The 55590-nt window shown below is 64.8% G+C and carries 57 protein-coding genes (1 of these 57 only partly in view); 37 read left to right on the top strand and 20 right to left on the bottom strand.

What is annotated here, in order from left to right:
• Positions 1-254, top strand: the 3' end of a protein-coding gene (locus RA19_RS10010) for a WecB/TagA/CpsF family glycosyltransferase (protein ID WP_039162141.1). The gene continues 499 nt to the left of window position 1, outside the view; the window shows 254 of its 753 coding nt (coding positions 500-753); the start codon falls outside the window, past its left edge; the stop codon is at positions 252-254.
• A 203-nt stretch (positions 255-457) separates the two neighbouring features.
• Here RA19_RS10010 and RA19_RS10005 read toward each other — a convergent pair whose 3' ends face one another.
• Positions 458-1408: a glycosyltransferase gene (locus tag RA19_RS10005; protein ID WP_039162140.1), complete on the bottom strand. Its 951-nt coding sequence runs from the start codon at positions 1406-1408 to the stop codon at positions 458-460.
• Positions 1405-2397, bottom strand: a complete 993-nt coding sequence (locus RA19_RS10000) for a glycosyltransferase family 2 protein (RefSeq protein ID WP_082020506.1) — start codon at positions 2395-2397, stop codon at positions 1405-1407. The genes RA19_RS10005 and RA19_RS10000 overlap by 4 nt, the downstream gene beginning before the upstream one ends.
• 196 nt (positions 2398-2593) lie before the next feature.
• On the opposite strand from RA19_RS10000, the gene RA19_RS09995 reads away from it, so the two are divergent.
• Positions 2594-3574, top strand: coding sequence for a glucokinase (locus RA19_RS09995; RefSeq protein ID WP_039162138.1), 981 nt, complete (start codon positions 2594-2596; stop codon positions 3572-3574).
• 51 nt (positions 3575-3625) lie between these two features.
• Here RA19_RS09995 and RA19_RS09990 read toward each other — a convergent pair whose 3' ends face one another.
• The gene (locus RA19_RS09990) at positions 3626-7249 is read right to left on the bottom strand and encodes a translocation/assembly module TamB domain-containing protein (protein WP_152615729.1); all 3624 of its coding nucleotides are present in this window, start codon (positions 7247-7249) and stop codon (positions 3626-3628) included.
• Positions 7246-9048, bottom strand: a complete 1803-nt coding sequence (locus RA19_RS09985; RefSeq protein WP_039162136.1) for an autotransporter assembly complex protein TamA — start codon at positions 9046-9048, stop codon at positions 7246-7248. The genes RA19_RS09990 and RA19_RS09985 overlap by 4 nt, the downstream gene beginning before the upstream one ends.
• Positions 9049-9530: 482 nt before the next feature.
• On the opposite strand from RA19_RS09985, the gene RA19_RS09980 reads away from it, so the two are divergent.
• Entirely contained in the window at positions 9531-9851 is a 321-nt protein-coding gene (locus tag RA19_RS09980; protein ID WP_342586064.1) for a hypothetical protein, read from the top strand.
• Positions 9852-9903: 52 nt separating this feature from the next.
• Positions 9904-10512: a hypothetical protein gene (locus RA19_RS09975; RefSeq protein ID WP_052261741.1), complete on the top strand. Its 609-nt coding sequence runs from the start codon at positions 9904-9906 to the stop codon at positions 10510-10512.
• A gap of 54 nt (positions 10513-10566) precedes the next feature.
• On the opposite strand, the gene RA19_RS09970 is transcribed toward RA19_RS09975, so the two are convergent.
• The 3 genes from RA19_RS09970 to RA19_RS09960 all read right to left on the bottom strand — a co-directional run bounded on the left by RA19_RS09970 (position 10567) and on the right by RA19_RS09960 (position 12844).
• The gene (locus tag RA19_RS09970; RefSeq protein WP_039162133.1) at positions 10567-11550 is read right to left on the bottom strand and encodes a type I glyceraldehyde-3-phosphate dehydrogenase; all 984 of its coding nucleotides are present in this window, start codon (positions 11548-11550) and stop codon (positions 10567-10569) included.
• Positions 11551-11671: 121 nt separating this feature from the next.
• Positions 11672-11983: a hypothetical protein gene (locus RA19_RS09965; protein WP_241479049.1), complete on the bottom strand. Its 312-nt coding sequence runs from the start codon at positions 11981-11983 to the stop codon at positions 11672-11674.
• An 84-nt stretch (positions 11984-12067) separates the two neighbouring features.
• Positions 12068-12844 (bottom strand): IclR family transcriptional regulator domain-containing protein, encoded by a 777-nt coding sequence (locus RA19_RS09960; protein ID WP_039162130.1) that lies wholly within the window; start codon positions 12842-12844, stop codon positions 12068-12070.
• Between the two features lie 213 nt (positions 12845-13057).
• On the opposite strand from RA19_RS09960, the gene RA19_RS09955 reads away from it, so the two are divergent.
• Together RA19_RS09955 and gcvH are read left to right on the top strand one after the other, a co-directional pair.
• Positions 13058-14506, top strand: coding sequence for a glutamine synthetase family protein (locus RA19_RS09955; RefSeq protein ID WP_039162249.1), 1449 nt, complete (start codon positions 13058-13060; stop codon positions 14504-14506).
• Between the two features lie 198 nt (positions 14507-14704).
• Complete coding sequence (gene gcvH, locus RA19_RS09950) at positions 14705-15064, top strand: glycine cleavage system protein GcvH (RefSeq protein WP_039162129.1); 360 nt, start codon at positions 14705-14707, stop codon at positions 15062-15064.
• A gap of 113 nt (positions 15065-15177) precedes the next feature.
• Here the strand turns inward: gcvH and RA19_RS09945 are convergent, their stop codons facing one another.
• Both RA19_RS09945 and truA read right to left on the bottom strand, forming a co-directional pair.
• Entirely contained in the window at positions 15178-16113 is a 936-nt protein-coding gene (locus tag RA19_RS09945) for a 2-hydroxyacid dehydrogenase (protein ID WP_039162128.1), read from the bottom strand.
• Positions 16114-16252: 139 nt separating this feature from the next.
• A complete protein-coding gene (gene truA / locus RA19_RS09940) occupies positions 16253-17020 on the bottom strand; it encodes a tRNA pseudouridine(38-40) synthase TruA (RefSeq protein WP_039162127.1) in 768 nt (255 codons plus the stop codon).
• Positions 17021-17132: 112 nt separating this feature from the next.
• On the opposite strand from truA, the gene RA19_RS09935 reads away from it, so the two are divergent.
• The 3 genes from RA19_RS09935 to RA19_RS09925 are packed head-to-tail and all read left to right on the top strand — an operon-like array spanning position 17133 to position 20001.
• Entirely contained in the window at positions 17133-18548 is a 1416-nt protein-coding gene (locus RA19_RS09935; RefSeq protein WP_082020505.1) for a YcjX family protein, read from the top strand.
• Positions 18545-19015, top strand: coding sequence for a GNAT family N-acetyltransferase (locus tag RA19_RS09930; RefSeq protein ID WP_039162125.1), 471 nt, complete (start codon positions 18545-18547; stop codon positions 19013-19015). The genes RA19_RS09935 and RA19_RS09930 overlap by 4 nt, the downstream gene beginning before the upstream one ends.
• Entirely contained in the window at positions 19012-20001 is a 990-nt protein-coding gene (locus tag RA19_RS09925; protein WP_039162247.1) for a YcjF family protein, read from the top strand. Before RA19_RS09930 ends, RA19_RS09925 begins: the two co-directional genes overlap by 4 nt.
• A gap of 104 nt (positions 20002-20105) precedes the next feature.
• On the opposite strand, the gene RA19_RS09920 is transcribed toward RA19_RS09925, so the two are convergent.
• On the bottom strand, positions 20106-20528 hold the full coding sequence (locus RA19_RS09920) for a group III truncated hemoglobin (protein ID WP_039162124.1): 423 nt from the start codon (positions 20526-20528) through the stop codon (positions 20106-20108).
• Between the two features lie 161 nt (positions 20529-20689).
• Here RA19_RS09920 and RA19_RS09915 point away from each other — a divergent pair, with 161 nt between their 5' ends.
• The 3 genes from RA19_RS09915 to ileS all read left to right on the top strand — a co-directional run bounded on the left by RA19_RS09915 (position 20690) and on the right by ileS (position 25664).
• Positions 20690-21997 (top strand): SDR family oxidoreductase, encoded by a 1308-nt coding sequence (locus RA19_RS09915; RefSeq protein ID WP_039162123.1) that lies wholly within the window; start codon positions 20690-20692, stop codon positions 21995-21997.
• Between the two features lies 1 nt (position 21998).
• Complete coding sequence (locus RA19_RS09910) at positions 21999-22487, top strand: DUF2269 family protein (RefSeq protein ID WP_082020504.1); 489 nt, start codon at positions 21999-22001, stop codon at positions 22485-22487.
• A 234-nt stretch (positions 22488-22721) separates the two neighbouring features.
• Positions 22722-25664 carry an isoleucine--tRNA ligase gene (ileS, locus tag RA19_RS09905; RefSeq protein WP_039162122.1) on the top strand — a complete coding sequence of 981 codons (2943 nt, stop codon included), beginning with the start codon at positions 22722-22724 and terminating at the stop codon, positions 25662-25664.
• Positions 25665-25795: 131 nt separating this feature from the next.
• Here the strand turns inward: ileS and RA19_RS27380 are convergent, their stop codons facing one another.
• Positions 25796-26164 (bottom strand): hypothetical protein, encoded by a 369-nt coding sequence (locus RA19_RS27380; RefSeq protein WP_241479048.1) that lies wholly within the window; start codon positions 26162-26164, stop codon positions 25796-25798.
• 100 nt (positions 26165-26264) lie between these two features.
• Here RA19_RS27380 and RA19_RS27375 point away from each other — a divergent pair, with 100 nt between their 5' ends.
• The 3 genes from RA19_RS27375 to RA19_RS09890 all read left to right on the top strand — a co-directional run bounded on the left by RA19_RS27375 (position 26265) and on the right by RA19_RS09890 (position 29037).
• Positions 26265-26768 carry a hypothetical protein gene (locus RA19_RS27375; protein WP_241479047.1) on the top strand — a complete coding sequence of 168 codons (504 nt, stop codon included), beginning with the start codon at positions 26265-26267 and terminating at the stop codon, positions 26766-26768.
• 153 nt (positions 26769-26921) lie between these two features.
• Positions 26922-28001, top strand: a complete 1080-nt coding sequence (locus RA19_RS09895; RefSeq protein ID WP_039162121.1) for a LysM peptidoglycan-binding domain-containing protein — start codon at positions 26922-26924, stop codon at positions 27999-28001.
• Between the two features lie 13 nt (positions 28002-28014).
• Positions 28015-29037, top strand: a complete 1023-nt coding sequence (locus tag RA19_RS09890; RefSeq protein ID WP_039162120.1) for a transporter substrate-binding domain-containing protein — start codon at positions 28015-28017, stop codon at positions 29035-29037.
• A gap of 18 nt (positions 29038-29055) precedes the next feature.
• Here RA19_RS09890 and RA19_RS09885 read toward each other — a convergent pair whose 3' ends face one another.
• Entirely contained in the window at positions 29056-29397 is a 342-nt protein-coding gene (locus tag RA19_RS09885) for a hypothetical protein (RefSeq protein ID WP_152615728.1), read from the bottom strand.
• 206 nt (positions 29398-29603) lie between these two features.
• On the opposite strand from RA19_RS09885, the gene RA19_RS09880 reads away from it, so the two are divergent.
• The gene (locus tag RA19_RS09880; RefSeq protein WP_039162244.1) at positions 29604-30056 is read left to right on the top strand and encodes a methylated-DNA--[protein]-cysteine S-methyltransferase; all 453 of its coding nucleotides are present in this window, start codon (positions 29604-29606) and stop codon (positions 30054-30056) included.
• A gap of 99 nt (positions 30057-30155) precedes the next feature.
• Here RA19_RS09880 and RA19_RS09875 read toward each other — a convergent pair whose 3' ends face one another.
• From RA19_RS09875 to fsa, 6 genes are all read right to left on the bottom strand, one after another.
• On the bottom strand, positions 30156-30869 hold the full coding sequence (locus RA19_RS09875; protein ID WP_039162117.1) for a CDP-alcohol phosphatidyltransferase family protein: 714 nt from the start codon (positions 30867-30869) through the stop codon (positions 30156-30158).
• Positions 30870-30908: 39 nt separating this feature from the next.
• A complete protein-coding gene (locus RA19_RS09870; RefSeq protein ID WP_039162243.1) occupies positions 30909-31121 on the bottom strand; it encodes a hypothetical protein in 213 nt (70 codons plus the stop codon).
• Between the two features lie 117 nt (positions 31122-31238).
• Complete coding sequence (locus RA19_RS09865) at positions 31239-31457, bottom strand: GDCCVxC domain-containing (seleno)protein (protein ID WP_039162116.1); 219 nt, start codon at positions 31455-31457, stop codon at positions 31239-31241.
• A 51-nt stretch (positions 31458-31508) separates the two neighbouring features.
• Positions 31509-32429: a tyrosine recombinase XerC gene (locus tag RA19_RS09860; RefSeq protein ID WP_039162115.1), complete on the bottom strand. Its 921-nt coding sequence runs from the start codon at positions 32427-32429 to the stop codon at positions 31509-31511.
• Positions 32426-33124 (bottom strand): DUF484 family protein, encoded by a 699-nt coding sequence (locus tag RA19_RS09855; protein ID WP_039162114.1) that lies wholly within the window; start codon positions 33122-33124, stop codon positions 32426-32428. Before RA19_RS09855 ends, RA19_RS09860 begins: the two co-directional genes overlap by 4 nt.
• A 372-nt stretch (positions 33125-33496) precedes the next feature.
• Positions 33497-34150: a fructose-6-phosphate aldolase gene (gene fsa, locus RA19_RS09850; RefSeq protein ID WP_039124262.1), complete on the bottom strand. Its 654-nt coding sequence runs from the start codon at positions 34148-34150 to the stop codon at positions 33497-33499.
• Positions 34151-34231: 81 nt separating this feature from the next.
• On the opposite strand from fsa, the gene RA19_RS09845 reads away from it, so the two are divergent.
• The gene (locus tag RA19_RS09845) at positions 34232-36427 is read left to right on the top strand and encodes a primosomal protein N' (protein WP_039162241.1); all 2196 of its coding nucleotides are present in this window, start codon (positions 34232-34234) and stop codon (positions 36425-36427) included.
• 131 nt (positions 36428-36558) lie between these two features.
• Here the strand turns inward: RA19_RS09845 and RA19_RS09840 are convergent, their stop codons facing one another.
• Positions 36559-37620, bottom strand: a complete 1062-nt coding sequence (locus RA19_RS09840; RefSeq protein WP_039162113.1) for a YeeE/YedE family protein — start codon at positions 37618-37620, stop codon at positions 36559-36561.
• 174 nt (positions 37621-37794) lie between these two features.
• Between RA19_RS09840 and RA19_RS09835 the strand changes: the two genes are divergently transcribed.
• The 3 genes from RA19_RS09835 (at position 37795) to RA19_RS09825 (ending at position 40497) form a co-directional block, all read left to right on the top strand.
• Positions 37795-39030: an MFS transporter gene (locus RA19_RS09835; RefSeq protein WP_039162112.1), complete on the top strand. Its 1236-nt coding sequence runs from the start codon at positions 37795-37797 to the stop codon at positions 39028-39030.
• A 146-nt stretch (positions 39031-39176) separates the two neighbouring features.
• Positions 39177-40049 (top strand): 50S ribosomal protein L11 methyltransferase, encoded by an 873-nt coding sequence (locus RA19_RS09830; RefSeq protein ID WP_039162111.1) that lies wholly within the window; start codon positions 39177-39179, stop codon positions 40047-40049.
• A gap of 103 nt (positions 40050-40152) precedes the next feature.
• Positions 40153-40497: a hypothetical protein gene (locus tag RA19_RS09825; protein WP_039162110.1), complete on the top strand. Its 345-nt coding sequence runs from the start codon at positions 40153-40155 to the stop codon at positions 40495-40497.
• A gap of 188 nt (positions 40498-40685) precedes the next feature.
• Here the strand turns inward: RA19_RS09825 and RA19_RS09820 are convergent, their stop codons facing one another.
• On the bottom strand, positions 40686-40904 hold the full coding sequence (locus RA19_RS09820; protein WP_039162109.1) for a DUF1127 domain-containing protein: 219 nt from the start codon (positions 40902-40904) through the stop codon (positions 40686-40688).
• Positions 40905-41231: 327 nt separating this feature from the next.
• Between RA19_RS09820 and ruvC the strand changes: the two genes are divergently transcribed.
• The 17 genes from ruvC to RA19_RS09735 all read left to right on the top strand — a co-directional run.
• Complete coding sequence (gene ruvC, locus RA19_RS09815; protein WP_039162108.1) at positions 41232-41729, top strand: crossover junction endodeoxyribonuclease RuvC; 498 nt, start codon at positions 41232-41234, stop codon at positions 41727-41729.
• A complete protein-coding gene (gene ruvA, locus RA19_RS09810; protein ID WP_039162107.1) occupies positions 41726-42415 on the top strand; it encodes a Holliday junction branch migration protein RuvA in 690 nt (229 codons plus the stop codon). Before ruvC ends, ruvA begins: the two co-directional genes overlap by 4 nt.
• A 119-nt stretch (positions 42416-42534) precedes the next feature.
• The gene (ruvB, locus tag RA19_RS09805; RefSeq protein WP_039162106.1) at positions 42535-43554 is read left to right on the top strand and encodes a Holliday junction branch migration DNA helicase RuvB; all 1020 of its coding nucleotides are present in this window, start codon (positions 42535-42537) and stop codon (positions 43552-43554) included.
• A 15-nt stretch (positions 43555-43569) separates the two neighbouring features.
• Entirely contained in the window at positions 43570-43887 is a 318-nt protein-coding gene (locus tag RA19_RS09800; protein ID WP_052261739.1) for a hypothetical protein, read from the top strand.
• A 330-nt stretch (positions 43888-44217) separates the two neighbouring features.
• Positions 44218-44886: a hypothetical protein gene (locus RA19_RS09795; RefSeq protein WP_039162104.1), complete on the top strand. Its 669-nt coding sequence runs from the start codon at positions 44218-44220 to the stop codon at positions 44884-44886.
• A complete protein-coding gene (thpR, locus tag RA19_RS09790) occupies positions 44886-45437 on the top strand; it encodes an RNA 2',3'-cyclic phosphodiesterase (protein WP_052261738.1) in 552 nt (183 codons plus the stop codon). Before RA19_RS09795 ends, thpR begins: the two co-directional genes overlap by 1 nt.
• 109 nt (positions 45438-45546) lie before the next feature.
• A complete protein-coding gene (gene ybgC, locus RA19_RS09785) occupies positions 45547-45930 on the top strand; it encodes a tol-pal system-associated acyl-CoA thioesterase (RefSeq protein WP_039162102.1) in 384 nt (127 codons plus the stop codon).
• 105 nt (positions 45931-46035) lie between these two features.
• Positions 46036-46731: a protein TolQ gene (gene tolQ / locus RA19_RS09780; RefSeq protein WP_039162101.1), complete on the top strand. Its 696-nt coding sequence runs from the start codon at positions 46036-46038 to the stop codon at positions 46729-46731.
• 3 nt (positions 46732-46734) lie between these two features.
• On the top strand, positions 46735-47226 hold the full coding sequence (gene tolR, locus RA19_RS09775) for a protein TolR (protein WP_039162100.1): 492 nt from the start codon (positions 46735-46737) through the stop codon (positions 47224-47226).
• 15 nt (positions 47227-47241) lie between these two features.
• The gene (locus tag RA19_RS09770; protein WP_039162099.1) at positions 47242-48384 is read left to right on the top strand and encodes an energy transducer TonB; all 1143 of its coding nucleotides are present in this window, start codon (positions 47242-47244) and stop codon (positions 48382-48384) included.
• Positions 48381-49706, top strand: coding sequence for a Tol-Pal system beta propeller repeat protein TolB (tolB, locus tag RA19_RS09765; RefSeq protein WP_039162098.1), 1326 nt, complete (start codon positions 48381-48383; stop codon positions 49704-49706). Before RA19_RS09770 ends, tolB begins: the two co-directional genes overlap by 4 nt.
• 90 nt (positions 49707-49796) lie before the next feature.
• A complete protein-coding gene (gene pal, locus RA19_RS09760; RefSeq protein WP_039162096.1) occupies positions 49797-50303 on the top strand; it encodes a peptidoglycan-associated lipoprotein Pal in 507 nt (168 codons plus the stop codon).
• A gap of 4 nt (positions 50304-50307) precedes the next feature.
• The gene (gene ybgF / locus RA19_RS09755; protein WP_039162095.1) at positions 50308-51135 is read left to right on the top strand and encodes a tol-pal system protein YbgF; all 828 of its coding nucleotides are present in this window, start codon (positions 50308-50310) and stop codon (positions 51133-51135) included.
• Entirely contained in the window at positions 51132-52382 is a 1251-nt protein-coding gene (tilS, locus tag RA19_RS09750) for a tRNA lysidine(34) synthetase TilS (protein ID WP_241479046.1), read from the top strand. Before ybgF ends, tilS begins: the two co-directional genes overlap by 4 nt.
• Positions 52383-52460: 78 nt before the next feature.
• The gene (ftsH, locus tag RA19_RS09745) at positions 52461-54374 is read left to right on the top strand and encodes an ATP-dependent zinc metalloprotease FtsH (RefSeq protein WP_039124231.1); all 1914 of its coding nucleotides are present in this window, start codon (positions 52461-52463) and stop codon (positions 54372-54374) included.
• A gap of 132 nt (positions 54375-54506) precedes the next feature.
• Positions 54507-55082 (top strand): MOSC domain-containing protein, encoded by a 576-nt coding sequence (locus RA19_RS09740; RefSeq protein WP_039162094.1) that lies wholly within the window; start codon positions 54507-54509, stop codon positions 55080-55082.
• Between the two features lie 187 nt (positions 55083-55269).
• Positions 55270-55590: formate--tetrahydrofolate ligase (locus tag RA19_RS09735; protein ID WP_039162093.1), on the top strand; the 321-nt coding region annotated here is incomplete at its 3' end.

The raw sequence follows: 55590 nt of genomic DNA, 5'->3' as shown, positions 1-55590 counted from the left end.
GTGCCCCTAAGCAGGAGCGCCTGGCCCAGCGCGGCCGCCGCCTGGCGCCGCGCACAGGGTTTGCCTCGGTTGGCGCCGGGCTCGACTTTCTCGGCGGTCATCAGAAGCGGGCGCCGGCCTGGGTGCGGGCGATGGCGATGGAATGGCTGTGGCGGGCGCTCTCCAGCCCGTCGCGGCTGGTGCCGCGCTATGCCAAATGCCTGGCGATCCTGCCCGGGCAGTTTCTCAGAGCCTGGCGCATCCGGGCGCGCTGAACGCCGGCAGAACCGCGGCCTGGGGGCGGGGATGCGAGGCTCTGCCTCGCGCTCCGGGATATTTTCAGCCAGAAGAAGAATGGATTCGGTTTTCTTCTGGCCGCCAGGCCAAGAGGGGCAACGCCCCTGCAATACGCGCAAGCGCGCTGCCCGGCCCAACCGGCACAGGTCTCCCGCAGGGAGGCCGAAGCTGGGCGGGAGCGCTACTTGTACTCCAGAAGGCCCCGCGACTGGCCGCGCCAGCGGCGCCAGTAGAATTCCAGCGCGCCGGAGGCTTCAGCGAATTTACCCAGCACTGAAAACAGCGCCCGTTCATGCCCCATGCGCCGGGAGAGCCGGCCCAATTGCGCCGGATAGACAAACGCGGCGAACAGTGAATAGGGCTCAATCAGCCCGGCCAGAAGGATGGCGGCCGGCAGCAGGGCGCCCCAGAGCAGCGCGCGGCGGGTTTCGGCCACCCAATGGCGTTCGGGGGCGTTTCCATGCAAGGCTGCGCCCTCGGCAAAGGCATAGCCTGCCCGGCGGCTGCGCTGCCACCATTGGCCAAAGCGCAGCATCTGCGCGTCATGAAGGGTCATCTCCGCATCCAGCCGCCAGATCTGCCAGCCCGCACGCCGCAGCCGCAGGCACAGCTCCGGCTCCTCGCCGGCAATCAGGCTTTCACGGTAGCCGCCCGCCTCACGCACTGCCGCCGCCCGCATCAGCGCATCGCCGCCGCAGGCCTGCGCCTCTCCCAAGGGGGTGTCCCATTCCGCGTCGCACAACCGGTTAAAAACCGAAGCTGCGGGAAACCGCTCCCGCCGCCGCCCGCAGGCCACTGCGGCTTTGGGGTGTGCTTGCAGAAAACGGAGTGCGGTGCTGACCCAGCCGGGATCCACCTCGCAGTCGCCATCCGTGAATTGCACGTATTCGCAGCCCTGCGCCAGTGCTGCCAGCCCGGCATTGCGGGCCCGGGCTGCGGTGAATGGCTGCGACAGGTCCAGGTTCACCACCTCCGCCCCCAGCGCGCGGGCGGCGTCTGCCGAACCATCGCTGGAGCCGCTGTCCACATAGACCAGCTGCTGCACCTGGCCCTGCAGCGAGCGCAGGCAGCGCAGCAGCCGCTCGCCTTCGTTGCGGCCGATCACCACCGCGCCGACAGAGGGCGAGGTCATGGGCTGTCTCCTGCCAGATAGGCGCTGTAGCGCGGTGCGCGGCGCAGAAAGCCCTGGCGCTGCAGGCCGGCGACGGTGGCGTCCCTCTCGGCGTCTTCCGACCACAGGCTGAGATCCGGCTGTCTTTGCATCAGCCCGGCCCGCAGCCGGTCCTCGCCATGCTCGGATACTGCCTCGGCCTGGCTTTGCAAATCCCGGGCAAGGCTGCGGCCGGCAAATTTGTAGTGGCGGATCAGGCCTTCCGTGTCCGCAACCCGGACGCCGGACGAGGCATGCGGATGCACTGCTGCCTGCACGCCGGGACCATTGAACACCAAGGGATGCTTGCTGAGGCAGCAGGCCTCGCCGAAGACTTTGCCGCGCACCCCGCCATAAAGCATTTGCGCACCGCCTGGCGGCAGGCTGTTCTGACGCAGGAAGAAGGAAAAACCGGTTGCCCCGGACGTATAGTCAACTGCCTTGACCGTGCTGATGTCCGAGTATCGGAAGCGGCGCACTGCTTCGGCATATGACAGATCGGCAGCGGCGCTGAGCGGCCCCTTGGGAAACATCTCGAGCATCTGGGCCTGCAGTGCCGTGAAGCCTTGCTGCTGCAAGTAGCCGGTGAGCCCCCGCAGCCCTGCAGTGCTGCTGCCCTCGAAGCTCAGCAGCTCGTCCATATCGGCAAACAGACACCAGCGGTTGCGGCCATAGCGGCCGGCGGCATAGTTGCGGAACGTGTTTTCAATTTGCAGCCAAGGCCGCGCCGAGCGCAGCACAGCGGTGCCGGGTTCCTGGCGGATCCGCTCCAGCGTGCCGTCAGAGGAACCATTGTCGCAGAACACAAAGGCCGAGACGCCAAGCTGGCGGTAGTGTTTGAAGAAGACGTCAAGGTAGTATTCGCCGTCCCGCACCAGCGCGATCAGCACCACCTCCTCCGGGGCGGCAAAACGGCTGGCGGGCCCATGCAGATGGCGCAGCGAGGCGCGGAACCTTGCAGCCTGCGCCATGCGCCCGGCGCGGGAAGCCAGCCTGTGGCCAAGTGATCTGTGCACGGTGAGCCCTGTCCTGCGCGTATCCGGAATTTTTCAGTTAAACTGCAGGCTTCCGGCAAAGGCTGCAAGCGCTGGAGCGGTGTTCAATTGCAAATGCTGCGGGAATGCTGCAGTCTCAAAGCCAGGGGAATTTCAGAAAGGAACGCAGCAGATGGCGGCTGAGCTGACGGTTCTGGCCGGAGATGTAGGCGGCAGCCGGACCCGGCTGGCGCTGGCGGCTCCGGGCATCGGCGTGACCGCGCTGCAGAGCTTTTCCAATGACAGTTTCGCCAGCCTCGAGGATGTGCTGCAGGCTTATTGCGCGCAGCCGGGCCTGCCGCCGCTGCACGGCGCCTGTCTGGCGGTGGCGGGCCCGGTCCGGGGCGGAGCGTTTCAGCTCAGCAACCGCAACTGGCGCGGCGAGGCCAGCGGCATTGCGGCAACACTGGGGCTGGCGGATGCCGGGCGGGTGAAGCTTGTCAATGATCTGGCGGCGCTGGGGCATGCGCTGCCGGTACTTATACCAGGGCAGCTGTCCAGCCTCCGGCCCGGCCGCCAGGGCGGCGGTCAGGCGCTGGTTGTCGGCATCGGCACCGGCTTCAATGCTGCAGCTTCGCTGAACGGGGCAGCGCTGGAAGCCGAACTGGGCCATGCCGGCCTGCCGCAACTGCTGTGCCGGCGCCTGCAGGTGCTTTTGGAACACGCGCCGGATGAGTTCGCAAGCATCGAAGCCCTGTTCTCCGGCCATGGCCTGGTGCGCTTTCACCAGGCGCTGACCGGCACGGCGGCGAGCAGTGCCGAGGGGATCGAAGCGGCCTATTTGGGCGACCCGGACTCGTCCGAGGCGCGGACCATCCGGGAGTGGGCGCATCTGCTGGGCCTGCTGACGCGCGAGCTGACTGCGGCCTATCTGCCGGGGCAGGGGCTGTTTTTCGCGGGCAGCGTCGCACGCGGAATTTTGAACACTCCCGCGCGGGAGCAGTTCCTGCAAAGCTACACGGCTCCGGGCGGGCGGCTTGGCGAGCTGTGCGCCGAGGTGCCGCTGTGGCTGATCACCGATGATGCCGCCGGAGTGAGCGGTGCGGCCCAAGTGGCGCTGGCGGCTGCCGGAGCGCTGGACACCGGTACGGATTCCGGCCCGGAAACCAGATGATTTCCGGATCGTTTTCTGCGCCGGGAAACGGGGGCTGGCGGTCCCGGGGCGTCAGTAGTCGCGCTTGAAAAACAGGCCGAAGCCGGTTTCCCCCTCACTATCCACCGTGCCCTGCACCGTCAGGCTGTCTGTCACATCCAGGTTCAGGCTCAGCTCGCTGTCGCCGCGGGTGTTGACGTTGAAATCGGTATAGACGTTCTCGGCCACATAGCCGCCCAGCCCCAGCTGTCCGGCTCCGAGGTTGTCGGCGCCGATATCGACATCCGAGGCACCGGTGGCATTCCTGACCTTTTCCTGCGCGCCGCCGCCGCGGCCGCTGAGGGTCAGGGCCGAGCCCGCCAGCCGCGCCAGTGCCAGGGGCGAAATGTCCTGAATATTGTCGCCGAACAGCAGCAGCGCCAACGCCTCTTCGGAGGGTCGCGGCGGATCCGAAGTCACCTTGATTTCCGGTGCGTCGACCCGGCCGGAGATTTCCAGCGTGGCAGTGCCCTGATCGGTGGCGGCGGAGGACTTGAACTCGAGATAGGGTTTCAGGTCGCCGAGCAGGGTGATGCGGCCCTCGTCCAGCTCCAGCCGCCGCCCGAGGATGTCAAAAGTGCCGCGGATGAGGCTGATTTGGCCCGAGGGCGACAGCCGCGCAGTGCTGCCGCGCAGGCGGATCTCGCCGCCCAGTTCCGAGCGCAGGCCGCGGCCGCGGGCAAAGATGCGGGACGGCGCGCTGATCAGGACATCCAGTTCGGTCTTGCCGGAACCACCGCTGCTGGCGCCGCTGCCGGTGAGCCCGGCACGGGCCAGGGTCTGGCGCACACCGCGCGGCGCGCCCACATGGCGGATCGGCGGGATCGGTGCGGCTGAGACCGAGCCGCCGGCAGTGTTGAGGTTGATATTGGTCTCGCCCACGTCAATGCGGCCGGTGATCCGGTTGCTGCCTGCCATAGCGCCGGACATCGACAGGGCGCCGTTCAGCAAGGTCTCGTAAGACAGGTGGTCCGTCACTACCACATCGCCGATGGCGATCTGCAGATTGCCACTGAAAGGCGGCAGCAGGCCGACCGGGCCGCTGATCCGCACTGTGCCGCCGTCGCGCGGGCGGGCCGAGACCTGCACTTGGGCGCTGGAGCGGGCGATTGAGACGGTGGCGTTGATATCATCCACCCGCTGCGCCGCGGCCGGGATGGCCAGCGAAGCGCCCGGGACCGAGACAGTGCCGCTGAGCGCGTCCAGTCCCGGCGCGCCTTTCAGCGCCAGGTCGAAATTGGCAGGCCCTTGCAGCAGATTGGGGGAGATGAACGGGTTCACGCCTTCCAGCCGCAGCATGCCCTTGGCGGTCACATCGGCGGTGCCGTCGGCCTCGTTCCAGCTGCCCGCCACCCGGCTGTCGATGCCTGCTGGGCCGCTAGCGGTGCTTTCAACTGTCCAGGTGCCATCGCGGCGGCTGGCGGTGCCCTTGGCAGCCAGCCTGCCGGGCAGGTCCGGGACCAGCCGCTGCAGCTGTTCCATCACCGCATCAAATCGCAGGTCGGCGCTGCCGTCGCTTTCGCGGAAGCTGCCGCCGAAGTCCGCAGCAGACCCGGTGGGTCCGGCCACCGCGGCCGAGAACTGCCAGTCGCCATTGCGGCGCTTGGCGGTGCCATCGGCAACCAGCTTGCCTGGGAGCTGCGGCACAAAGCGTTCCAGCTCGTGCAGCGCGGCTGCGAAATTGAAATCGGCATCGCCCTCCAGCGTGACCGAGCCGTCCAGCTTGGCGCCGGACGCATGCGGGCCGGTCAGCTCCGCGACGCCGCTGAGCCGGTTGCCGTTGCGGGTCAGGGTGGTGGCCAGCGCCAGCGTGCCGGGGTTTTGCGGCACCAGCACCTCCAGTTTCTTAAGCTCGGCGGTGATCTCCATTTGCCCGGCATCGCTGTTGAGGTTGCCGGCGGCGGTTGCGGCAATAGCGCTGCCTGAGAGGTCGAGGTGGTCGATGGCGATGCCGTTCTCGTCCCGCGCGGCCTTGAGCTGCAGGGTGGTGGTGCCCGCCAGCAGCTCATCCGCCTGGGCGATACCGGCGGAGAGGTCCTGTGCGATCACCTCCAGATCGGCGGCAAAGGCGCCTGATAGCGGCGTGAAGGATCCCTTGACCGCGCCGCGTACGGCACCGCCCAGGGGGCGTCCGGCGAGGTCCGAGAAGCGCGCCAGGTCTGCCGCGCCTGCAGTGAGGTCCGCGGTTACTTTCAGCCCGCTTTCCAGACCGTCCAGCGCCACGTCGCCGGCGGCCTGATAATCGCTGCCGCGCAGCTCCATATCCGTGATCCGCAGCGCGCCAGGGCCTTTGGTGCTGAGGGTGCCCTCAAAGCGGATGTCATCCCCGGTGGCCTTGGCCAATGCCGGGTCGCGGGGCTGGAAATTGCTGAGGCCCGCGGCCAGGCGGCCCTCGAGGGCAAAACCGCTGCTTTGGTCCAGGGTGCCGCGGCCTGCGATCTCGGCCTGACCGATCAGGGCGCCCGGGTGGCTCAGCTGGTTCAGGAGGCCGTCCAGGGTCCAGCTGCCCTCAGTGGTTTTGGTCAGCTGCAGATCTGCCGCTGCCAGCGTGGTCTGGCCGCCTGCAACCGGCAGGGTGACGGCAGCCTGGCCTGCGGGCGGGGTGATGGCGGTTTTCAGGTTGGCGGTGTCCAGCTTGCCGCCCGCATCCAGGGAGGCTGCGCCGGTCACCTGCAGCGCATTGGTGCGCAGGACCAGCGTGTCCAGCACCGTTGCGCCGCTGCCTGCGCGGGTGCCTTTGACGTTCAGCCGCAAGCCGGGGCCGAAGAAGGGCCGGTGCACCGGCGGCAGCAGAGGATCAATGTCGCCGGAAAGGTTGGCGAAGAAGCGAATTACATCCGGTGCGTCCTGCCCGGGATTTCTTGGTGACGCAGGAGCAGACAGCCGCACTTCGCCGGCCAGCCGCTCGGTGCCATTGGTGCCAAAGCTGATATCCGCGGTGAAGTCGCTGACCGGGCCTTCGCCCTTGGCGGTCAGCAGTAGGTCGGGACGGCCCGGCAGGTCCAGGCTGCGGGAAATCAGCCCGCCCGGCGCCTCCTGCAGCGCCAGGTCCAGGGTAATTTCCTGGGTTTCATTGGCATATCCAGCTGTGAGCTGCAGATGGTCGCCGGGCTTGTCCAGCCGGGCGGCGTCCAGCTTGGTGTCCAGCGCGCCGTCCGCCAGTTTCAGCGAGCCCTCGACCGAGAGGCTGGCGGCGGTGCCCGCCAAAGCCTCGCCCAGTTCGATCCGGTCTGCCTTGATCTGGCCAAGTTCAATGGAAACCGGCAGGTCCGGCAGGGCAAAGGGCGTGGCCTCCGGCGCAGGCAGTTCCGGGTCCTGCGGCACAGGTTCCGGTGCGCGCTCGACCGCGATGCGTTCCGCTGACAGCTGATTGACCGAGAAACGGCCGCGCAGCAGCTCCAGCCGGTTCCAGTCCAGTTCTGCGCCTTCGATGGTCAGCCAGATGCCGTTAGCGTCGGCAACGGTGATTTTTTCGATAGTGGCTTGGGAAGAAAACGCCCCTTCCAAACCCGAGACGCTGATATAACGGCTGTCGCCCGACAGAGTGTCTTCCAGGAAATCGACCAGCAGGCCGCCGCTTTCCTCGGCGCTGTCTTGCGCGGAGGCGGGGGCGAGGGTCAGGCCAAGGGCCAGGCTGTAGGCTAGATACTGTCTCAAAACGCCTGTCCTATGCCGATGTAGAATTGCAGCCCGTCCTCGGTTCCGCCGTCCACCGGGTAGGCGAGGTCGAGCCGCAGCGGGCCGATGCCTGCCACGTCATAGCGTAGGCCCAGGCCGGCGCCGGCATGGCGGGCCGAAGAACCGGAGACAATGCTGTCTGCGTCGACAAAGCCGAGGTCATAAAAGCCGACCAGCGAGATCTTGTCGGTGACTTTGCCCCGCACCTCTCCGGACAGCGCCAGGAAGCCGCGCCCGCCGGCGGTGCCGCTGCCCACCGGCACACCCAGCGACTGGAACTCATGGCCGCGCACGGACCCCGCGCCGCCGGAGAAGAACAAAAGGGTCGGGGAGGTTTCGCTGAGAGCGGGACCGATGACCGAGCCCAGCTGCAGCCGTCCGGCCAGCACGATCCTGTCACCGGCGCCCAGACCGCGGTAGGCGCGCCCGTCGCCTTTCAGCTGCAGACCGGATGCGCTGCCGTCGATGCCGATAAACGGCGTGGCGCCGCCTTGCAGGAAGAAACCGTTGGCCGGGTTTACCCGGCTGTCGCGGGCGTCGTATTCGGCGCGGATGCGGCCTGCCAGGTATTTGAACCGGCGTTTACCGAAGACATCCGTTGCCAGGGTTGAGGAAACGCCCAATGCGGCCTCGGCAAAGAACTGGTCCGAGAAGGTGCGCCGGGCACCGATGGCACCGAGCACCTGGGTGGCGGTGTAGTGCTCCTCGTCCAGGCGCTCGGCCTCGGCAAGGTAGAAGATCAGGTCATCCGGCCCCAGCGCTGCCGGACGGTCCAGCCGCACCGCGACGCGGCCGTCGATATCATTGCTGCTGCCGATACCGCTGAGCCGGGCTTCGATGCGCAGTTTTTCCGCGGCGCCGAACAGGTTGCGGTGCATCCAGCTGCCCGACAACTCAATTCCGTCAGAGGAGCTGATTTCGGCGCCGAAAGTCAGGCGGCGGGGCGGCAGGTCCTCGACCTGAGCGGTGAAGTCCAGGGTGCCGTCCGGGTTGGAGTGCTCTGCTTCGCTGAGAACAACGGTCGAAAACGTGCCCGTGCGGCGCAGCCGGGTGGCGGATTTGGCGACAAGGTCGGGGTGAAACTCCTCGCCTGCCGGAAAGCCCGCGATGCGCCGGATGGCATCCTCGCGCACCGAGGTTTCCCCGGTGACCTGCATCCGGCCAAAGCGCAGGCGCGGTCCTGGCGCAAGCCGCAACCGGGCATCCAGGCGGGCCTGCAGGTGGTTTGCGGTGATGTTCTGCTCCGCCACACGTGCTTTGGCATGGCCGGCGCGCCGCCAGGCCTTGATGCCGGCAATTGCTGCTTCGCGGATCACCCCTGTACCGGCGGGCCTGCCGGGGGCGAAGCTTTCGGGGAGTTCCACTTCGCTGGATTGCGGGAAGGGCGCCAGTTCCGCCGCACCAAAGGCAAAGCGCGGGCCGGGCTGCACGGTAATCTCGACCTTGGAAACGCTCTTGGGCGGGTTCAGCGGCTGGATCCGCGCCGCTTCGCGCCCGTCGAGGCGGATGTTGACCACCGGTGAGAAATGCCCGGCGTCATAAAGCACCTGCACCAGCGTCCTGTAATCCGACAGGGCGGCGGCCAGCAGCTCCTGCACATTGCTCCCGCCGCTGGCCGCCACCGAGGCGGACGCGCCGCGCAGCCTGTCCGTAAGGTCTGGGTCTGCGCCGGGGGCCTGCAGTGTGGCCTCGGCGCCAAAGGCAGCGGGCGGCAGCAGGGTCAGGAGGCTGAAGGCAATAGCGCGCGCCAGCAGGCGCGGGCGGAGGGGAAATTTCATATCTGCTCCCGGCAGCGGGCATAAATCCGGCCTGGGCCCGGCGGGGCATCAGGCGCCTGGAGGCAAGCCTAGCACGGGGAATTTGCGGGATGGAACCGGCAAAGCGGCAACCTTCCGCCAAGTTCGCATCAGGCTGTGCCGGCGGCGGAATGCCGCGCATCGCCTTGGAGACCCGGCGGGCACTGGCGCCGGGCGGCGAATTTCAGCCAATTTGGCGGCTGCTCTGAACAGTTGGCGGTATTTATGATTTGGCAACCGGAAGGGAATTTGTACTATCCGGTTCAGCTCCGGCAGCTGAAGCCGCCGGAGCTGGCACTGATTAACAAAACTACATCGGGTAACGTCAGGCGCAGCCACCACTCACATGAAGCCAAGCCTGGCGGGAATGATACCACGCGAGATATTACTGTCCATATAATTGTCAGTTTGATAATTTTGCGTGGTATCATTTTAAGTTGCCGGGAGCCCGGCTTTGGTGTGCGTTGAACGAGGGCAGAGGGTTGGACAGGCTGAAATCCATCTATGAGCTGCGCGACATGCTGTTCCAGATGGAGCGGGATATCGGCCTCGACCGTCTGAGCCCGGTTGAGCGCGATGTGTTTCTGGCCGCCCATGCGCTGACTGCCAGCCCGGGCACGCCGGTGCAATCGGAGCAGATCCGCAGCCACCGGCTGGTGCAAGGGATTGCCCAGGCGACCTATCACCGGACCTTGAAGTCGCTGCTGGACATGGGGTTCCTGAAACGGGCGGGCGGCAGCCGGGCCAAGCATTATGTGGTCAGTTTCGACCCGCCGGCCAGGTAATCCGGCCCCGCTATTGGTTGCAGCGCCCAATCTGTGCGGCTAAACCGGTGTTATGACACGCGTTTCATTGTTGTATTCCCGGTTTCAGGTTTTTGCCGTCATCACCGCAGTCTACATCGTTTGCCATGGGGTCACGGCCTGGATTGTGACGCCGGTGCAGGCGCTGTTCCTGCCTGAGCTCACCGTTTTTGCCAGCCTGGTCTACCTGCCGCACGGGGTAAGGGTTCTGAGCGTCTGGCTGTTCGGGTGGAAGGCAGTGCTGCCGCTGGCTTTTGGCGCCTTTCTGTCAGAGCTGATGTTCACCGATGCGGGCATCCTCCAGCTGATGCAGCCGGTGCTGCTGGAATCGATTGCTGTGGGTGCGGTGTCGGCGCTGGCGGCCTTTGGCTTGTTCCGGCTGCTGGGGCGGCCGCTGCATGCCGGGCTGGCGCGGCGGATGGAATGGAAATGGCTGCTGGCCGCAGGCGCGCTGGCTTCGGTGATCAATTCCCTTGGTCAGTCGGTGGTGTTCTCTGGTCTGATTTTCCCCGGTGATCAGCTGCCGGTGATGGCCGTCTATGCAGCAGGCGATCTGATTGGCCTTACCGCCTGCATGGTCGCACTGATGCTGATCTTCCGCTGGCTGCGCCTGGCCGGAGAAAACCGCCTGTCGCAGAAATAGCCAAAGCCCGCAGGGGCGGGCTTTGCTGTCCGGGCGGCGCTCGGCGGGCAGTCCCTAGCCTGCCATCAGCCGCGCCACATCCAGCATCCGGGCCGAGAAGCCCCATTCGTTGTCATACCAGCCGAACACCCGCACCTGGGAATCGCCGGCCATGCGGGTCTCCGGGCCGGCAATCACCAGCGATTCAGGCCGGGCGCGCAGGTCCGAGGAGACCAGCGGCATATCGGTCCAGCCCAGCACCTTGGAGGCGGCAACGCCTTGGCGCAGCGCGGCGGAGAATTCTGTCTCGCTCATCGGCGTCTTCAGATGCGCTACCAGATCCACGGCGGAGACGCTGGCTGTCGGCACCCGCACTGCAGCGCCGCTGACCCGGCCTTTGAGGTGCGGCAGCACTTCGTCGATCAGATGCATTGCCGAGGTTGTGGTCGGCACCATCGACTGGGCGCCGCCGCGGGAGCGGGCAAAATCGCCGCGCGGCGCGTCCACCATCGGCTGCGAGTTGGTGTAGCAGTGGATGGTGGTCATATGCGCGGTGTCGATGCCGGCGATCTGGTCCAGCAGTTTCACCAGCGGCGTCAGCCCATTGGTGGTGCAGGAGGCATTGGAAACGATGCGGGCATCGCCCAGGCTCTCCTCATTGGCACCCAGCACCATGGTCAGTTCCGCCGCCGGGGAAGGGCCTGAGATCAGCACCTTGCCGGCGCCTGCCTTGATGCCGCGTTCGGCCACGTCCGAGGTGCGGGCGATGCCGGTACATTCCAGCACCAGATCGACACCGCTGAGGTCCACCGATGTCAGGTCGGGCGCGTGGCTGACCGGGATGGTGCGGCCCATCACCTGCAGCGCGCCGCTCCCGTGCTCCACTGGATGGGCAAAGGGGCCGAAGGTGCTGTCGTACTGGAACAGATAGGCGCACATGTCCAAGGGCGCGATATCGTTGATCCGCACCACTTCGATGCCGTCTCCGCGCGATGTGGTCAGAATCTGGCGCAGGATGGCCCGGCCGATGCGGCCGAATCCGTTGATAGCAAGTTTCATGCGCAATCTATGGCAGGCGCGCCGGGGCCGCTCAATCCATCGCTCCCAGGAAAATGATCACATTTCCCAAGAGGATGTTTCAGAAAAACGCTGCCAAACCGCGCAAGCGTCAGGCGCGTTCCTATTTGCGGCAGATCATCTGGGCGTAGTAGGTGCCGGTGATGTCGCGCACCATCGTGTCCAGGTTGACGCTGCAGCCGGTCGCGGCGCGCAGAGCTCTGACCGCCTGGCGCGCGGTCAGCACCGCGGGCGGGCGGAACGGCAGGTGTTCGCGGTTCAGCCGGGTGGCGCTGTAGCGGCCGGCCATGTCTTCGACCGGGGCGACGACCCAGTCGCGGCCCAGCACCGTCACCTGTTTGCCTTCAACGCCTTTGGCCAGGGCCGGGGCGGTGAAGGCGGCGCAGAGGGCTGCCGCCAGTGCAGTCTGTTTCATCATCGAAATGCTCCTGCGGAAATCTCTCCCTGCAGCCTAGCGCGGGGCGAAGCCATTGCAAGGCGGGGTTTTCCGCAATGCGCGTCAAAGGTGATCCACAGCTTCGGCCTGGCGCAGTTCGGCAGCGCAGAGCTGCAGGCCGCGCAGCAGCCGTTCGGCATCAGCCTCGGGGTTCAGGCCGCGCGGCGCAGAGCTGCCAACGACCACCGGCGTGCGTCCCGGACGCGACACCGGCACCGCATAGCCGGTGATGCCGGCCTCAAACTCGCTGCCGGTGATGCAGAAACCCTGCTCGCGGGCCTGGGCAGCGCGGTCGAGAATGGCGGCGGGATCCTGCAGTGACTGCTCGGTATGGCGCGGCAGATCTTCTTGCGCGAGTACGGCCGCAGCTTCTTCCGGCGGCAGCCCGGCCAGCAGCATCCGTCCCAGGCTGGTATGGGCCAGCGGGATGTGGGAACCGGCAGTGAAGCCATAGGTGATATGGCCGTGCTCGACGGTGGATTGCGCCAGCAGCAGAACCCGGCCTTGGTCGAGCATCGCCAGGGTGACTTCGACTTCCATTTGCCGGGCATGACGGTTCAGCACCGGCTGCACCTTGCGGCCGAACTGGTTGGCCTGCAGGAAGCCGCCCGCCAGCGCCAGCACCCGCGGTGTCAGTGACAGCATCCGCCCGTCCTGGCGCAGGTAGCCCGCCTGCACTAGCGTCAGCGCCCCGCGCCGGGCGGTGGCGCGGTCCTGGCCGCTGCGTCGCGCGATCTCGGCCAGGGTCATGCTGGGGGTGGCCGCGTCAAACACCGCCAGCACTGCCAGCCCCTTGGCAAAGCTTGAAGAAATATTCCTGTCCTGTTCCGTAACCGTCATCAGATGTCTGCCGTAACTTGAAAAACCGCCGCCTAGCGAGGGTAAGGATGTGCGAATGCTGGACACAATGTTCGCAAAGTGAACGCTGTCAAGGTGCAAAACCCCCGCAATATCTGGAAAGCGCAGCCATATGCGGCAAATGCCGCCGCCAAGCTGGACGCGGGCAGTATTTCCGGTGCATTTTCAAGCAGCTCGCTCTGCAAGAGGCCGCCCATGGCGCAAGATTTCACATCCGGAAAACTGGCCCGCCTGGGGCTGCTTGGCCCTGAGGACTGCCGTCAGGCGGCTGAGATCGTGTCGCGGGCGCAATTTGACGGGATCGAAACGGTCCGGGTGCTGTTTCCCGATCAGCACGGGCTCTTGCGCGGCAAGACCGTGATGGCCGAGGGTTTTGCTTCGGTGTTTGAACGCGGCCTGAACGTGCCGTCGACGCTGTTGCAGAAAGACACCTCGCACCGCACTGCCTTTCCGGTCTGGGAGGGCGGCAGCGGGCTGGCGGGGCCGATGCAGGGGGCAGGCGATGTGCTGCTGGTGCCGCGCCCCGGTACTTACCGGGCGCTGCCTTGGTCGGGCCATTCCGCCTGGATCTTTTGCGAACCGGTTTATCAGGACGGCCAGCCGATCCCCTTTACGTCGGGCAGGGTGCTGCAAAAGGCCGTGGATCAGCTGGCCGGGCAGGGGATGGCGGCGACCTTCGGCTTGGAGGTCGAATTCCACATCTTCGAGCTGGCGGACAAAGCTGCGGCGCATGAGCAGGCCGGCCGTCCCGGCGCGCCGGTGCAAACCCGGAACCTGATGCAGGGCTACCAGTATCTGACGGAGACCCGGTATGGCGAGGTAGAGGGCGTGCTGGACCTGTTGCGCCGCAACGCTCAGAAGCTGGGGTTGCGGGTGCGCTCGGTCGAGATCGAGATGGGGCCGAGCCAGGTTGAATTCACCTTTGCCCCCGATGGCGCCATGGCACAGGCCGACGCGATGGTGATGTTCCGCACCCTGGTGAAGGAGGTCTGCGCCAGGAACGGGCTGCACGCGAGCTTTATGGCCAAGCCGCGGCTGGATAATGCCATGGCCAACGGCTGGCATGTGCATCAGTCGCTGCAGGATCTGGCTTCGGGGCGCAATTTGTTCATGCCGGAAGCCGAAGGCCTGCTGACGCCGCCGGCCAGCGCCTGGATGGCGGGGCTGCTGAAATATGCCGCCGAGACTTCGCTGCTGATCGCGCCGACGGTGAACAGCTACAAACGCTATTTGCCCTATCAGCTGGCGCCGAACCGGATCGGCTGGGGCGAGGACAACCGCGGTGCCATGCTGCGGGCGCTGATGCATCCGGGCGACGACGCCAGCCGGATCGAAAACCGGGCGCCGGACAGTTCCGCCAACCCCTATTTCGCGCTGGCGGCGCAGATCATTGCCGGTGCGGCCGGCCTGGCCGAGGGGCTGGAGGCGCCGCGTCCCACGGTCTCGCCCTACAGCGAAGACAGCGATAAGCTGCCGCGCTCGCTGGGCCAGGCGCTGGCTGCTTTTGAAGGTTCCGGCCTGTGCCGGGAGGCGCTGGGTGAAGATGTGACGGCCTATCTGCACCACCTCAAGCGGTTCGAGTGGGAACGCTACCTGGACACCGTCAGCGAATGGGAGCAAGCGGAGTATTTCAACCTGTTCTGACACCTTCGGCGGGGGGCGGCGCTGCCGCCTAAAATCTTGCTGATCCCGCGATTTGGCATCTTGATCGCAAGGCGCGGCCGTTGCTAGCGTATACCCGCGTATGCAGGGGCTGGTGCGCCGGGCCCCTGTTTCCTGCGGCGCCTTTTGGGCGGCCACAACACATATCTAACCTGTGCTTTTCTAAGGGAAAACAAGATCATGAAATACACCGAGGAACACGAGTGGCTGCTGCCCGAAGGCGATCTGATCACCGTCGGCATCACCGCCCATGCCGCCGAGCAGCTGGGCGAGGTGGTTTATGTGGAGCTGCCGGAGCCGGGCACCGAAGTGACCAAGGATGACGAGATCGTTGTGATTGAATCGGTCAAAGCCGCCTCGGACATCCTGGCGCCGCTGGACGGCGAAGTGGTTGAGGTCAATGAGGCGCTGGCCGATGACCCGGGCAAGGTGAACGAGGACCCCGAAGGCGGCGCCTGGTTCTTCAAGCTGAAGCCCTCGGACCTGTCGCCGATGGACGATTACATGGACGAGGCCGGGTACAAGGATTTCATCGGCTGATCCGGTTGCCGCTGTTGGAAGGTCCGCCTTGTTCCCTGCCGAAAACAAGGCGGTGCCTCCGGCGGGGATATTTTTGGGCCAGAAGAAGCAGGGGAGCGTTTTCCGGGGCCGTTTCAGTAGCCGCGCTGGCGGTCGACTTCGTACAGCAGCGCGCTGCCCGCTTCCAAGCGCCGGTAGTTTTCCACCACGTCTTTCATCGCATCGCCCAGGTGCCAGCCCGAGACATGCGGGGTGATGGTGACGCCCTGATGGGTCCAGAGCGGGCTCTCAGCAGGAAGCGGCTCCTGGCTGGTCACATCCAGCACCGCACGGCCCGGGGTGTCCTTGTCCAGTGCTGCAATGAGAGCGGCTTCGTCGATCAGGTCGCCGCGGCCGGCGTTGATCAGCGTGGCGCCGGGTTTCATTGCCGCCAGCGTCTCCTCATTCATCAGATGGCGGGTGGCCGGGGTTGAGGGCAGGATGGCGCAGACATAGTCGCATTCACCCAGCATCTGCAGCAGCGCGGCCTCGCCGTGGCGGCAGTCAACGCCCTCGATCTCCTTGGGCGAACGGCTCCAGCCAAGCACCCGGAACCGCAGATCGCGCATCAGCCTAGCGGTCATGCCGCCGATATGGCCAAGACCCAGCACGCCGACGGTGGTGTGCGTTGGGCGTTTCGGCGCCAGCGGCTCCCAGGCGCTGCGTTTTTGCGAGGCTTCGTGCTGGGCGATGTTGCGCTGGCCGTGCAGCACGTAGGCAAGGCAGAATTCGGCTATCTCATGCGCCGGCTCGTTCGGCTTCAGCCGGGCGACACGGACATGCGGCGGCAGGCTGGGGTGGGCCACGATACTGTCGACACCGGCGCCCAGCTTCTGCACCAGCTGCAGGTTCGGCAGCTGTTCCGGCAGCCCGCTTTTCAGCACCGTGGTGGCCAGCATGGAGACCTCCGCCAGATTGCCCGCATCGCTCATAGGCCGGATGTCCAGATCCGGTGCCAGCGCCTTCAGCTCGGCTGTCAGCTCCTCATCCGTGAACCAGTTGTCAAACCCGACATTGACCAGAAGCGCCATGCTGCTCTCTCCCTCCGAAGCCTTCAATCCGGCGGACTAAGCCACGGCGGCGGCGGCCGTGTAAAGGTGGGAAATGGCACTTGCCGGTGTGCAAGGGGGCACAAGGGGTGCAGGGAAGGCATCGGGCCGGTTTCGGGGATCAGGCGAAGGGATCGTCCGGGTAGCCGACCCGTGCCAAGTAGAGCCCGTGCCCGGGGCAGACCGGCCCGCAGGCGGCGCGGTCGCAGGCCTCCAGCGCAGCTTTCACATCGGCGGGATCCCAGGCGCCTGCGCCAACCCGCTCCAGGGTACCGACAAAGCTGCGCACCTGGTTGTGCAGGAAGCTGCGGGCGCGCACGTGGAAATGGATTTCCGGCCCGGAAAAGCCCTGCACCCGTTCCACCCGCAGTTCGTCCAGCGTCTTGACCGGGCTGGCCGCCTGGCAGATTGAGGAGCGGAACGTGGTGAAATCATGGTTGCCGGTCAAGTGGCTGGCGCCTTCCTGCATGGCGTCTGCGTCCAGATCGTGGCTCAGCTGCCAGACCTGGCCCGCGTCATGGGTGGCGGGTGCGCGGCGGATCAGGATGCGGAACAGGTACTGCCGCTCCACCGCCGAGAAGCGCGCGTGCCAGTCATCGTCCACCCGGGCGCAATCCACAATCGCCACAGGATCGGGCTTCAGATGGTAATTCAGCGCTTCAGACAGGCGGAACGGGTCCCATTCCTTGGCCATGTCGCAATGCGCTACCTGGCCCAGCCCGTGCACGCCGGTGTCGGTGCGGCCGGCGGCGGCAATGGTATGCTCACCCGGCTCGAGCCGCGCCAGCGCAGCCTCGATCGCCCCTTGCACCGAGGGCAGATCCTTCTGCCTTTGCCAGCCGGCAAAAGGCTTTCCGTGGTATTCGACTTTCAAAGCAAAACGCGGCATGGGCGGCCAAGTAGCAATGCAACAGCGGCGGGGCAAGTCCTGCGTGCGCTCTGGTAACCCGTTGGTGCGCTGCCTATCTTGCAGGCAGCAAGAACAGAGCAGGATCAGAGCCTTGGTATTTACCTCCCTCGCAGATGGGGTGATGAGCAGCGTGGAGAGCGCCGCCAGCGGTGTCTCAGCGGCGCTGTTCGACCGTCCGCTGCGGCTGGGGGTCACCGGGCTGGCCCGCTCCGGCAAGACGGTGTTCATCACCTCGCTGGTGGCCAATCTGCTGGACCGGGCGCGGATGCTGCAGCTCAATGCCGCGCGCGAGGGCCGAATCGAAGCCGCCTTCCTGCAGCCGCAGCCGGACGACACCGTGCCGCGCTTTGACTATGAAAACCACCTCGCAGCCCTGACCGGGCCGTCACCCCATTGGCCGGACAGCACACGGGCTGTCTCCGAGCTGCGTCTCAGTCTGAAGGTGCGGCCCGCCGGTCTTTTGTCAGGCTGGCAGGGGCCGCGCACCCTGCATCTGGATATCGTCGACTATCCCGGCGAGTGGCTGCTGGACCTGGCACTCTTGGATAAATCTTATGCGGAATGGTCGCAGGATGTGCTTGCCCGCATTGCGAACCGTCCGCAGGCCCAGGCCTTCCTGGCGGCCAATACGCAAGCTGTCCCGGTGGGGACACATGACGAGCCGCAGGCCCAGGCCCTGGCCGCAGCCTTCACTGAATATCTGAATGCGGCCCGCGCGGCCGGTTTTTACGATTGCACCCCGGGACGCTTTCTGCTGCCAGGTGACCTGGCAGGTTCCCCGGCGCTGACCTTTGCCCCTTTGCCCCCGGAGCCGGGCGCCCCGCGCGGCAGCTTGTGGCGCGAGATGGAGCGGCGTTTTGAGGCCTATAAGGCCAAGGTTGTGAAACCTTTCTTCCGCGACCACTTCGCCCGCATCGACCGCCAGGTGGTGCTGGTCGATGCGCTCTCGGCAATCCATTCCGGCCCGCAGGCGATGGAGGATCTGCGCCACGCGATGGCGGATATTCTCAGCGCCTTCAAACCGGGGCGCAACCACTTCCTGACCCGGCTTCTGGGCGGCAAGCGGGTGGAAAAGATCCTCTTTGCCGCCACCAAGGCCGACCACCTGCATCACGCCCAGCACGAGGCGATGACTGCGATCATCGAAGCCCTCACCCGCGAAGCACAGGACCGGGCCCGCTTTGCCGGGGCGGAGACCGAAGCGCTGGCCATGGCGTCTCTGCGCACCACTACCGAGGAAATGCGCCCGCACAACGGCAGCGAGCTTCCTTGCGTGCGCGGCACTCTGCTGGAAAGCGGCAAGCAGGCGGCTTTCTACCCGGGCGCCCTGCCGGAGGATCCGGCACAGCTGCTCACCCCGGCGCGGCAAGGGGCGGAAAGCTGGCTGGAGGGCGACTATCAGGCCATGGCCTTTGCCCCGGCGCCGCTTACCTTGAAACACGGCAGCGGCCCGCCGCATATCCGGCTCGACCGCGCTGCCGAATTCCTGATCGGAGATGCCCTGTGACCCTCCCGTCTGCGACTTTCTTCCTGCGTGCCGCAGCCCCGCTTGATGCCGGGGCGACCGGGGAAATCCTCTACGGTTTCCAGCAGGACACCGGCTGGATGCCCAAGCTCTATACTGCTGCTGAGGTGATCTTTTTCTGCGGCATGATGATTGACCGCGGCTGGGTCACCGTTGCCGAGCGGGAGGGGCGCATCCAAGGCTTCCTAGCGCGCAAGGAGGAAGAGGTCTGCTCGCTCTACCTGGCGCCTGAGGCCCGCGGGCAGGGGGCGGGTAGGGCGCTTTTGGATGCGGCTAAGGCGGCCTCGCCGCGGCTCACCCTCAATACCTTCGTGGCCAATACCCGCGCCCAGCGGTTCTACCGGCGCGAAGGCTTTGCCGAGACCAGCCGCGGTGATGGGTCAAACAACGAGGAAGGCCTGCCGGATATCACCTATGAGTGGCGGGCAGCACAGGAGGCGGCCGCGTGAGCAAGAAGCCTGTCCTGTTTGACCTGGAAGAGGAGGCGCCGCCGCCGCCGGTGGCCGAGGCGCCACCGGTGCCTGAGGCGTCCTCCTTGTCAGAACGCCCCCCTGCGATGGAGCAGGCAGCCCGGCTGGCCACCCGCAGGCCGTCGCGGCTGACCCGCTGGTTCTGGGCGCTGCTGGCGGCTGTTGCCGGCGCCATGGCGTCCGTGGCGGCCTGGGATTTTGCAACAGGGCTGATCGCCCGGTTTCCGGTTCTGGGCTGGACGGTGAGTGCAGGTCTTGCGGCTTTGGCGCTAATGGCGCTGCTGATGGCCGTGCGCGAACTGGCAGCGCTGGCACGGCTGCGCCGGGTTGATGCGCTGCGCCATGCAGCCGGCGAGTGCAGGGATCTGCCGGCGGCCCGCCGCTTCACCGCCCGGCTGGAGAGCTACTACGCCGGCCGCGAGGATCTCACCTGGAACCAGGCCCGGCTGGCGGAACTGAAATCTGAAGTGATGGATGGCGACGCTCTGCTGCGGCTGGCAGAGGATGAGCTGCTGGTGCCGCTTGACACCCTGGCCTTGCGCGAGGTGGAGGCCGCTGCCCGCCAGGTGGCCACGGTGACAGCGCTGGTGCCAATGGCGCTGGCGGATGTGCTGACGGCGCTGCTCTCCAGCCTGCGCATGATCCGCCGGGTGGCAGGCATCTATGGCGGCCGCCCCGGTTTCTTCAGCTCCTGGCGGCTCACCCGCGCGGTGCTGGCGCATCTGGCCGCCACCGGCGCCGTGGCCGCAGGCGATGACCTGCTGGAGCCGGTACTAGGCGGTTCGGTGCTATCCAAACTGTCGCGCCGTTTCGGCGAAGGGCTGGTCAACGGCGCCCTGTCGGCGCGGGTGGGGATTGCCGCCATGGAGGTCTGCCGCCCGATGCCGTTCTGGGAAGGGCGCAAACCCAGCACCCGCAAGGTGGTGCAGCGGGCACTCACCGGGCTGTTTTCGAAAGAGCCCTGAAGCGCGCGCCAGGCTCATGCGCAGCATGAGCCCTGCCCAAGGCTGCTGCGGTGGGCCGGCACTGCCGGACAGCCGCCAGGCGCGGGAGCGCCCCGGTGCAGATCTCAGAACAGCTTCGGCGGCTGGTCCTTGGGCTGGCGCATCGCGACGACACCTGTGCGAAACCCCTCACCGATGCGGTCGGCCAGCGCGCCCCATTGCAGCGCGGTCTTTTCTGGCAGCTCGGCGCGCAAAACCTCGTGGAACAGCCCCAGCCACAGCGGGAAATGCTCCGCTTTCACATCCGGCCGGCTCACATGCACCCGCATCGGATTGCCGTTGTAGCTCCTCTCCCGCAGGATCGCATTGCGCCAGAAGCCGGCGATCTTTTCCTCATGCTCGGGCCAGTCCGTGACATGGGCAGCAAAAACCGGCCCCAGCACGTCATCGGCGCGTACCTGCATGTAAAACACGGCAACCACACGCGAGATGTCCTCTGGGGTGATCTCAAACCGCGCCAGCGGGTTTGCGGTTTCTGTTCCACTCATTGGCTGCTCCGGTCGCTCTTTCCAGGGATTAGATAGGCGGAAGCTGTACCGGAAGGAAGTGGTCGGGTTCATCTGCCGCAGAACCGGTACAGCCGCGGCCTCTGGTTCCCGCGGGCTTTCCCGTTATGGTGGGTTTTGAATTTGTCAAAAGGTATTGATTTATGGCGGGGAAAGACGGGCGGGTTCTGGTGCTGGGCGCTTACGGGTTCATCGGCGCCGAAGTGCTCCGCAACCTGCTCGGAGAAGGGTTCGAGGTTGCCGGTCTAGGCCGGAATCCGCAGCACGCATCACGGGTGCTGTCCGGTGTGCCGTTTGTGAAAGGCGATCTGCTGCAGCTGCTGGCACCGGAAGACTGGGCGCCGCTGCTGCGCGGCGTGGAGGCTGTTGTCAATTGCGCAGGCGTGCTGCAGGACATGGCGCCGGGGGAACTGGAGGCGGTGCATCACACGGCCATTGCCGCACTGGGCGAAGCCTGCGCTGCAGCTGGTGTCCGGGTGATTCAGGTCTCGGCGGCTGGTGCGGGGCCAGAAGCCAAGACGGAATTCATGCGCAGCAAGGCACGCGGAGATGCGGCACTGCTTGCCTCGGGCGCGCAAGTGCATGTGCTGCGGCCCGGGCTGGTAATCGGGCAGGGTGCCTTTGGCGGCACCCGGCTCTTGCGGATGCTGGCGGCGGTGCCGCTGGTCCAGCCGGTCGCGCTGGCGGATGCGCCGGTGCAATGCGTTGGCATGGGTGATGTCGCCAGTGCGGTGGCGGTTGCGGTCCGGCAGGAATTGCCGCCGGGAATCTATGATCTGGTGGAGGACCAACCGCAAACGCTGGAGAAGGTTCTGGCAGCTACACGCAGATGGCTGGGCTTTGCGCCTGCCCGGATGGCGGTGCGGTTTCCGGCGAAGCTGCTGCCGCCGGTCGCTGCTTGCGCAGACGCGCTGGCGCGGTTGGGCTGGCGCTCTCCGATGCGTACAACTGCAATTGCCGAGATCCGCGCTGGCGTGCGCGGCGATCCAGCCCCGTTTCGCGCGGCCATGGGCCGGGGTATGCCCCCCCTTAAGGCGATCTATGCGTCGCTGCCTTCCGGGCGGGAACAGAGGTTGGACGCGCGGATGGCCCTGTTGATGCCTGTCGCGGTGGCCGTTCTGAGCCTGTTCTGGCTGGCATCCGGCTTGATCGGCCTGTGGCAGTTGGAGGCGGCAGCTGACGTGCTGCGGTCTAAAGGCTGGGGAAGTTTTCTGGCAGGGGCCAGCGTGGTGTTCTGGTCTTTCGTCGACATTGCCCTGGGCCTGGCGGTTCTGTGGCGGCTTTGGGCGGCACGGGCCTGCCTGGGGATGGTGGCCGTCTCGCTGATTTATCTGCTGTTCGCGAGCGTCATCACACCAGAGATGTGGGCGGATCCGCTGGGGCCGCTAGTCAAAGTTATTCCGGGGATCCTTCTGGCGCTGATCACACTTCAATTGCTGGAGGAGCGCTGAGATGGATCCGGACCTGATCCTGCGCTGGCTGCATGTGATCGGTGCCTGCGTGCTGTTGGGCACAGGTGCAGGTATTGCTTTCTTCATGATGATGGCCCACCGCACCCGCGATGCTCGTCTAATTGCCCATACAGCGGGCGTTGTGGTGCTGGCGGATCTCTTGTTCACCACCACTGCGGTGGTTGTGCAGCCTATCACTGGCGGGCTGCTGGCTTGGCGGCTCGGCTGGCCTTTCAGTGAAGGCTGGCTGGCGCTGTCGCTGATCCTTTATGTGCTGACCGGCGCCTTCTGGCTGCCGGTGGTCTGGATCCAGCTTCGGCTGCGGGATCTGGCACGGGCTGCGGCCGAGGCGGGCGAGGCACTGCCCGCGCGCTATCACCGTCTGTTCACCGTCTGGTTTGCCTGCGGCTTTCCGGCCTTTGCGGCGGTGTTGGCGATTGTCTGGCTGATGCTGGCACGGCCCGATCTTGGGGTGTGGCTGATACGCTGACGCAGGATGGGCGGTTCCGCCTGCAACTCATCACATCAAAATGCGATGCATCTGCCGCTTTACCCTTCTGCCGCTCCGGCCTATAACGCCCCCATGTCCCATTTCGCGGCCATCATTATTCGAATTATATCCCCGGCGCTCTAAACTGTTGAGCCGCCGGGCAAAGGCGCTTGAGCCATCGCGCCGAACCGAATATCCCCATTTCCGACCTTGATCATCCGAAGGACGCAGCACATGTGCGCCGACACGCCCCAGACGCCTGACTATAAAGATACTCTCAATCTGCCCAAAACCGCTTTCCCGATGCGGGCGGGCCTGCCCAAGCGCGAGCCCGGCTGGCTGGAGCGCTGGGCGCAGATCGGCGTCTATGACAAACTGCGCGAGAAGGCGGCCGCGGCCAAGGGCGGGGACGCGGAGCGCAAGCCCTTCACCCTGCATGACGGTCCTCCCTATGCCAACGGCCACCTGCACATCGGCCACGCGCTGAACAAGACCATCAAGGACATGATCGTCCGCTCGCATCAGATGATGGGCTTTGACAGCCGTTACGTGCCGGGCTGGGACTGCCACGGCCTGCCGATCGAGTGGAAGATCGAGGAGCAGTACCGCAAGAAGGGCAAGAACAAGGATGCGGTGCCGGTTGTGGAGTTCCGCCAGGAATGCCGCGCCTTTGCCGACAACTGGGTCGATATCCAGCGCGAGGAGTTCAAGCGTCTGGGCATTACCGGCAACTGGGATGATCCCTATCTGACCATGAACTACCACGCCGAGGCGGTCATTGCGGATGAGTTCATGACCTTCCTGATGAACGGCACGCTCTATCAGGGCTCCAAGCCTGTGATGTGGTCGCCGGTCGAGAAAACCGCTCTGGCCGAGGCCGAGGTTGAGTATCACGACAAGGAAAGCTTCACCATTTGGGTGAAGTTCAAGGTGGCTGAGCCTGCGAACCACAAGCTGGCAGGCGCCAATGTGGTGATCTGGACCACCACCCCCTGGACCATGCCGTCGAACAAGGCCGTGGTGTACGGCGAAGAGATTGCCTATGGCCTCTACGAAGTCACCGGCACCCCGGATGAATGCTGGGCTGCAGTGGGCGAGAAATACATTCTGGCCGACAACCTGGCGGCGGATGTGTTCAAGCGCGCGCGCTTGGGCGAGGATCAATACACCCGCGTGGCTGACGTTCCGGCCTCTGATCTGGCTGGCATCGGCCTGACCCACCCGCTGGCAGGCGCCGAAGGCGGCAATGGCGAATGGGATGATATCCGCGACTTCCGCGCGGCGGACTTCGTGACCGACACCGAAGGCACCGGCTTTGTCCACTGCGCGCCGTCCCACGGTATGGAGGAATTCGAGCTTTACCGCGATCTCGGCATGCTGGAGCAGGTCATCACCTACAACGTGATGGATGACGGCTCCTTCCGCGCGGATCTGCCGTTCTTCGGCGGCAAGTTTATTCTGTCGCGCAAGGGCGGCGAGGGCGATGCCAACAAGGCAGTCATCGACAAGCTGGTTGAGGTTGGCGGCCTGCTGGCGCGCGGCAAGATCAAGCACAGCTACCCGCATTCCTGGCGCTCCAAGGCGCCGATCATCTATCGCAACACGCCGCAGTGGTTTGCCTCTGTCGACCGCAAGATGGACGACGGCATGGGCGAGATGGGCGATACCATCCGCGAGCGCGCGCTGAAGTCGATTGACGAGCTGGTGAAATGGTGGCCGCAAACGGGGCGCAACCGTCTGTTCTCGATGATCGAAAGCCGCCCCGACTGGGTGCTGAGCCGCCAGCGCGCCTGGGGTGTGCCGCTCACCTGCTTCACCAAGAAAGGCGCGTTGCCGACCGATGCGGACTTCCTGCTGCGCAATGAGGACGTGAACAAGCGCGTCGTGGCCGAGTTCGAAGAGCATGGCGCCGACGTCTGGTACACCGAGGGCTTCAAGGCCAAGGTGCTGGACGGCATTGTTGACCCGGAGGCCTATGACCAGGTGTTTGACGTGCTGGATGTGTGGTTCGATTCCGGTTCGACCCATGCCTTTGTGCTGCGCGACCGCGAGGACGGCACCGAGGACGGCATCGCCGATGTCTATATGGAAGGCACCGACCAGCACCGCGGCTGGTTCCACTCCTCGCTGCTGCAGGCCTGCGGCACCAAGGGCCGCGCGCCGTACCGCAACGTGGTGACCCATGGCTTCACGCTGGACGAGAAGGGCATGAAGATGTCCAAGTCGCTCGGCAACACCATCGTGCCGGAAGAAGTCGTCAAGCAGTACGGCGCCGACATCCTGCGCCTGTGGGTGGCCCAAACCGACTACACCGCCGACCAGCGGATCGGGCCGGAGATCCTGAAAGGCACCGCCGACAGCTACCGCCGTCTGCGCAACACCATGCGCTTCCTACTGGGCTCGCTTGGCGACTTCAAGGAAGAGCAGCGGGTGGAGCCGGCGGACATGCCGGAGCTGGAGCAGTGGGTGCTGCACCGTCTGGCCGAGCTGGATCACAGGGTCCGCACTGGCTACCAGTCGTTCGACTTCCAGGGCGTGTTCTCGGCGGTGTTCAACTTTGCCACCGTGGACCTGTCGGCTTTCTACTTCGACATCCGCAAAGATGCGCTCTACTGCGACGGCGACACCCTGAACGCACGCGCCGCGCGCACCGTTCTGGACATCCTGTTCCACCGCCTGACCACCTGGCTGGCGCCGATCCTGGTGTTCACCATGGAAGAGGTCTGGCTGGAGAAATACCCGGGCGAGGGCTCTTCCGTGCACCTGCAGGACATCCCGAACACGCCAGCCGATTGGCTGAACGAGCCTCTGGCCGCCAAGTGGTCGAAAATCCGCCAGGCCCGCCGGGTGGTGACCGCCGCTCTGGAAGTGCAGCGCACCGACAAGGTGATCGGCGCGTCGCTGGAAGCCGCGCCGGTGGTGCATGTGCGCGACGCAGAGGCGCTGGAGGCACTGAAGACGGTGAACTTTGCCGACGTCTGCATCACCTCGGATATCATGCTGACCGGCGATCCGGCCCCGGCCGAAGCCTTCCGCATGCCGGAGGTGGACGGTGTCTCGGTGGTGTTCGAGAAAGCCGACGGCGGCAAGTGCCAGCGCTGCTGGAAGATCCTGCCGGACGTGGGCAGCCACAACCATGAGGGCGTTTGCGGCCGCTGCGACAGCGCGCTCGGCTAACTTCCAAAACTCTCCTTTGAATTGTGTTCAGCGCCCGGCCTTGTTGCCGGGCGTTGTCGTTTTGTGCAGTTATTGCGAATTGTCTGCACTTTTTCCGGGTGCGATCTTGTGTCCTGGCATTTTAGATTCCTCTAGATGTTGACCGGTTTTCCACAATTGGTTAAAAAATTGTTAATTCCATGAAGATTTTCAGCCGTCATTTCAAAGCATGGCATGGAGCAGGGGGAGCAGATTTCAATGCTGAAGCTGAAAGCGGACGCGCAACCGGCGGATGCGCCGGGCAAGGCGCGCAGCGCGGCCGTCCGGATTGATGGGGTGTCTGCACCAAAGAACATGAAAATCGGCCTGGTCGCCAGCGGTGGCGGGCAAGGATCCGGGCCGGAGCCTGCGCCGGCCAGATCCGGAGCTGCTGCGGCAAAGACGGATCTGAAATCTGCGGCAGCAGCGGCCGCTGCTGCCAAACCTGCAGTCAAGGAAACGGCCAAGCCCAAGGCGGTCAAGCCTGCCGCGGCTGCAAAACCTGGCAAAACTGCGGTGCAGAAGCCGGAGCCGGTCCCCGAGCCGCAGCCTTTTGCGCCTGTGCAGGCGGAAAACACTGGCATGCTCCCGAAACTGGGGCTGGCTGCGGCCGGTCTGGCGGTGGCTTCGGCGATGCTGCTCTATTTCCAGTTCGGCGGTGATGCGCCGGCTGATGCAACGGTAGAGAATGCGCTGGCCGTGCAGCCTGCTGCTGCGGCTGAGCCGGCCGCCGCGGACACTGACGTGCCGGCCGGTGCCGCGGCGGCGGCAGGGCTGGAAGCAGCAGGGTCCAGCGGTGAAGACGCCCTGGTGGCGCGTATCACCGCAGGCACCCTGGCGGCGCTGCGCAGCAAGCAGGCAGAACCCGGGGCCGCGGCTGAGGCCGCGCCTGCGGTGTCCGCTGAAAGCACCGCGCTGTTCAAAATGGTGATGACGGCTGCTGCCCAAGGCCAGTCGGAGGCCTACATCGACCAGCTGGTGAACGGTGCTTATGAGCGGCAGGAGATCACTGTGCCGGCCAGTCTGATCGGTGCGGACGGCCGGGTCGACACTGCGACGCTGCTGGCGCTGTTTGTTGGCAACTGACCTTTGAAACCTGCTCCGGCGGCAGCGCCGGAGCCGCACCCGGCGCATTCAGCCACGCGCTGCCGCATGCGGAGCCGGGCAAAATCAATCAACAAGACGAACGGGCGCTGCAGGCCGGAACAGGCTGTGGTGCAAAAGACTTCCGGGGGGACTATGAAGAAGACCATTGCTGCCGCTGCTATGAGCCTGTTTGGCCTTGCAGCCACATCCGCTGCTGCCGAAACCTGCGGTGGATTCTACACCGTGCAGTCCGGCGACAGCCTGTCGGTGATTGCCGACAAATTGTACAAAGATGCAGGCAAGTGGAGCGCCATTCACAACCGCAATATCAACCAGATTGGCCCCAAGCCGAACGCAATCCGCGTGGGCATGAAACTGTCGCTGGCCTGCCTTGACGGCCTGCCCTTGGGGCTGCCGGGCGGCAAGGAGATCTCTGCCGCGGCCCCGGTTGCGGCGGTGCCGGTGAAGGTGCAGCCGGGCAATGCTGCGGTGCGCAAACGGATCAACCTGCTGACCGGTGATGACTTTGCTCCGTTCACCTCGAAGGAAGCCCACAACGGCGGCCTGCTGAACGAGGTGGTGGACGCGGCGATGGCCGAGGCGGACCCCAAGGAAGGCTACTCGATTCATTGGGTGAATGACTGGTCGGCGCATTTGGAGCCGCTGCTGTCGAACGCGCTGCTGGATCTCGGCTTCCCCTGGTACAAACCGGATTGCCAGGCCGCGCCGGACAATTTCCGCTGTGCCAACTTCCACTTCTCCGAACCGATGTTCGAGATGCTGATCCTGCTGTTCGCGGACAGCTCCAAGCCGTTCCAGTTTGCCCAGGACAGCGATATCGAAGGCAAGACCCTGTGCCGCCCGACCGGCTATTTCACCCATGACCTGGACGAAAACGGCCGCAATTGGCTGAAGGAAGGCAAAATCACTCTGAAACGGCCGCGCACGGTCAAAGAATGCTTTGACATAGTGCTGGCAGGCGAAGCCGATGCGGTGGCGCTGAATGAATTCACCGGCCGCACTGCGATCAAGGAACACGATCTGGACAGCAAGATCACCGTCCTGCCGCAGCCACTGTCGGTGGCGGGCATGCATGTGGTGGTGCACAAATCGCACCCGCAGGCGCAGCAGATGCTGACCCTGATCAACGGCGGCCTGCGCGGGATCCAGGAAAGCGGCAGCTACCAGGCGATCATTGAAGACCACATGGCCAGGATCTGGGCCGGCTTCTAAGGGAGGATAGGCCATGAAACGGTTCTTTTCACGGATCCTGCAGCTGGCGGCAGCGTTTACCTTTGCCCCAGCTGCGGCTTGGGCGATTTGCGATGTCGACTATGTGGCGCAGCCCGGCGACACGCTGTTCTCGATTGCCGAGACCCATTATGGCAACCGCGAACGCTGGACGCTGGTCTACTACCGCAATCAGAAGCTGCTGGCCGGTGCCACTGTGCTGCCGGGACGCAAGCTGTTCATTCCCTGCGTCACCGGGGCAACGGCACCGGACGCCACGCCCTTGCGCCAGGAGAAGGCGGAGCTCACGCTGCTCACCGGCAGCGGTTATGCACCGTTCACCGACCGCGGGCTGCCGGGGCAGGGCATGGTGACCGAGCTGGTCAACGCGGCACTTGAGCTGGCGCCGTCGCCGGTCAGCTATTCGGTGAGCTGGGAGGACGACTGGTCCAAGCACCTGTTCCCGATGCTGGACAAGAAGGAATTCGACATGGGCTTCCCCTGGCTGAAGCCTGATTGCGAGGCCGAGCCGGGCAATGAGCGCTGCGTCAATTTCCACTTCTCCGAGCCGGTAATGACGATGCCGATCATGCTGTTTGTGCGTTCAGACAGCGGCTTTGGCTACCAGGAGGATGCCGATGTCGAGGGCAAGACACTGTGCCGCCCGGCCGGCTATTTCACCCATGACCTGAATCGCATCGGGCGGCGCTGGCTGGATGAAGGCAAGATCACTTTGGTGCAGCCGAAAACCCCGGGCGACTGCTTCCGCATGGTGGCCGAAGGCAAGGTGGATGCCGCCGCAGTGAATCTGTTCCTGGGCGCCAACACCATCGTCCAGGAAGATCTGCGCGACACCGTTGTGCCGCTGGAGAAACCGCTGTCGGAAGAGGGGCTGCACGTGGTGATCTCCAAGCGCCATTGGCGCGGGACCACCCATCTGTACCGGATCAACGCAGGCCTGCAGAAGCTGCGCGGCAGCGGCCGGTTTGAAGAGATCATGTCCCGCCACTTGGAACTGTTCTGGGCGCAGCTGCAGTAACCCCGGTCAGGGGCGCAATCAGATCGCTTTGCGGGCGGCCAGGTAATGGGCTTCGGCCGCCAGGGCGCTGGCGGGTTTGGGCCCTGCGTGGCAGCCGTTTGCCAGATCCAGGTAAAAGGCTGCCATATCCAGGCCGTTCACCTGTTTCAGGTTCAAGGCTGCGCTGCGGGCGGCCTCGCGGGCCGGGCCGACATACTGCGGGGTCAGGGCATCCGGGCGGGCGCCGCTCAGCGCTTGCTCGCGGGCCACGCTGCGCGCCTGGCCTTGCGATGTGCCGTCGATCAGCGGTGCATCCACCGGCTGGCCGCCTGCTTCGGCGACGGCGGGCTGGCGCTGGTAGGCCGCCTGGGCCTGCTTCATGCTGTTGTAAAGGCTAGCGGTGCTGGAGACTGCAGACAGCATTTGATTACCCTTAGTTCCGTTCTTGAATTTCACTTTATTCTAATTTGATGAAATGCGGTGAGGTTTCCTTAAGACTGGTTAACGAAGTGTTAACGGCGCAAGCCCGCTTGCATCCGGCCGCTGCGCAAAGGACAGTGGCAGCCAGCCATGCGGAGGGCAGCAGCGTGATATCAGCCAGTCTTGAAACCCCGGTCGGCGCACTCAGCGTGACAGAACGCGATGGAGCCATCGTGCGGCTCGCCTGGTCTGAGGAGGCCACCGGGCAGTCGGCGCTGCTGGAGCGGGCGCTGGTGCAGCTGCGCGCCTATTTTGCAGGCGAGCTGACTGTGTTCGATCTGCCTCTGCAGGTAGAGGGTTCCGATTTCCAGCGCGCGGTCTGCGATGCGATGCTGGCGATCCCCTTTGGCGATACCCGCACCTATGGCGAGATTGCCAAAGACCTTGGCGCGCCGCCGCAGCCGGTGGGCAATGCCTGCGGCGGCAACCCGATCCCGGTGATCATCCCTTGCCACCGGGTGCTGAGCGCCACCGGCCTGGGCGGCTTTTCGGGCCAGGGCGGGGTGGAAACCAAGGTGGCACTGCTGAAGCACGAAGGCGCCGCGGGCCTGCTGATCTGAGCCAGCGGCGGGATGCGCTCTTTACGCTTCTTTCTGGTCAAAAATACTCCGGGGTGAATGCGCCCCAACGGGGCGCAGAGGGGCAGCGCCCCTGCTGTCTTACGCCGCCGAAGAAGACTTGCGCCGCCGCTCCGGCACGATCTGCTGGGCAATACCGACAAACAGCAGATAAACCGAAGTGACCACCAGTCCCCAATGGGCCCAGCTGGCCGGGTGGAAATCGACCCAGGCGGCCCAGCCCGCAAAGAAGGTCCAAGCCAGCGCCATCGGCAAGGAGACCTTGCGCCAGCGGACCGTGCGCACCGGATGGATGAACTTCAGCGGCAGGAACATGGCAATCGCCAGCAGGGTCACCAGCACCAGGCTGGTCCAATGGCTGGGTTCCAGCGCAAAGATCACCAGCACCAGCATGTTCCAGCAGCCGGGAAAGCCTGAGAAGGAATTATCCTTGGTCTTCATTCTCGTGTCGGCAAAATACATCGCGCTGCCGAAGGTGATCACGATAATGGCAAACCAGCCGGTCCAGCCCGCCATCAAGCCTGATTGGAACAGCGCAAAGGCCGGAATGAAGACATAAGTCAGGTAGTCGATGATCAGGTCCAAGAGCACCCCGTCGAATTCCGGCGAGTAGCGCTTGACGTGATAGTGCCGCGCCAGCGGTCCGTCGATGCCGTCAACGGCAAAGGCAACAACCAGCCAGACAAACATCAGGCTCCACTTGCCTTCTGCGGCGGCCAGCATTGCCAGCATGGCAAAGACGGCTCCGGTTGCGGTCAGCAGGTGGACGGTAAGGGCGCGGATCTGAGGTGTCATGCCCCCCTGATGGCGAATTTGCCCAAGGGCCGCAAGCGTTCAATGCAGGGTTGGGCGGAAATCCGTACCTGCCGCAAACTGGATGCGGGCCAGGCGCCGGCCATAAGGGGAGGGATCGGAGATGCCGGGGGCCGAGAACGGTGCACGGGCCGGGAGGTCGTCAATCCGGTCATAAGGCACGCTGCCCGGAGGCGGGGCGGGGGCAGCAGGGGCGCCATCGGCAAACAGGGCGGCAAAGCCAGGAACGGTCATAGCGGAAATCCTTTCTGGATCGGTTTCAGCCATCTGGCCTGCCCGGACTTAACAAGGCCTTTCCGGGCGCCGCCGAAATAATTTGCATTTTAAGGAAACCGGGCCCGGCAGGCAGGCCTAGCTGCAGCAGCCGCTGCCGTCCTGCACCGGCGGGCAGGGCACGCTGCCATAGGAGCAGAAGACGCAGCAATCGCCCGGCTCCGGCCGCAGCACCTTGCGGCAAGCATGGCACTCGTAGAACCACTGGCAGGCGTCTTGCGGCATTACCTCTGCCGCAGCATGGCCGCAAGCAGGGCAGGTGAGCACGCTGTTCAGGATCACTTTGGCCGCTGTCATCGCAGGTCCCTCCGTGCAGCCAGCAAAATCCGGTCAGCCTGCCAAGTCAAATCACGCTTTGGGGTGGGCCCGGTTGTAAACTTCCATCAGATGCGTGGTATCCACCGCTGTATAAGCCTGGGTGGTCGAGAGCGAGGCGTGGCCCAGAAGCTCCTGGATGGCGCGCAGGTCGCCGCCGGCCTCCAGCAGATGGGTGGCAAAGCTGTGCCGCAGCGCGTGCGGGGTTGCGGTTGCAGGCAGGCCAAGCTGGGCGCGGGTCTTGGCCATCGCGTCCTGGATCTGGCGGGGATTGAGCGCGCCGCCCCGCACGCCGCGGAACAACGGCGCATCATCTTCTTGTGCATGGGGGCAGAGCCGCAGATACCGGTCTACCGCATCGCGCGCCGCCGGCAGCACTGGAACCACCCGTTCCTTCCTGCCCTTGCCAAGGATGCGCAGCACCGGCGGCAGCGGCGCATCGCAGCCTTTCAGCCCGAGCGCTTCGGAAATCCTGAGCCCGCAGCCGTAAAGCAGTGTCACCACCGCAACATCCCGGGCCGCGGCCCAATCCTGCTGCGACTGCAGTTCCACCGTTTCCAGCACCGCTTTGGCAGCTTCCGGTGCCAGCGGCCGTGGCAGCTTTTTCTGGAACTTCGGTGCGCGGGCGGACAGGACGGCGGCGGGTTCGAAGCCTTCGCGCTCGGCCAGCCAGCGGTAGAAATTCTTCACCGCCGACAGTTTGCGCGCCAGCGAGCGGGCGCCGGTGCCGGAGTTGCGCTCGGAGGCCATCCAGGCGCGCATGTCCGCAGTGGTGATCCTGGCCAGAGCGCCCAGGCCTTGCGGGCCGCCGGCATGGGCCGTCATGAACGCGAGGAACGCGGTGACGTCGCCCTGGTAGGCAGTGAGGGTATTGGCCGAGGCATCCTCCAGCCCGCCGAGCCGCTGCAGCCAGAGCTGCAGCGCGTCACGGCAGGCCGGAGAAATCATCGTCATGACAGCCAGCAGCGCATGGAGCGCTCAAACACGCCGCCGAAGAAGGCCAGCAGGTCGGTGCCCTGCATCGGCGAGAACTGGTGCGGATCCTCCGAACCCATCACCAGCATGCCGGGCAGGCGGCCCGCGCCGAGATCCAGCATCAAACAGGCCTCGGAGCGGATCCATTCGGCTTTCTGGCCATAGACCCGCGGACTGCCGCCTTGGGTCTGGCGCAGGGTGACCGGGCGGGTGCTGCGGGGCTGGCCGGCATAGCTTTCGGCAAAGCCGGGGCCTGCAAGTTTCAGGGCGCCGGATTTCCGCTCCACGTCGGCGCCGCCGGGCTGGGAGGTTTCCAGCACCAGGGACAGGGCACTCACCCGCAGGATCTCCGGCATGTCTGTTTCCAGGCAGGCAAGGAAAGCGGTGAAGTCCTGCGGCTCCATCAGCCGCAGGACGGCGCGGTGAATGAGGTTGGTGCCGGCCAGATTGTCATAGGCGGCTGCAATGACCGAGCGGTGGGTGTCTTCCAACCGGTCGAGCCGGGCGCTCAGCCGTTCCATTGCGATGCCGCGCAGATCGACAACATTGGAGCCCATGGCGCGCTCGTTGGCGGCGACCAGCGCGTTCATCAGGTGCTGGTCTTCAAGCACGGCATCGGGTTTGGCGAGGATGGCCTCGCGCAGCTGGTTTTCCAAAGTGGCGGAACTGCTCATGTCTCGAAACTCTTGCGGATAGGGACCTCTGGCGGGTTTGCTCCGTGTATAACACGGGAATTGCACAATGCTGCGGAAAAATGCGGCGCACCGGTTTTCACGCAGGAGGGGTGCTCCCGCCCCGTCGCCGCTGCATTGCCATGCACCGCTCCCGTTGGGGATGGCGCCGGGCAGATGCCCGGCGCCGCGGCGTTTTTGAAACGCCGCCGCAGCGCGCCGGTGGCGCGCTGCTGTGCCCAAGCCGGCTGTGCGGCCCGGCGTAAGCCGGGCGGCGCGGCGGCGCGGGAGCTCTCCCTGCAAGCGGGCAGACGGCAAAAAAACAGGCGCCCGCTGTCTGGGCGCCTGTACGTGAAACGGGATCCGGGAGGCAGATCAGAGGATCTTGATCTCTGCCGCCTTGATGTCGGCCAGGAACGCGTCCAGGCCCTTGTCGGTCAGCGGGTGGTTCACCATCGCCTTGATCACGGCGGGCGGTGCGGTGATCACGTCGGCGCCGATGCGGGCCGAGTCCAGCACGTGGTTCACCGACCGGATCGAGGCGGCCAGAATCTGGGTTTCGAAGCCATAGTTGTCATAGATGGTGCGGATGTCCTCGATCAGCTCCATGCCGTCCAGGTTGATGTCGTCCAGACGTCCGATAAAGGGCGAGATGAAGGTCGCGCCCGCCTTGGCCGCCAGCAGCGCCTGGTTAGCCGAGAAGCAGAGCGTCACGTTCACCATGTGGCCGTCGTCGGTCAGGGTTTTGCAAGCCTTCAGACCGTCCCAGGTCAGCGGCACCTTCACCGCGATGTTTTCCGCGATTTCCACAAGCTTGCGGCCTTCGGCGATCATGGTGTCCGCGTCGGTTGCGGTCACTTCCGCCGACACCGGGCCGTCGACCAGATCGCAGATCTCCTTGGTCACTTCGATGATGTCGCGGCCGGACTTCTTGATCAGCGACGGGTTGGTGGTGACGCCGTCCACCATGCCCAGGTCGTTGAGCTCGGCAATGGCGCCGATCTCGGCGGTGTCTACAAAGAATTTCATGGGGCAGTCCTCTGGATGGGTTGGCCTCTGTCGCTTCTGCCTTTACCTCATGCATATACGGGCGGCAACATGGGCAGCAGCATGAGCGGGCAGGAGTTCTTTCAGGCAGGCGAGCGGGTCGGGGTGCTGACCACGCAACCCCTTGACCGGCTTCTGGATTACCGTGCGCCCGAGGGCGGATGTTTCCTCGGCGCCTATGTCGAGGTGCCGCTGGGCCCGCGAAAAGTTCTGGGCGTGGTCTGGGGTGCGGGCGCAGGCGGCTTCGATTCGGCCAAGCTGCGCTCCGTGATCCGGGTGCTGGATGTGGCGCCGATGCGCAGCGAGATGCGCCAGTTTCTGGGCAAGGCCGCTGATTACACCCTGACCCCGATGCCTGCGATGCTGCGGCTGGCGACCCGGGCGCCGGGGCTGAGTGATCCGCCCTCGATGCGCAAGATCCTGCGCCGCGGCGAGGGGGTGCCGGACCGGATGACCGACGCCCGCACCCGCGTGCTGGAGGTGCTGGAGCAATACGGCGGCCTTGCCTTCACCCCGCGCGAGCTGGCGGATATGGCAGATGTGACGCCCTCGGTGGTGAAGGGGCTGGTGAAACAGGGCGCCCTGCGCGAGGAGGAAGCGCCGCGTGATCTGCCCTACCCGCTTCTGGATCCGGAGCTGCCGGGTAAGGAATTGACCGAGGATCAGGCGGGCGCCGCCGCTGCTTTGGCGGAAGCTGTGCAAAGCGGGCGGTACGGTACCACGTTGCTGAAAGGCGTCACCGGCTCCGGCAAGACTGAGGTCTATCTGGAAGCCGTTGCCGCCTGTCTGCGCGCCGGACGCCAGGCCCTGGTGCTGCTGCCGGAGATCGCACTGACGGCGGAATTCCTGACCCGGGTTGAGGCGCGGTTTGGGGCAAAACCGGCAGAGTGGCATTCCGGCGCCACCATGACCGAGCGCCGCCGGGTCTGGAAAATGGTCGGGCAGGGCGCGGCGCAGCTGGTGATCGGAGCGCGATCCTCATTGTTCCTGCCGTTCCGCGACCTTGGCTTGATCATTGTCGATGAAGAGCACGACACCTCCTACAAGCAGGAAGACGGGGTGCTCTACAATGCCCGCGATATGGCTGTTCTGCGCGCAGCGATGTGTTCCGCGCAGGTGGTGCTGGCCTCGGCGACGCCGTCCTTGGAGACCTGGGCAAATGCAGAGGCGGGGAAATACAAGCGGCTAAACCTGACCTCGCGTTTCGGGGCTTCAGTGCTGCCTGACATGCGCAGCGTTGATATGCGGTCCGAGGATCTGCTGCCCTCGACCTGGATATCGCCGACACTGAAACAGGCAATGAAATTGCGGATGGAACGGAGCGAGCAGTCGCTTTTGTTCCTCAATCGCCGCGGCTTTGCCCCGGTCACCATTTGCCGCGCTTGCGGCGCGCAGGTGGCCTGCGATCATTGCGACGCGCGGATGGTCGAGCACCGTTTCATGAAGCGGCTGATGTGCCACCAGTGCGGCGAGACCAAACCGGTGCCTGACGCCTGCCCTTCTTGCGAAGTGGAAGGCAAGATGGCGCCGGTCGGCCCAGGTATCGAGCGGCTGGCGGAGGAGGCAACCGGCCTGTTCCCGGAGGCACGGATTGCGGTGCTGAGCTCGGATCTGTTCGGCTCGGCGCGGGCGCTGAAGGCGCGGATCGAAGAGATCGCGGCAGGGGAAGCCGATATCATCCTCGGCACCCAGCTGGTCGCCAAGGGGCATAACTTCCCGCTGCTGACACTGGTGGGCGTGATCGATGCCGACCTTGGCCTGCAGGGCTCGGACCTGCGTGCGGCCGAACGGACCTTCCAGCTGATGCGCCAGGTAGCAGGCCGGGCCGGGAGGGCCGAACGGCCGGGTGAGGCCTTGATGCAGACCTTCCAGCCCGAGCATCCGGTTATCCGGGCAATCCTGTCGGGGGATGAGGAGAGCTTCTGGAAAGCTGAAGCCGCCGAGCGCCAGGCCGCGGGCGTGCCGCCCTATGGGCGGATGGCCGGGATCATCTTGTCAGGGCCGGATCTGGCCGAGGTGTTCGATCTAGGCAATGCGATGGCCCGCAATGATGGCCCGTTGCGCCAGATAGGTGCGCAGCTGTTCGGGCCGGCGCCTGCACCGATTGCCCGCATCCGCGGCCGCCACCGGGTGCGTCTGCTGGTCAAGGCCCCCAAGGGCGTGCCGCTGCAGGACGCGATTGCCCGCTGGACTGCGCCTTTGCGGCTGAAGGGCGATCTGCGGCTGAGTGTCGACATCGACCCGCAGAGCTTTTTTTGACGGCAGAGATGGGGGCTCTGCCCCCGGCCCTTGCAGGCCTCCCCCGGAGTATTTTCGACCAGAAAGAAGCAGCTTTCCTCTTGCCTCACATATCCCGGCGCGCGAGGCAGAGCCTCGCATGACCCGTTGGCTCAGGCCGCAGCGGTTTCGGTCAGGACGCGGGTGAGGATGCTGGTGGCCATGGCGCCAATCCACATGAAAAACAATGCGGCCCAGGCTGTGCCCGCAAAGATCGAGCCGCCAGTCACCCCGGCGCCGATGGCGCAGCCGCCTGCCAGCATACCGCCAAATCCCATCAACGCGGCGCCTATCATTGCTCTGCGCATGGTGGAGGCACCGTCAAAGGCCTGCAGTTTCATTTCTCCGGACAGGGCGGCGGCGGCCATCGCACCGATGAACACGCCGGGCACCAGGCCGATGTCGAATTCCAGAACCGCATCCCTGTCCAGGAAAAACATCAAGGTATGGGCAGACGGGCCGGTGAAAGTTGCGCTTTCGATTTGCACAGGGTCGAAAGCGATTTGGCTCAGCGCATAGGTCAGCACCCATCCCAGTGCGACGGCAAAGCCTACGCCGGAGGCAAAGACCAGCCGCGCCGCGTCGATCCGGTTCCGGCGCGCCAGCCCCAGGGCCAGTGCCGCCGCGGCCAGTCCCAATCCCAGCCCGCTGGCTTGCGGCAAGCCAAGGGCGGCCAGCAGGTCCATGTTGCGGCCGCCTTCGGTGACCCACAGCCCGGCCAGCCAGCTGCGGGCCGGCGACAGCAGCCCGGAGAGGCTCATCTGTGCCACCACGGCGAAGATCAGCCCCGACACCACCGACCGCAGGTTGCCGGTGGCCGCCAGCACCAGCAGCCGCCCCGAGCAGCCGCGCGCCAGCACCATGCCGCAGCCGAACATCAGCCCGCCGAGGATGGCGCCGGACCAGCTGCCCGGCACCGCCATCATCCGGGCGTTGGCGCTGTCCATCAGCCCGATCAACTGCGCTCCCTGCACCCAGACCATCGCAGTGGAGAACGTCAGCAGCCAGACGGCAACCTTGTCCCCCAGCCGGCCGCTGGCGAACTCTACCGTTGCTGCCCGCAAGCAAAAGCGGGAGCGCTGTGCAGCAACGCCAAATACCGTGCCCGTCACCAGGCCCAGCAGGGCAGCTGCAGGAGCCTCGCCGATGCGCTCAACCAGGGGAACAAGATCCATCACATGCCTCCAAATTCACGAAACTGCATATGTGATGCGCGCGCGGATCGTCTTGATGCAGATCAGCCGGGGCGGGGTTTCTTGCGGCCGGGTCTTTGCGCGCTGATGCGAAGGTGCATGTGCGGCGGCGTCTTTGCTCTCGCCAAACGGCCTGCGGCGGCTTAGATGCTAGGCATGTTCAAACCGATGCCCCTTCTTGAGGCGCAGGGCCTCCCGTTCTGGCGCCGTCCCGTGACGCTGCTGTTCCTGATGGCGCTGGCGATGCCCATTGCCTTCAATGCCTGGAGCGCATTGCTCAACAACTTTGTGATTGAGGCGGCGCAGTTTGATGGCGCCGACATCGGCCTGCTGCATACGGTGCGGGAGATCCCGGGGTTCCTGGCCGTCGGTGTGATTGCCGTCATTCTGTTTATCCGCGAGCAGGTGCTGGGGCTGATCTCGCTGGTGCTCTTGGGGGTGGCGACGGCTGTCACCGCCTGGTTCCCAAGCTTGGGCGGGTTGCTGATGGTGACGCTGCTGAGCTCGATCGGGTTTCACTACTACGAGACGGTGAATCAGTCGCTGCAGCTGCAGTGGCTCAGCAAAGAGAAGGCGCCGCAGACGCTGGGCTGGCTGGTGGCGGCGGGGTCTGCTGCAACGCTGGTTGTCTATGGCCTGATCGTGCTGACCTGGGACCGGTTCGGCCTGGCCTATAACACTGTCTTCATGGCGGCTGGCGGGGTGACGGTGCTCATTGCGGTTTTTGCACTGTTTGCCTACCCGCAGTTTGACTCGCCGACACCGCAAACCAAGAAGCTGATCCTGCGCAAACGCTACTGGCTGTATTATGCACTGCAGTTCATGGCCGGGGCGCGGCGGCAGATCTTTGTGGTCTTTGCCGGCTTCATGATGGTCGAGAAGTTCGGTTTTGAGGTGCATGAGCTGACCGGGCTCTACCTGATCAACCTTGTAATCAACATGACCGTGGCGCCAATGCTGGGCAAGGCAGTGGCGGTGTTTGGAGAGCGGCGCACGCTGATCTTTGAATACGCGGGCCTGGCGATTGTCTTTGCGGCTTACGGCGGTATCTACTGGTTCGGCTGGGGCGTGGTGATTGCTGCGGTGCTCTATGTGGTGGACCATGTGCTGTTTGCCCTGGCGCTGGCGCTCAAGACCTATTTCCAGAAAATCGCCGATCCGGCCGATATTGCTCCGACGGCCGCCGTGGCCTTTACCATCAACCATATCGCCGCGGTGTTCCTGCCGGTGCTGCTGGGCTTGCTGTGGGTCTTCTCGCCGGGGCTGGTCTTCGCGCTGGCGGCCGGAATGGCATTGGTTTCGCTGGCCTTGTCGCTTTTGATCCCGCGCCATCCGGAACCCGGCAACGAGACCATCTTCAGCAAATACGCCTCTCCCGCGCCGGCTGAGTGACCCTGCAGCCCTGTAGCGCCAGCCGCGGGGCGTGCGCCCGCGCACACTGTGAGCGCGGGCGCTGCCTGGCCTTGGGCCAGGCTGAGGCGCTTGACGCGGGCGGCGCGGCAGCCTAGGCGCTTGCCAACAGTTTCAGGAGAGACGCCATGCCCACATATACCGCCCTCACCACTCTCACCGGAAAAGCCCAGGCCGAGGCGCTGGGCGAAGCCATGGAACGTCTGATCCCGGAACCCACCGGTGTCGGCGTTTTCGAGATGGAAGACGGCTCCGGCCTGTGGGAAGTGGGCGGCTATTTCACCGAAGCGCCGGATGAGGCGGGGCTGGCGCTGCTGGAGGCCATGCATGGTGCCAAGCCGTTTGTGGTGTCGGAAGTGCCTGAAACCGACTGGGTCGCCCATGTGCGCCGCGAGCTGGCGCCGGTCGAGGCGGGGCGCTTCTTTGTCTACGGCTCTCACGATGCGGATAAAGTGCCCGCAAACCGCATTCCGCTGCTGATCGAGGCAGCGATGGCGTTCGGCACCGGCCACCACGGCACCACGCTCGGCTGCCTAAAGGCTCTGGATCATCTGCTGGACCAGGGGTTTCGTGGCGAAAAAGTGGCGGACATCGGCTGCGGCACCGCGGTGCTGGCAATGGCTGCCGCGCGGGTCTGGGACGGCACCATTATGGCCAGCGATATTGATGAAGTGGCGGTGGAAGTGGCCGAGGCAAATCTTAAGGCCAACGGAATGGAGGGCCAGGTTGCTTGCCTGGAGGCGGCTGGCTTCGACAATCCGGAACTGCAGGCCCAGGCGCCCTTCGATCTCATCTTTGCCAATATTCTGAAGGGCCCGCTGGTTGCACTGGCCCCCGATGTGGCCGCGAATCTGCGCCCTGGCGGCTATGCGATTCTCTCGGGCATCCTGAATGAGCAGGCAGATAACGTGACCGAGGTTTATGCACAGAACGGCATCAATCTGGAGCGCCGGGACGAAATTGGTGAATGGACAACGTTACTTCTGCGTAAAGCGGGCTGATTGACTTAAGTTTGCGGCGAATTTTAGGGGTTCGCCGCATTTTCGCCGCATTTCGAGCCAACAATAGGCCATCCGCTGGTGGGGGCCAGTTCGGAGGCTCGTAATGGGCGAACATCGTGATCAGTTCCAGGCGCGTTTGAAGCACATCAACCGCAAACATGAGGCTATTTCGGGGGGCTACACCGCAAAACTGCGGCCTGACGGGCTGCTGGTGGTAAAGCCGCACAGGGTACAGTCGCGGATCTCTGGGCGTTCTGTCCTGTTTTTCGTGGCAGCCTTTCTGCTGTTCAAAGGCTTCCTGATGGCAGCTCTCGGATTCGGCAGCTATGACGAGCGGGTCAGCACCCTTGCGCAGGGCAGTGCCGTCGAGCGAGCCGGCGCCTTTGTGATGCAGGCGGATCCGGCATCTGTCTTTGTGGCACAGAAGATCGGACCCATCCTGCGGTGACGGAAAGACCAGGCTGACAGGGAACTCAGCTATGGGGGCTGAAATGGCCGCGGGCGTCCTGCCTGCGGCCTTTCTCATTCCGGACAGCTCCGCGCCGCGGCAGGGCAAAAAAAACGCCGCGGCCTGTTCAGGTCCGCGGCGTTTCCCTATGCGCCCCGAGGGAGGAGGCAGGGCGTCAATCAGGGGTCTCAGAAGACGTTCTTGCCGTTGGCAACATCTTCGATGTCGCCGCGCGACATGCCGATGTCGGCCAATTCGCGGTCGCTCAGACCGGACAGGGCGTTACGGGTTGCGCGCGCATCATTCCATGCGGCGAAAGCGCCGGTTGCAGCGGCAACCAGGGCTCCGAAACGGCCAAACAGGCCGGTGGAACCATAAGTGGTACGGGTGGTGTCAAATGCGGCCATGTCCTTGTCCTCTGATTAGGTGTTAGCATTCGTTCGCGTCGTTGCGATGAGCCGCATCTAGGGCTGAACAATTTCCGCAGCAAGGCCTGAAATTGCATGTGTCATATGCATTCTGTGCATAGCTTTGAGCCTTAAAAACAAGGGCTATCCGCCAGGTTGCCGAATTGTGGCGAAAATGTCGGTGCCGCATTTGGAAAGGGTCGGATTCAGACCTTGGCAGCGGCGTTCTGCAATTGGCGGATGAGGGAAAGCAATTGGACATGTTCGCGTTTTGTGCTAATCGTGGGCAAAATAATTTCTGATAAGCGGGCAGGGACCGGGCACAACATGCGGATTTTGGGTATCGATCCGGGGCTGCGCACCCTTGGATGGGGCGTGATCGAATCAAATGGCGCGCGGCTGAGCCATGTGGCCAACGGTCTGTGCCACTCGGACGGCGATGATCTGGGCGAGCGGCTGCTGTCGCTGCATAACCAAGTGTCGGAGATCATCGAGGCCTTTGCGCCGGACCAGGCGGCGATCGAACAGACCTTTGTGAACAAGGACGGGGCCGGCACACTGAAACTTGGCCAGGCCCGTGGGGTGGCGCTGCTGACTTTGGCCAAGGCGGGGCTGCCGGTTGGGGAATATGCGCCGAACCGGGTCAAGAAGACGGTGGTGGGCGTGGGCCACGCCGAGAAGGAGCAGGTCATTCACATGGTCAAGCTGCAGCTGCCAGGCTGTGCGCCAAAGGGCGCCGATGCCGCGGATGCGCTGGCGATTGCCATCTGCCACGCTTATTACGGCGGTACACAGCAGCGGCAGCTGAGGGAGAAGCGCGCATGATCGGCAAGCTGACAGGTCGGCTCGACTACCGGGCGCAAGATCACGTGCTGATCGACGTGCGCGGCGTCGGCTATATTGTCTATTGCTCCGACCGCACCATGGCGGCGCTGCCGGGGCCGGGCGAGGCGATTGCGCTTTATACCGAAATGGTGGTGCGCGAAGACCTGATGCAGCTTTACGGTTTCACGTCGCTGGTCGAGAAGGAATGGCACCGTCTGCTGACTTCGGTGCAGGGGGTTGGAGCCAAGGTTTCGCTGGCCATTCTCGGCGCGCTGGGGCCGGACGGGGTGAGCCGGGCCATCGCCCTGGGCGACTGGGCCTCGGTGAAGGCTGCCAAGGGTGTCGGTCCCAAGACCGCGCAGCGCATCGTGCTGGACCTCAAGGACAAGGCGCCGGGCGTGATGGCGATGGGCGGCACTGTGGTGGATGCCTTGGATGGTCCTGGGCTGGACGTGGTTGAGGATGCAGAGCCTGCACCAGCCGCCAAACCTGCCCGCAAGGCGCCGCCCAAGAAACCGTCAGGGGCTGCTGCGGCCTCTGCCGGGGCGCTGTCGGCTTTGGGTAATCTCGGTTATGGCCCGTCTGATGCGGCGGCGGCAGTGGCCGAGGCAGCGGCCACATATCCAGATGCTGACGAGCCGGAACTGATCCGCGCCGCGCTGCGTCTGCTGGCACCGAAAGGGTGACGAAATGAAATGCGAAGGGCAGCGCCCGAGCCTGGGTGGGTGCGAAGCGCCCTCCCGTGGGTGGTGGCGGGCGCTGCCCGGCCTGCAGCCGGGCGGCACAGATATGAGAGACCAGCAAAATGATTGACGCAGATCCGGCCCTCCGCCCCGACCCTTTGCCCGAGGACAATGACCGCGCCCTGCGCCCGCAGGGTCTTGGCGAATTCATCGGCCAAGCTGAAGCCCGCGCCAACCTGCGGGTCTTTATTGAGTCCGCCCGCCGCCGCGGCGAGGCAATGGATCACACGCTGTTCCACGGGCCTCCTGGCCTGGGCAAGACGACGCTGGCGCAGATCGTTGCCCGGGAGTTGGGGGTGAACTTCCGTATGACCTCCGGGCCGGTTCTGGCCAAGGCGGGTGATCTGGCGGCGATCCTCACCAACCTGGAAGCCCGCGATGTGCTGTTCATCGACGAGATCCACCGGCTGAACCCGGCGGTGGAAGAGGTGCTTTATCCGGCGATGGAGGATTTCGAGCTGGACCTGGTCATTGGCGAGGGCCCTGCCGCACGCACGGTGCGGATCGAATTGCAGCCCTTTACCCTGGTCGGCGCAACCACTCGCATGGGGCTGCTGACAACACCGCTGCGCGACCGCTTCGGCATCCCGACCCGGCTGCAGTTCTACACCATTGACGAGCTGTTCGAGATCGTCAGCCGCAACGCCCGCAAGCTGGGCGCGCCGGCGGATGACGCCGGCGCCCGCGAAATCGCGCGGCGCGCCCGCGGCACCCCAAGGATCGCGGGCCGGCTCCTGCGCCGCGTTGTGGACTTTGCGGTGGTGGAGGGCGATGGCACAATCACCCGCGAATTGGCTGACGGCGCGCTCACGCGGCTAGGGGTGGACCAGCTGGGGCTCGACGGGGCGGACAGGCGGTACCTGACACTGATCGCCGAGAACTACGGCGGCGGGCCGGTGGGGATTGAAACGATTTCGGCCGCCCTATCCGAAAGCCGCGATGCATTGGAAGAGGTGATCGAGCCGTACCTGCTGCAGCAGGGGCTGATCCAGCGCACGCCCCGGGGGCGGATGCTGGCGCAGAAGGCTTGGACACACCTCGGCCTGGCGCCGCCGCGCTCGCAGAATGATTTGTTCGGGTAATGGGCGAAGAGGGCATTGGCAGGCACCATAAGTGAAGGCGCGTGTGTTGACGAATTGACGGAACTGGCGCGGCTGGTTTCGGAGGTCTATGCGGAGCGGTTCGGTATTGACCGGGATTCTGCCTGGTATCTGGGCAAGATGACTGAGGAGTTGGGCGAAGTCGCCTCTGCTTACTTGAAACTGACGGGGCAGGGCCGCGGGGAAGCCTCACGCCGGGAGTTGGAGGATGAGGTGGCGGACCTGCTGGGCTTCCTGCTACTGTTTGCGGACTGGCAGGGGATAGATCCGGGTGCAGCTTTGCAGCGAAAATGGGGCGGTTACCTGAATGAGTAGCGGCAGGCTCCCGCCCGCCACGGCGGCATCACGGACGCCTTGCTTCCGTTGGGCCGGGCACCGCGCTGGCGCGCGGTGTGCCTCTGGCAGGGAAATTTGCGGCAAGAGGAAGGGCTGCGCGCGGCTGGAGGGGCCGCAGAGCTGATTTTGTCCTTGCCGGATGATGCGAGCCGGATTGTTGCAGTAGCTGCCGCGCCGCGTCAGCGGCGCCGGGCCCAAGGCTGCTTCCGGCGGCCTGGCTTTGCCAGGAGGCCGGGCAGGCGCGGGAGCCTCCCCCTTGCCGCCGCCTGTTGCAATGGGCATAGACAGGGCAGCATCAAGGAGACCCCCATGACCGCCCAGTTGCCAGACCTGACTCCGGAACAGATCGAAGCCCTGTTCACCCGTGCTGACGGCTCTTATGCCTTTGCCCGCTGGGGGCGCCCGGTGGCGCCTATTGTGTTCGGTGTCGAAGACGAAACGCTGAAAACCGTCAAGGGCGCGTTGGAGGCGGTGATGACCCTGGCTGGGCACCAGATGGCCGAGACCGACCCGGAATTGGGATCGAACCTGATGTTCTTTTTTTTCCGGGAGTGGGACGAGTTGTTGGCAGTGCCGGACCTGGACCGGCTGATCCCAGGCTTGCAGCCGCTGGTCGGACGCCTGAAAGAGGCTGGTGCCAGCCAGTACCGGGCCTTCCGGTTCGACGATCAGGGGGCGATCCAGGCAGCGTTCGTGTTCTTGAGGATGGAAGGGGCGATGGCGCAGATGCCAGCCGAGACCCTGGCGCTGACACAGGCCGTGCAGGTGGCGCTGATGTGGGGCGACAGCGCCTTTGCCGAGGCCTCGCCGCTAGCGGTGATCCCGGAAACGGGTGCCACAATCCTGCGCCCTGAGATCGCCGGTGTCATCGCCGCAGCCTATGACCGGATGATGCCGGTGGCTGCAGATGACAAATCCCACGCGCTGCGCCTGTTTGCGCGCCTTCAGGCTCCGGGGGCGGAGCAGGCCCAGCCCTGATGCGGGCCTTTGTGGGCTTGCCGCTGCCGGATGCTGCCCAGGATGCGCTGGAGCGGGTGCAGGAAGGGCTGACCGCCGGGCGGCAGGTGCCTGCAGAGAACATGCATCTGACGCTGGCGTTTCTGGATGACCAGCCGGAACAGGTTCTGCAGACTCTGCACCAGGAGCTTTCCGAAATCCGGGCGCCGGAGCTGCAACTCAAGTTCCAAGGCGTGGAGGCATTTGGCGGCAGGCTGCCGCGAGTGCTGGCGGCAACGGTGCAGAAAACACCTGAACTGAGCCGCCTGCGGGACCGTGTGCGCAGTGCCTGCCAGGCGGCGGGCATAGAATTGCAGCGCGAACGATTCCGGCCGCATGTGACGCTGGCGCGCTTTCCCAGGCAGTTTCAGCCGGGCCAGCTGGAGAAGATTGTGCTGTTCCTCCAGGAAAGTGCAGGTTTCAGCCTGGAGGCTGAGGGGGCGGGTTTTGCACTTTTCCAATCGACCCTGACGCCGGGCGGCGCCCGGTATGAGGTGCTGGCAGAGTACCCGTTGAGCGGACGGCTGGAGTGACGTCCGCTTGTTTTGCCCGGAGAGCGTGGGCAGATTGCCCGCCCTGCAGGCTGTTGCAGCAGCCCGGGGCGCTTATTAGGGTGCGCCAAATACGGCAGGAGGGCAGGCCATGCAGCATGAGTTCCCGGTGCGGGTCTACTATGAAGACACTGACATGGGCGGGATTGTGTATCACGCCAACTACCTGCGTTTCATCGAGCGCGCACGCAGCGACTGGGTGCGCGGCATAGGCGTTGATCAGAACGCCATGCGCGAGGCCGGACTGATTTATGTGGTGCGCCGGATCGAGGCGGACTATCTGGCGCCGGCCAAGTTCGACGAGGAACTGCTGGTCTCTACCTCGCTGCACACTGTGACGCCTGCGCGGATGGTGCTGATTCAGGAAGTCACCCGAGGCGGCCAGCCGTTGTTCCGGGCGCAGGTCACCATCGTCTGCATCACTACAGGCGGCAAACCAGCGCGGCTTCCGGCAGAGATTCGCGCATTGATGTAACAATCGGCTCATCCCCGCCTGTTTTGTTGGCCTTTGCTTTTGTTCTGCGATAGCTTTCCTGCAAATAAGGCCGGACAAACGGCCGGGACATCGTAGAGCAGGCGAATGGAAGCAGAAACTCTGGCGCTGGCGCAGGAGATTGATTTCTCCATGTGGGGCCTTTTCGCGCGGGCCACCGTAACCGTGAAACTGGTGATGCTGATGCTGGTCGGGGCCTCGGTCTGGTCCTGGGGCATTATCATTCAGAAGATGATCAACTACCGCCGCGCGCGCAGCGAGGCAGACGCCTTTGACCGCGCCTTCTGGTCCGGCAACCCGCTGGATGAGCTGTTCGACAAGCTGGGGGCGGAGCCTCCGGGGCAGGCGGCGCGGATCTTCTCGGCGGGCATGACCGAATGGCGGCGCAGCCACCGCAGCGACGGCGGGCTGATCCCGGGTGCGCAGGCGCGTATCGACCGGTCGATGGATGTGGCCATTGCCAAGGAGACCGAGGGGCTGCAAAGCGGGTTGTCGGTGCTGGCGACTGTCGGTTCGACCGCGCCGTTCATCGGCTTGTTCGGCACCGTCTGGGGCATCATGACCGCCTTTATCGAGATTGCTGAGCAGCAGAACACCAATCTGGCTGTGGTGGCGCCGGGTATTGCAGAGGCGCTGATGGCAACGGGCCTGGGCCTGCTGGCGGCGATCCCGGCAGTGGTTTTCTACAACAAGCTGAGCGCGGACAGCGACCGTATCATCGGCGGCTATGAGGCCTTTGCCGATGAGTTCGCCACCATTCTCAGCCGCCAGCTGGATTCCTGAGCCATGGGCGCCGCAGTCCAGCAGCCGCAGGGAGGCGGCGACCGCCGCCGGGGCCGCCGCCGCCGCAGCGGGCGCCCGATGTCGGAGATTAACGTGACGCCCTTTGTGGACGTGATGCTGGTGCTGCTGATTATCTTCATGGTCGCGGCACCACTGATGACCGTGGGCGTGCCAGTGGAGCTTCCCAAAACCGCCGCGGGCGCTTTGCCGGGCGATGATGAAGAGCCGCTCACTGTAACCATGACCGCGGCAGGCGGGGTGGAAATTCAGACCACGCCGGTTGCGCGGGATGAGCTGGTGCCCCGGCTGCGCGCGATTGCAGCCGAACGCAGCTCGGACCGGGTGTTCCTGCGTGCCGACGGCAAGATTGCCTATGCCGACGTGATGCAGGTGATGGGTGCGCTCAACGCCGGCGGCTTCTCGAATGTAGGCCTGGTGACGGACACGGGCGGTCCGGCATTGGACGGGCTGCCGTCTGAGGGCATTGGGCAGTAAGCGGGGACGTTCAGGTTGCAGACCGGAACCAAGATCTCTCTGGCAGGCCATGGGCTCCTGATGGGCTGGGTTGTCTTTGGCGCCTGGTTCCCTTCTGAACCGCTGCCCTTCGAAGTGCAGCAGGTAGCGCTGATTTCCGCCGAGCAATTCGAAGAGCTGAGTCAGCAGCGCCGGGCGCCGCAGGTCTCGCCGGAACCCGCGCCGCTGAATGAACCGGTTGAGGTGCCGCCCGCGCCAGAGCCTGCGCCGCAGCCGGACCCGGAACCGGAGACCGCGCAGCCTGAACCGGTTACTCCTGCGGAGCCGGACCCGCAGGTGGCAGTGCTTCCCGAGCCGCAGCCGGAACCAGAGGTGCCGCTGGAGCTGCCCTCTGCGGTGGAAGAGCCCGAGGTGCCTTCGCTGGTGCCGCAGGTTGCACCGGATGCGCAGCAGCGCCCGGCTGACCGGGTGGCGCCGGTGCCGGTGGCACAGCCGGAGCCAGACACGGCAGTGGCCGAGATCGAACAGCCCGAAATCGCGCCTGAGGAAGGTGCTGAGACGGAGCAGGAGGTGCAGGAGGCCACGGCACCCGAAGCGGCCAGCGACCGGATCGTGACCGAAGAGAACGAGGGTGAGGAACTGGCGGCCTCGGCGGCGCCTGCGGCCTCGCTGCGGCCCAGGTCCAGGCCTGAACGGCCTCAGCCTGAGCCGGAAGAGGTTGTTGAAGCCGCCCAGCCCGCCGAACAGGAACAGCCTGCTGACGAGCCGCCGGCAGACACGCCCTCGGCTGTCGAGGATGCGCTGGCCGAAGCGCTGGCGGGGGGCGCTGATGTAGAAGCGCCGGAACCTTCCGGTCCGCCGCTGACGCTGGGCGAGAAAGAAGCGCTGCGTGTCGCGGTCTCGCAATGCTGGAACGTGGGCTCTTTGTCGACGGATGCTTTGAACACCACTGTTGTTGTTGGCGTGTCGCTGAGTGAGGACGGGAAGCCTGACAGCGGATCCATCCGGTTGCTGTCCAGCACCGGCGGTACTGCGCTGGCGTCAAAGCAGGCCTACGAGGCAGCGCGGCGGGCAATTATCCGCTGCGGCAGCCGGGGTTTCAAACTTCCCCCTGAAAAATATGCCCAATGGCGCGATATTGAGATGACATTCAATCCGGAAAGGATGCGGATCAAATGAAGAATTTTCTGGCAGCTCTCCTGATCGGGGCTTCGGCACTGGGAAACGCGGGTGCAGCCGCGGCGCAGGACGGGCCGCTCCGTATCGAGATCGACCAGGGTGTGATCGAGCCGCTGCCCTATGCGGTGCCTGACTTTGTGCCGGAAACCGCGGCAGCGTCGGAATACGCTTCGCAGATTGCGCGGGTGATCGCATCCGACCTCAGCGGCACCGGGCTGTTCAGGGAAGTGCCGGCCAGCGCCCATATCTCCAAGGTGACAGGGTTCGACAACCCGGTGAAATACGCCGACTGGAAGGCGGTGAACGCGCAGGCCCTGATCACCGGCGGGGTCAGTGTCAACGGCAACCGGCTGACGGTGCGCTTCCGCGGCTATGACGTCTTTGCCGAAAACGAGCTGGGGTCCGGCTTGCAGTTCACCGGCACCACCGAGGGGTGGCGGCGGATGGCGCATAAGGTCTCGGATGCGATCTACAGCCGGATCACCGGCGAGAGCGGTTATTTCGACAGCCGGGTGGTCTATGTCTCGGAAAGCGGTCCCAAGAACGACCGGCGCAAGCGGCTGGCGATCATGGATTACGACGGCGCCAATGTGCAGTATCTGACCAACAGCGCCTCGCTTGTGCTGGCGCCGCGGTTCTCGCCCACCGGCGACCGGGTGCTTTACACCAGCTACGAGAGCGGCTTTCCGCAGATCCATGTGCTGGACGTGGGCAAGGTGCAGCGGCAGATTCTGTCCAGCGGCGATGGCATCATGAGCTTTGCACCGCGGTTTGCTCCGGATGGGCGCACCGTGGTCTACTCGCAGACCCAGGGCGGCAACACCGATCTGTTTTCGATGGATATTGCGACCGGTGCCAAGACCCGGCTGACCTCGGCACCCTCCATTGAGACTGCGCCGTCGTTTTCGCCGGACGGCTCGCAGATTGTTTTTGAAAGCGACCGCTCCGGCAGCCAGCAGCTCTATGTAATGCCCGCGGGCGGCGGCGAGGCGCGGCGGATCAGTTTCGGCAAGGGGCGTTACGGCACGCCTGTGTGGTCGCCGCGGGGCGATATGGTGGCCTTCACCAAGCAGAACAAAGGCCGGTTCCACATCGGTGTGATGCGCACTGACGGCAGCGAGGAGCGGCTGCTGACCGCTTCCTTCCTGGACGAGGGGCCGACCTGGGCGCCAAATGGCCGGGTGATCATGTTCACCCGCGAAAGCCAGGGCAGCACCGGGCGGGCGCTGCTCTATTCTGTGGACATCACCGGGCGCAACCTGAAGCCGGTGAAGACCCCGGACGGGGCCTCGGATCCGGCCTGGTCGCCGCTGCAGCAGTAAAAGGGCCGTTAAGGCGGGGATACCCGCATAGAACCAGACCCGTTCATGTGTTAACTTCGGGTTAAGAAACGCAAAGGATAGGCAGACGAGATGAGCGGTTTGAAATTGGCAATGGCGGCGGTGGCCGTGCTGGGGCTGTCGGCCTGCAGCACCAACCCGTGGAACGATGATCTGAACGGCGGTGCCGGCGCAGGTGGAGCCGGTGCGGGCGCCGGGGCCTTGGATCCGGCCAGCCCGGCCTATTTCCAGCAGACCGTCGGCGACCGGGTGCTGTTTGCTGTCGATCAGTCAAGCCTGACACCGGCTGCCCAGGCGACGCTTCAGGGGCAGGCGCAATGGCTGACCCGCAATGCTGATTACGTGGTGACCATCGAAGGCCACGCGGATGAGCAGGGCACCCGCGAATACAACCTCGGCCTGGGTGCCAAACGGGCCAATGCGGCCCGCGAATACCTGATTTCCCAAGGGGTTGCGGGCAGCCGCATCAAGGTGGTGAGCTTCGGCAAGGAGCGCCCGCTGGAGATCTGCTCGGATGAGACTTGCTATTCCAAGAACCGCCGCGCGGTCACCGTGCTGGCCGGCGGGCTGACGGGGTAGCGCCATGAAACGTCTCCGCACAGCGCTTTTGGCCTCTGTGATGCTGCTGCCGCTGCCGCTGGCCGCGCAGGACCAGCAGACATTGGCCGACATCCGCCAGGAATTGACTGTCCTGCATGTTGAGATCCAGCGCCTGAAGCGGGAGCTGTCGACCACTGGCGCGCCCTCGGCGAATGTTTCCGGCAGCACCGTGCTGGACCGGGTCGGCGCGATTGAAACGGAGCTGCAGCGGCTGACCTTGCAGACCGAGGAACTGGGCCACCGGGTGGACCGGATTGTCGCCGACGGCACCAACCGGATAGGCGATCTGGAGTTCCGGCTTGTGGAACTGGAAGGCGGCGACATTGGCGCGCTCGGAGAGACGACAACGCTGGGCGGCGGTGAGCTGCCGGCCGCAGGCGGAGACACCAGCCCGGCAGGCGGAGCGGATACCGGCGGCGGTGAGCTGGCCATCGGCGAGCAGGCGGATTTCGATGCTGCGGAAAAGCTGCTGACCGAGGGGCTGTATCAGGATGCGGCTGAGAAATTTGCCGCGTTCAACCAGTCTTACCCGGGCAGTCCGCTGGCACCGGCGGCCGAATTCAGCCGCGGCAAGGCACTTGACGGGCTGGGGGATACCCGCGAAGCGGCACGGGCCTATCTGGCGGCTTTTACCGGTAATTCCTCGGGGCCGATGGCGCCAAAGGCGCTGTTTGAGCTGGGTGCCGCTTTGGGCCGCCTAGGGCAGACCGACCAGGCCTGTGTGACCCTGTCCGAAGTCGGCGTGCGGTTTCCCGGGGCAGGCCCGGAAACGGAGGCCAGGGCCGAAATGGCCAAGCTGGGCTGTTCTTGACACCGCCTCAGCGTGATATCAAAGCCATGGTGTGCAGCCAGTTCCGCTCTGCACTCCCGGACAAGGTGGGTGTAGCGCTGTCGGGCGGCGGCGATTCGATGGCCTTGCTGCATCTCCTGCATGACTGTTTCAGCAGCGAAGTGGAGCTGCATGCCGCCACCGTGGACCACGGATTGCGGCCGGAAGCGGCGGCAGAGGCCAAGGCTGCGGGCGCGGCTGCTGAGCAACTGGGAATCAGCCACGAAGTGCTGCGCTGGGAGGTGGGCCCGCGCGAGGGCAACTTGCAGAATCAGGCACGCGAGGCCCGGTACGACCTGCTGACCAGCTGGGCGCGGAGCAAGGACATCCAGGTGCTGGCGGTAGGCCACACCGCGGATGACCAGGCCGAAACGGTGCTGATGCGGATGGCGCGGGCCTCGGGGGTGACTGGGCTGTCGGGCATGGCCGAACGGCGCGTTCACAACGGGGTGACGCTGCTGCGGCCGTTGCTGGACGTCACCCGTTCCGAGCTGCGCGGCTATCTGCAGCGCCGCGGGATTAGTTGGGCCGAGGATCCCAGCAATGAGGATGCAAGGTTTGAGCGGGTGCGGGTGCGGCGGGCGCTTGAGGGGCTGGCGGACCTTGGTCTTACTCCGGAAGTGCTGTCCAAGGTCGCCCGCAACATGACCAAGGCCCGCGAAGCGCTGGACTGGTATGTCTTCCTGGCAGCCCGCGATCAGGTCCATCTTCAGGCCGGCGCGGTGGTGCTGTGCCAGCGGAAATTCCGCACGCTGCCCAGTGAAATCAGCCACCGGCTGCTGGTGCGGGCCTTCCAATGGGTGTCCGGCGCCGCATATCCGCCGCGCCGGGTGCCGATGGAAAAAGCGGTTCTGGCGGCACGCAACGGCGGCTCGATAACCCTGGCGGGCTGCAGGCTGCTGACAACAGCTAAGCAGATCTGGGTCTGCCGTGAATACAAGGCAGTGTGCAGCGAGGCCGCTTTGCCGGGCAAGCTCTGGGATGGGCGTTGGAATTTTTTTGGCGGCGATGCAAAGGGTTGCGAGGTCCGGGCCCTGGGGCGGCATGGGCTTTTGGAGTGCCCCGACTGGCGCGATACCGCGGTGCCCGGGCCGGTTCTCGAAGGAACTCCTGCGCTGTGGCACGGCAGCGAACTCATCGCTGCGCCGCCTGCCGGGCTGGCAAATGGCTGGTCGGCGGAAACGGCTTACGGCGAAGAAGAGTTCTTTGCATCCCTTTTATCGCATTGAACCTGCCCGAATGATCCTTATTTTAGGCACAACGCAGGCGGCCGGCGCGGCACGCCTCATTGATAGGGAGAGCTTTCCTTGGGCAACGCACGCAATATCGCCTTTTGGGTTGTTCTGTTTCTGCTGATCCTGGCGCTGTTCAATCTGTTCAGCGGCTCCGGAAGCACGATGCAGAGCCGTGAAAAGGTATTTTCCGACTTCGTGAGCTCGGTCGAGGCCGGCAAGGTCAGCACCGTGACATTGGATGGTGAACAGGTCCGTTACACCACCACCGACGGTCAGAGCTATGTCACCATCAAGCCGGGCGACGCGGAAGTCACAGCGTTGCTGATCGAGAACGACATTCCGGTGCGGGCTGAAAAGCAGCAGCAGTCGGGCTTTCAGTCCTTCCTGATCACGCTGCTGCCCTTCCTGCTGCTGATTGGTGTCTGGATCTATTTCATGAACCGGATGCAGGGCGGCGGCAAAGGCGGCGCCATGGGATTCGGCAAGTCCAAGGCCAAGATGCTGACCGAGAAGCATGGCCGTGTGACCTTTGACGATGTCGCCGGCATCGACGAGGCCAAGGAAGAGCTGGAAGAAATTGTCGAATTCCTGCGCAACCCGCAGAAATTCTCGCGCCTCGGCGGCAAGATCCCCAAAGGCGCGCTGCTGGTCGGCCCTCCGGGCACCGGTAAGACACTGCTGGCCCGCGCCATCGCGGGTGAGGCAGGCGTTCCCTTCTTCACTATTTCGGGCTCCGACTTTGTCGAGATGTTTGTAGGTGTCGGTGCGTCGCGTGTCCGCGACATGTTCGAGCAGGCCAAGAAAAACGCGCCCTGTATCGTCTTTATCGACGAGATCGACGCCGTCGGCCGCCACCGCGGCGCCGGTTATGGCGGCGGCAATGACGAGCGTGAGCAGACTCTGAACCAGCTGCTGGTGGAGATGGATGGTTTTGAGGCCAACGAAGGCGTCATCATCCTGGCCGCGACCAACCGCAAGGACGTGCTGGACCCGGCGCTGCTGCGCCCGGGCCGTTTCGACCGCAACGTGACCGTTGGAAACCCCGACATCAAAGGCCGCGAGAAGATCCTGGGCGTGCATGCCCGCAAGACTCCGCTGGGCCCCGATGTGGATCTGCGCATTATTGCCCGCGGCACCCCGGGGTTCTCGGGTGCGGACCTGGCGAACCTTGTGAACGAAGCCGCTCTGATGGCCGCGCGTGTTGGCCGCCGCTTTGTCACCATGGAGGATTTCGAATCCGCCAAGGACAAGGTGATGATGGGTGCCGAGCGCCGTTCGATGGTGCTGACCCAGGACCAGAAGGAAAAGACCGCCTACCACGAAGCCGGCCACGCGGTTGTCGGCCTGGTGCTGCCGGAATGCGATCCGGTCTATAAGGCGACGATCATCCCGCGCGGCGGTGCACTGGGCATGGTGGTGTCGCTGCCGGAAATGGACCGCCTGAACTGGCACCGCGACGAGTGCCAGCAGAAGCTTGCCATGACCATGGCGGGCAAGGCTGCGGAAGTGATCAAATACGGTGAAGATCATGTCTCCAACGGCCCGGCCGGCGACATCCAGCAGGCCAGCCAGCTGGCCCGCGCCATGGTGATGCGCTGGGGCATGTCCGACAAGGTCGGCAACATCGACTATGCCGAGGCGCATGAAGGCTACTCGGGCAACACCGCCGGTTTCTCGGTTTCGGCCCATACCAAAGAGCTGATCGAGGAAGAGGTGAAAGGCTTCATCCAGGAAGGCTATGACCGCGCCCACCAGATCCTGACAGAGCATCACGAAGAGTGGGAGCGCCTGGCGCAGGGCCTGCTGGAATACGAGACCCTGACCGGCGACGAGATCAAGCGTGTCATGAACGGCGAGCCGCCGCAGGCAGGCGACGATGAGGATGGCAATGAGGATCAGGGCAACGCCTCGGTGACCGCGATTCCCAAGGCCAAGCCGAAGAAATCCCCGCCGGAAGGCGGCATGGAGCCTGAGCCGACGGCCTGAAACCATAGCTGAGACAAGTAAAACGCCCCGGATCTCCGGGGCGTTTTCTTTTGGCGGCGGGACGGCTGGCGGCTGACCGCAAAGCCTGTAAGGTCGGTGCCAGCAAGCGGATTTGAATTGAGGAGTACAGGCATGCCGGTATTGCGCGACAGCGGTTTTCAGGGCGAGGTTACGTGGCTGGGCCTTGTCCCGGCGGCCAGCGGCCTGCAGTCCGTCCCGTCAGACCGGCTGCAGCTGGGATTCGGCGGAATCTCTGGGGAACGCCATGAGGGCGAGAACCGCAGCTCCTGTGTTCGCGTTCGCAACCTTTACCCGGAAGGCACTGAAATCCGCAACGTGCGCCAGATCTCCATTTTGTCGGAAGAAGAACTGGCGCTGATCGCTGCAGACATGGAAATGGAGCGGATTGATCCGGTGCATCTGGGGGCCACCATTGTTCTCCGGGGCATTCCGGACTTCACCTTTGTGCCGCCATCCTCGCGGCTGCAGGGGCCGGATGGGGTGACGCTCACGGTGGATATGGAGAATCGCCCCTGTGTTCTGCCGGGGCGGGAGATTGAAAAGGACCACTCGGGGTTTGGCGCCCGCTTCAAACCCGCGGCGCAGAACCGGCGGGGAATCACTGCCTGGGTGGAACGGCCCGGCGCGCTGTCGCTGGGGGAAAAACTGTCTCTCTTTGTTCCGGATCAACGTTCCTGGAAGCCATGAATTCCCTTCAGCAGGGAAATGAGTTTCCTTTAAGGGGCTGGCGGGAAACACCGGAGAGGCTCTGCGCCGCTTCGGGGCAGGATAATGTCGGAAATCACGCGCGTGTTTTGCCGCAGATTGGCTAAATCTACCGCCAACCCGGCATTCTGTGCCGGCGATTGTATGCAAACTCAGCAGGAATCTTGCCATGAGCTACAAGAGTGACATTGAGATTGCGCGTGAAGCGCAGAAGAAGCCGATCCAGGAGATTGGCGCGAAGATCGGGATCTCGAACGACGATCTGCTGCCCTACGGCCACGACAAGGCGAAGGTGAGCCAGGAGTTTATCAACTCGGTTCAGGGCAAGGAAGACGGCAAGCTGATCCTGGTGACCGCGATCAACCCGACGCCTGCGGGCGAAGGCAAGACCACCACCACCGTGGGCCTGGGCGATGGCCTGAACCGGATCGGCAAGAACGCGATGATCTGTATCCGCGAAGCGAGCCTCGGCCCGAACTTCGGCATGAAG

Source organism: Leisingera sp. ANG-M1, assembly GCF_000813745.1.
Lineage (GTDB): Bacteria > Pseudomonadota > Alphaproteobacteria > Rhodobacterales > Rhodobacteraceae > Leisingera.
The sequence above is the reverse complement of the archived record's forward strand: the minus strand, read 5'-3'. Positions and strand labels throughout refer to the sequence as shown.

Excerpts from the sequence above, each read along its gene's own strand:
- RA19_RS09985 (WP_039162136.1), bottom strand. The coding sequence starts at position 9,048 with ATGAAATTTCCCCTCCGCCCGCGCCTGCTGGCGCGCGCTATTGCCTTC.
- truA (WP_039162127.1), bottom strand. The coding sequence starts at position 17,020 with ATGCCGCGTTTTGCTTTGAAAGTCGAATACCACGGAAAGCCTTTTGCC.
- RA19_RS09865 (WP_039162116.1), bottom strand. The coding sequence starts at position 31,457 with ATGACAGCGGCCAAAGTGATCCTGAACAGCGTGCTCACCTGCCCTGCT.
- RA19_RS10000 (WP_082020506.1), bottom strand. The coding sequence starts at position 2,397 with ATGGCGCAGGCTGCAAGGTTCCGCGCCTCGCTGCGCCATCTGCATGGG.
- tolR (WP_039162100.1), top strand. The coding sequence starts at position 46,735 with ATGGGCGCCGCAGTCCAGCAGCCGCAGGGAGGCGGCGACCGCCGCCGG.
- RA19_RS09740 (WP_039162094.1), top strand. The coding sequence starts at position 54,507 with ATGCCGGTATTGCGCGACAGCGGTTTTCAGGGCGAGGTTACGTGGCTG.
- fsa (WP_039124262.1), bottom strand. The coding sequence starts at position 34,150 with ATGAAATTCTTTGTAGACACCGCCGAGATCGGCGCCATTGCCGAGCTC.
- RA19_RS09920 (WP_039162124.1), bottom strand. The coding sequence starts at position 20,528 with ATGAGTGGAACAGAAACCGCAAACCCGCTGGCGCGGTTTGAGATCACC.
- RA19_RS09835 (WP_039162112.1), top strand. The coding sequence starts at position 37,795 with ATGTTCAAACCGATGCCCCTTCTTGAGGCGCAGGGCCTCCCGTTCTGG.
- RA19_RS09975 (WP_052261741.1), top strand. The coding sequence starts at position 9,904 with ATGACACGCGTTTCATTGTTGTATTCCCGGTTTCAGGTTTTTGCCGTC.
- RA19_RS09820 (WP_039162109.1), bottom strand. The coding sequence starts at position 40,904 with ATGGCCGCATTTGACACCACCCGTACCACTTATGGTTCCACCGGCCTG.
- RA19_RS09890 (WP_039162120.1), top strand. The coding sequence starts at position 28,015 with ATGAAACGGTTCTTTTCACGGATCCTGCAGCTGGCGGCAGCGTTTACC.
- RA19_RS09870 (WP_039162243.1), bottom strand. The coding sequence starts at position 31,121 with ATGACCGTTCCTGGCTTTGCCGCCCTGTTTGCCGATGGCGCCCCTGCT.
- RA19_RS09915 (WP_039162123.1), top strand. The coding sequence starts at position 20,690 with ATGGCGGGGAAAGACGGGCGGGTTCTGGTGCTGGGCGCTTACGGGTTC.
- ybgC (WP_039162102.1), top strand. The coding sequence starts at position 45,547 with ATGCAGCATGAGTTCCCGGTGCGGGTCTACTATGAAGACACTGACATG.
- RA19_RS09970 (WP_039162133.1), bottom strand. The coding sequence starts at position 11,550 with ATGAAACTTGCTATCAACGGATTCGGCCGCATCGGCCGGGCCATCCTG.
- tolB (WP_039162098.1), top strand. The coding sequence starts at position 48,381 with ATGAAGAATTTTCTGGCAGCTCTCCTGATCGGGGCTTCGGCACTGGGA.
- RA19_RS09965 (WP_241479049.1), bottom strand. The coding sequence starts at position 11,983 with ATGAAACAGACTGCACTGGCGGCAGCCCTCTGCGCCGCCTTCACCGCC.
- RA19_RS09955 (WP_039162249.1), top strand. The coding sequence starts at position 13,058 with ATGGCGCAAGATTTCACATCCGGAAAACTGGCCCGCCTGGGGCTGCTT.
- RA19_RS09895 (WP_039162121.1), top strand. The coding sequence starts at position 26,922 with ATGAAGAAGACCATTGCTGCCGCTGCTATGAGCCTGTTTGGCCTTGCA.
- RA19_RS09960 (WP_039162130.1), bottom strand. The coding sequence starts at position 12,844 with ATGACGGTTACGGAACAGGACAGGAATATTTCTTCAAGCTTTGCCAAG.
- tolQ (WP_039162101.1), top strand. The coding sequence starts at position 46,036 with ATGGAAGCAGAAACTCTGGCGCTGGCGCAGGAGATTGATTTCTCCATG.
- RA19_RS09825 (WP_039162110.1), top strand. The coding sequence starts at position 40,153 with ATGGGCGAACATCGTGATCAGTTCCAGGCGCGTTTGAAGCACATCAAC.
- RA19_RS10005 (WP_039162140.1), bottom strand. The coding sequence starts at position 1,408 with ATGACCTCGCCCTCTGTCGGCGCGGTGGTGATCGGCCGCAACGAAGGC.
- RA19_RS09885 (WP_152615728.1), bottom strand. The coding sequence starts at position 29,397 with ATGAAGCAGGCCCAGGCGGCCTACCAGCGCCAGCCCGCCGTCGCCGAA.
- RA19_RS09795 (WP_039162104.1), top strand. The coding sequence starts at position 44,218 with ATGACCGCCCAGTTGCCAGACCTGACTCCGGAACAGATCGAAGCCCTG.
- ileS (WP_039162122.1), top strand. The coding sequence starts at position 22,722 with ATGTGCGCCGACACGCCCCAGACGCCTGACTATAAAGATACTCTCAAT.
- ybgF (WP_039162095.1), top strand. The coding sequence starts at position 50,308 with ATGAAACGTCTCCGCACAGCGCTTTTGGCCTCTGTGATGCTGCTGCCG.
- RA19_RS09860 (WP_039162115.1), bottom strand. The coding sequence starts at position 32,429 with ATGACGATGATTTCTCCGGCCTGCCGTGACGCGCTGCAGCTCTGGCTG.
- RA19_RS09995 (WP_039162138.1), top strand. The coding sequence starts at position 2,594 with ATGGCGGCTGAGCTGACGGTTCTGGCCGGAGATGTAGGCGGCAGCCGG.
- gcvH (WP_039162129.1), top strand. The coding sequence starts at position 14,705 with ATGAAATACACCGAGGAACACGAGTGGCTGCTGCCCGAAGGCGATCTG.
- RA19_RS09840 (WP_039162113.1), bottom strand. The coding sequence starts at position 37,620 with ATGGATCTTGTTCCCCTGGTTGAGCGCATCGGCGAGGCTCCTGCAGCT.
- thpR (WP_052261738.1), top strand. The coding sequence starts at position 44,886 with ATGCGGGCCTTTGTGGGCTTGCCGCTGCCGGATGCTGCCCAGGATGCG.
- ruvA (WP_039162107.1), top strand. The coding sequence starts at position 41,726 with ATGATCGGCAAGCTGACAGGTCGGCTCGACTACCGGGCGCAAGATCAC.
- RA19_RS09875 (WP_039162117.1), bottom strand. The coding sequence starts at position 30,869 with ATGACACCTCAGATCCGCGCCCTTACCGTCCACCTGCTGACCGCAACC.
- pal (WP_039162096.1), top strand. The coding sequence starts at position 49,797 with ATGAGCGGTTTGAAATTGGCAATGGCGGCGGTGGCCGTGCTGGGGCTG.
- RA19_RS09845 (WP_039162241.1), top strand. The coding sequence starts at position 34,232 with ATGAGCGGGCAGGAGTTCTTTCAGGCAGGCGAGCGGGTCGGGGTGCTG.
- RA19_RS09830 (WP_039162111.1), top strand. The coding sequence starts at position 39,177 with ATGCCCACATATACCGCCCTCACCACTCTCACCGGAAAAGCCCAGGCC.
- RA19_RS09855 (WP_039162114.1), bottom strand. The coding sequence starts at position 33,124 with ATGAGCAGTTCCGCCACTTTGGAAAACCAGCTGCGCGAGGCCATCCTC.
- ruvC (WP_039162108.1), top strand. The coding sequence starts at position 41,232 with ATGCGGATTTTGGGTATCGATCCGGGGCTGCGCACCCTTGGATGGGGC.
- RA19_RS09945 (WP_039162128.1), bottom strand. The coding sequence starts at position 16,113 with ATGGCGCTTCTGGTCAATGTCGGGTTTGACAACTGGTTCACGGATGAG.
- RA19_RS27375 (WP_241479047.1), top strand. The coding sequence starts at position 26,265 with ATGCTCCCGAAACTGGGGCTGGCTGCGGCCGGTCTGGCGGTGGCTTCG.
- ruvB (WP_039162106.1), top strand. The coding sequence starts at position 42,535 with ATGATTGACGCAGATCCGGCCCTCCGCCCCGACCCTTTGCCCGAGGAC.
- RA19_RS09910 (WP_082020504.1), top strand. The coding sequence starts at position 21,999 with ATGGATCCGGACCTGATCCTGCGCTGGCTGCATGTGATCGGTGCCTGC.